The 44,567-nt window shown below is 60.5% G+C and carries 24 protein-coding genes; 5 read left to right on the top strand and 19 right to left on the bottom strand.

The annotated features are described in order from the left end of the window. Window positions 1–170: 170 nt before the first annotated feature. Window positions 171–1,841 (bottom strand): ThuA domain-containing protein, encoded by a 1,671-nt coding sequence (locus tag NZK35_RS13675; RefSeq protein ID WP_259633096.1) that lies wholly within the window; start codon window positions 1,839–1,841, stop codon window positions 171–173. 131 nt (window positions 1,842–1,972) lie between these two features. Between NZK35_RS13675 and NZK35_RS13670 the strand changes: the two genes are divergently transcribed. Beyond that, entirely contained in the window at window positions 1,973–6,343 is a 4,371-nt protein-coding gene (locus tag NZK35_RS13670) for a bifunctional serine/threonine-protein kinase/formylglycine-generating enzyme family protein (protein WP_259633095.1), read from the top strand. 39 nt (window positions 6,344–6,382) lie between these two features. Here the strand turns inward: NZK35_RS13670 and NZK35_RS13665 are convergent, their stop codons facing one another. The 12 genes from NZK35_RS13665 to NZK35_RS13610 all read right to left on the bottom strand — a co-directional run bounded on the left by NZK35_RS13665 (window position 6,383) and on the right by NZK35_RS13610 (window position 25,654). Then, window positions 6,383–7,408 (bottom strand): hypothetical protein, encoded by a 1,026-nt coding sequence (locus NZK35_RS13665; RefSeq protein WP_259633094.1) that lies wholly within the window; start codon window positions 7,406–7,408, stop codon window positions 6,383–6,385. 65 nt (window positions 7,409–7,473) lie between these two features. After that, complete coding sequence (locus NZK35_RS13660) at window positions 7,474–9,426, bottom strand: M56 family metallopeptidase (protein WP_259633093.1); 1,953 nt, start codon at window positions 9,424–9,426, stop codon at window positions 7,474–7,476. Further along, window positions 9,423–9,806, bottom strand: a complete 384-nt coding sequence (locus NZK35_RS13655; protein WP_095736280.1) for a BlaI/MecI/CopY family transcriptional regulator — start codon at window positions 9,804–9,806, stop codon at window positions 9,423–9,425. Before NZK35_RS13655 ends, NZK35_RS13660 begins: the two co-directional genes overlap by 4 nt. Before the next feature lie 29 nt (window positions 9,807–9,835). Beyond that, window positions 9,836–12,382, bottom strand: coding sequence for a glutamine amidotransferase (locus NZK35_RS13650; protein WP_259633092.1), 2,547 nt, complete (start codon window positions 12,380–12,382; stop codon window positions 9,836–9,838). Further along, window positions 12,379–15,936 (bottom strand): DUF4175 family protein, encoded by a 3,558-nt coding sequence (locus tag NZK35_RS13645; protein WP_259633091.1) that lies wholly within the window; start codon window positions 15,934–15,936, stop codon window positions 12,379–12,381. The genes NZK35_RS13650 and NZK35_RS13645 overlap by 4 nt, the downstream gene beginning before the upstream one ends. Continuing rightward, entirely contained in the window at window positions 15,933–18,050 is a 2,118-nt protein-coding gene (locus tag NZK35_RS13640) for a vWA domain-containing protein (protein WP_259633090.1), read from the bottom strand. The genes NZK35_RS13645 and NZK35_RS13640 overlap by 4 nt, the downstream gene beginning before the upstream one ends. A gap of 72 nt (window positions 18,051–18,122) precedes the next feature. After that, window positions 18,123–19,076 (bottom strand): DUF58 domain-containing protein, encoded by a 954-nt coding sequence (locus tag NZK35_RS13635; protein WP_259633089.1) that lies wholly within the window; start codon window positions 19,074–19,076, stop codon window positions 18,123–18,125. Further along, window positions 19,073–20,167, bottom strand: a complete 1,095-nt coding sequence (locus tag NZK35_RS13630) for an AAA family ATPase (RefSeq protein ID WP_259633088.1) — start codon at window positions 20,165–20,167, stop codon at window positions 19,073–19,075. The genes NZK35_RS13635 and NZK35_RS13630 overlap by 4 nt, the downstream gene beginning before the upstream one ends. Next, complete coding sequence (locus tag NZK35_RS13625) at window positions 20,164–21,828, bottom strand: EF-hand domain-containing protein (RefSeq protein WP_259633087.1); 1,665 nt, start codon at window positions 21,826–21,828, stop codon at window positions 20,164–20,166. The genes NZK35_RS13630 and NZK35_RS13625 overlap by 4 nt, the downstream gene beginning before the upstream one ends. Beyond that, a complete protein-coding gene (locus NZK35_RS13620; protein ID WP_259633086.1) occupies window positions 21,825–23,135 on the bottom strand; it encodes a DUF1501 domain-containing protein in 1,311 nt (436 codons plus the stop codon). Before NZK35_RS13620 ends, NZK35_RS13625 begins: the two co-directional genes overlap by 4 nt. Further along, window positions 23,126–24,646 carry a DUF1549 and DUF1553 domain-containing protein gene (locus tag NZK35_RS13615; RefSeq protein ID WP_259633085.1) on the bottom strand — a complete coding sequence of 507 codons (1,521 nt, stop codon included), beginning with the start codon at window positions 24,644–24,646 and terminating at the stop codon, window positions 23,126–23,128. Before NZK35_RS13615 ends, NZK35_RS13620 begins: the two co-directional genes overlap by 10 nt. Before the next feature lie 177 nt (window positions 24,647–24,823). Then, entirely contained in the window at window positions 24,824–25,654 is an 831-nt protein-coding gene (locus tag NZK35_RS13610) for a hypothetical protein (protein ID WP_259633084.1), read from the bottom strand. Window positions 25,655–25,926: 272 nt separating this feature from the next. Between NZK35_RS13610 and NZK35_RS13605 the strand changes: the two genes are divergently transcribed. After that, entirely contained in the window at window positions 25,927–26,682 is a 756-nt protein-coding gene (locus NZK35_RS13605; protein ID WP_259633083.1) for a hypothetical protein, read from the top strand. Between the two features lie 445 nt (window positions 26,683–27,127). Continuing rightward, entirely contained in the window at window positions 27,128–27,490 is a 363-nt protein-coding gene (locus tag NZK35_RS13600; protein WP_259633082.1) for a hypothetical protein, read from the top strand. Between the two features lie 47 nt (window positions 27,491–27,537). Here NZK35_RS13600 and NZK35_RS13595 read toward each other — a convergent pair whose 3' ends face one another. Beyond that, entirely contained in the window at window positions 27,538–30,885 is a 3,348-nt protein-coding gene (locus NZK35_RS13595; protein ID WP_259633081.1) for a DUF7133 domain-containing protein, read from the bottom strand. A gap of 298 nt (window positions 30,886–31,183) precedes the next feature. On the opposite strand from NZK35_RS13595, the gene NZK35_RS13590 reads away from it, so the two are divergent. Together NZK35_RS13590 and NZK35_RS13585 are read left to right on the top strand one after the other, a co-directional pair. Then, a complete protein-coding gene (locus tag NZK35_RS13590) occupies window positions 31,184–32,332 on the top strand; it encodes a 3-keto-disaccharide hydrolase (protein ID WP_259633080.1) in 1,149 nt (382 codons plus the stop codon). A gap of 171 nt (window positions 32,333–32,503) precedes the next feature. Beyond that, on the top strand, window positions 32,504–34,381 hold the full coding sequence (locus NZK35_RS13585; RefSeq protein ID WP_259633079.1) for a rhamnogalacturonan lyase: 1,878 nt from the start codon (window positions 32,504–32,506) through the stop codon (window positions 34,379–34,381). A gap of 28 nt (window positions 34,382–34,409) precedes the next feature. Here NZK35_RS13585 and NZK35_RS13580 read toward each other — a convergent pair whose 3' ends face one another. The 5 genes from NZK35_RS13580 to NZK35_RS13560 form a co-directional block, all read right to left on the bottom strand. Beyond that, the gene (locus NZK35_RS13580) at window positions 34,410–35,870 is read right to left on the bottom strand and encodes a DUF1501 domain-containing protein (protein ID WP_259633078.1); all 1,461 of its coding nucleotides are present in this window, start codon (window positions 35,868–35,870) and stop codon (window positions 34,410–34,412) included. Window positions 35,871–35,873: 3 nt separating this feature from the next. Continuing rightward, entirely contained in the window at window positions 35,874–38,801 is a 2,928-nt protein-coding gene (locus NZK35_RS13575) for a PSD1 and planctomycete cytochrome C domain-containing protein (RefSeq protein WP_259633077.1), read from the bottom strand. Then, entirely contained in the window at window positions 38,798–40,126 is a 1,329-nt protein-coding gene (locus NZK35_RS13570; protein ID WP_259633076.1) for a DUF1501 domain-containing protein, read from the bottom strand. The genes NZK35_RS13575 and NZK35_RS13570 overlap by 4 nt, the downstream gene beginning before the upstream one ends. 12 nt (window positions 40,127–40,138) lie before the next feature. Further along, window positions 40,139–43,117: a DUF1553 domain-containing protein gene (locus NZK35_RS13565; protein WP_259633075.1), complete on the bottom strand. Its 2,979-nt coding sequence runs from the start codon at window positions 43,115–43,117 to the stop codon at window positions 40,139–40,141. Window positions 43,118–43,576: 459 nt separating this feature from the next. Further along, window positions 43,577–44,350 carry a hypothetical protein gene (locus NZK35_RS13560; protein ID WP_259633074.1) on the bottom strand — a complete coding sequence of 258 codons (774 nt, stop codon included), beginning with the start codon at window positions 44,348–44,350 and terminating at the stop codon, window positions 43,577–43,579. Window positions 44,351–44,567 lie beyond the last annotated feature (217 nt).

The raw sequence follows: 44,567 nt of genomic DNA, 5'->3' as shown, positions 1-44,567 counted from the left end.
CGCGTAAGCGGCCGGGCACGGCGACGTCGCCCGAGGCCTGACGGCCAGCGGCTCACCATTGACTCAGCAGAACCCGACGAAACCGACAGCCCGCGAGCCGTCCGGTCACGCCGGAGACCGGAGGGCTCGCGCCCTGCCGCTAACAAGAGGGCCAGGAGTTTGGCTTTCGCTCACTTCCGTTGTTTTCCACCGCCGGCGGCGTAACGCTTGTTCTGCGCCTTCACTTCGGCCAGCGTGTGGGGGGCCAGTCCACAGGCCCAGTGGATGCCCGCCGAGAGAAACGCTTCGAACTCGGCTTGCCCGAAATCATCGACATGTCCCAGCGAGGTGTAAAACGAACGTCCGCCGTCGTTGCGGATGAACGTCCATGCGACCGGCTGGGCCGTTTCACCTTCGACGCTTCCTTCCAATAAGACCCGAGCGCCTTTTGCCAGCGGCGCCGTCTTGTAAAGCGAACCGCCGGGCTGAATGTTCATGGCTCCGGTGGCGGTCGCGATCGGATCATGGATCGCATCGGCGGGCCGGCGGATCCTGGTTTTCAGTGAGTTCCCAAAGTGGCCGTTGTAGTTGCCGCCGAAGACGTCGGCGTCGAAGCTGTCCCAAACACTCTTGCCGTCCGGTGCTGGTTGGTCACGCAGCGAAAAGGCGTGGCTGGCGGTGCGGATGCCGATCACGGGTTTGCCTTGCCGGACAAACTCGCGGATCAAATCAAGATCGCGCTGCGGCAGAGCACGCCGACGGACACTCACCAGCAACGCATCGGCGTCGGCCACCTGCTCGATTCCCACCATTTCGTGACGTTCGGTTTCACTGCCCCAGGCAAACTGGACGCTGAAGTGTGTCGACAGATGTTTTGCCGCAAATGCCGGAAGCGTTTCGTTGGTCTGGTATTCGTTTTCGGCGACCAGCATCAATAGGCCGATGCGATGGTCGCCGGCGAAGCGAAACGCCTGGTCGCCGAGTACTTGATCGCTCGAAATCGTCGGGCACACGTAGCGTTCGATGTGTGCAACGATCAGATCGGTGCCGGTGAAATGGCTGGCATAGGGCCAGGCTCGGTAGTCGTACATGGTGTCGGTCAGGTCGCGTGCCAACACGACGTGCTTGCCCGCCGAGGCCAGACGGCGCAGCCCGAAGGGACGTCCCAGCACACACATGTTGGTGTGCACGCCGACCAAGATGACGTTGTCGATTCCCCGGCTGGTCAAGATGCTCCAGATCTCCGTGCCGCTATCGCTGATGAAGTCTCGCTGGTCATCGATACCGATCACGTCGACTTGGCGTTGCCAGGGCGCCCGCGGGTTTCTTCCGCTGGCGGCCAGACGTTCGGCCCACTGGCGGTGGTCGTCGGCATCGTCGTCTTCACCACCCTCGGATTGGTCGATCGGATACGCGGCTGCCTCTTCGCTGGGGATTTGATCACACCAGCTGGCGATGTCAGCGGGCATCGAGGCGGCCGTTGCAATCGCCGATACCCTGACGCGGGCGGGGTGGTTTTCGTATGCCGCCATGCAACTGCTGGGGGCGTGAATGATCGTCACGCCTTGTTCTCGCAGCGTGTCGCAAAAACGATCGATTCGAGGTGCAAGCTGCGCGACACGCCGGACCGCGTTGACGCAGTGATGGGAATCCCACATGTCGCAGACGATCACGGCCGTGCGGGCCGGATCCCATTGCTCGTCACGGGTCAAACGGTGAAATCGGGGTGACCCTTCGGCGGTGGGCTGTTGGTAGCGCAGTTGCAAATTCAACGACTGGGCGGACGCGGGCGGGAATGTGGAAATCATCAGGGAGAATCCGATCGTCACAACGATCGACTTGAGCAGAGGTGGCGGATTCATGACGGGGAATGGGCGGAGTGAAAGGGGGCGGGGCGACGTTCCTGAGTAGTGTAACCGGTTTGTGGCTGAGAGGACTACAATGTGCGGTTACGGGCTCCACTCCTTCAGACCGTTCCGCAGAACAACCTCCTATGCCGCATGCGAACGACGATTCGCCGAAGCAATCCTTCACCGAGCTTGATCTTGGTGAATTACTGCCGGCATCACATGACGATGGTCGGGGTGAACAATCAATGGGTCAGACATGTTCGATTTCGATCGAATCACTCGACCGAGAATCTGTGCCCAGACTTTCGCAGCGCTATCAGATTTCGGAATTGCTCGGTGAGGGCGGTTATGGGCGTGTTTTCAAAGCCTTTGACGAGCAACTTCAGCGGCATGTCGCCATCAAGATTCCGCACCGGCATCGAATCACTTCACCGGCTCAGCTGGACCGCTACTTAGAAGAGGCTCGCACACTAGCCAAGCTCGATCACCCCGCCATCGTCGCTATCTATGACGTCCTGCGGAGCAGCGACGATCTGCCCTGTATCGTTTCGGCCTACATTGACGGCTCCAGTTTGGCCGCTCGAATCCGCGCCCAACCCTTGACGCTTCGCGAAGCGTTGGAGGTGCTTGCGGAGATCGCCAGGGCACTCAGTTACGTCCACTCGCGGGGGATTGTGCATCGCGACATCAAGCCGGGCAACATCCTGCTTTCACAGAACGAAAAGCCGTTCTTAGCCGATTTCGGGCTGGCCCTTCGAGATGAGGCGGCCTTGTCATCCCGGGGCCGCGTCGGGACGCCGGCTTACATGAGTCCCGAGCAGGCACGTGGGGAAAACCACTTGGTGGATGGTCGCAGCGATCTCTTTTCGCTCGGTGTGATCTTGTATCAAATGTTGACCGGGCAACGACCGTTCGGCGGAGGCGATCACGATTCGATCGTGGAAAGTTTGCTGCACAAGGAACCCCGACCGCCAAGACAGTTGGTCAGTTCGATCCCGCGTGACTTGGAGCGGATCTGCATGAAGGCGCTCGCCAAGCGGGCCTCGGATCGATACGGAACCGCGTCAGACTTTGTCGACGATCTCGAATATTTCTTGTCCGCGTGTCAGGATCGATCGGTCGAAGTGAATTCGAGAGGGAGTGAGGATTCCGCGGGAACATCGCGTGTTTCCCACGGCATCGTTCCTCGCGGGCTTCGTTCTTATGGACGTCACGACGCAGACTTTTTTCATCGGCTGATTCCCGGACCGCGCGACCGCGATTGGGTTCCGGAAAGCTTGCGGTTTTGGCAGCGCCGAATCATTGCAAGCGACGACGGCGAATGGCCGCGGGTGGGCGTGCTGTATGGTCCATCGGGGTGTGGGAAGTCGTCGTTCGTCAAAGCGGGTTTGCTACCGCTGCTGGGAGATTCGGTCACCACCGTGTTCGTCGAGGCGACACGCGATGAAACCGAGATGCGATTGCTGCGTGGCGTTCGGAAACGCCATCCCGATCTTGAATTGAATGCGACGTTGACCGAAGCTCTTGCGAAGCGGCGGCAGAGTGGCGAGTCATCCCGCGGACCGAAGTTGTTGCTCGTGATCGATCAATTTGAACAATGGCTGCACGGTCGCAGTGACGAACAGTATTCAGAGCTGGCCGCCGCTCTGCGCCAATGCGATGGTCAAACCGTTCAGTGTTTACTGCTGGTGCGGGATGATTTCTGGTTGGCACTGTCGCGATTCATGGCCGCGTTGGAAGTGCCCGTCCGACAGAACCACAACGCATCCTTGGTGGATCTATTCAGCCCCGCGCATGCCCGCCGAGTGTTGGCGGAATTCGGCGTCGCCTACGACCGAATCCCTGCCGAAGCCTCTGCCCGCTCGACTTCGCAGAACCGCTTCTTAGATCGATCAATCGAAGGGCTCACGCGCGATGGGAAGGTGTTTCCGGTACGACTGGCGTTGTTCGTCGAAATGGTGAAAACCCAGCCCTGGGACGAACAGACGATCGATCGAATGGGAGGCATCGAGGGAGTCGGTTTGCAGTTCTTGGAGGAATCCTTCAGCAGCGATTTGGCACCCGCCGCACAACGCACGCACGAACCCGCGGTGCGAAAGGTGTTGAGGCTGTTGTTACCCGAACCGAACGTCGACATCAAAGGCAAGATGCAGTCCGAGTCGATCTTGTTGGAAGCATCCGGCTACCAAGGCCAACCGGGCTTGTTCAAGGAAATGATCCGAATCTTGGACAAGGAATTGCGTCTGATCACACCCACGGACCCCGCGGGTTCCACCAGCGGAGACGAAAGCGTCAGCCAGTCCAGCGATGGCGTCGCCTACTATCAACTGACGCACGATTATCTGGTCCCGGCGGTTGAGCGATGGATCACCCGTCGACAACACCAGACGCGACGCGGACGCGCCGAACTGCGATTGGCCGAATATGCATCGATGTGGTCTGTCAAACCGGTCCCGAAGTTTGCGCCCTCGTGGATCGACTGGTTGTCGATACGGACCTTGTCGTCACCGGATCGATGGAACGCCACCGAAAAACGGATGATGCGGTCCGCGACTCGCAATCACCTGCTGCGAAGCACGCTGGTTGCGGCGGCGGTGATGATCGTCGCCACCGTCGGATGGGCCGTTTGGAGACGGTCCAGCGCCCTGGCGGCCGTGCAGCAGCTCCAGACCGTCCGTACCACCGAACTCAGCGAAGTTCTGGATCAGATCCGCGGCCACGGCGGTTTCGCGTCCGCCGCGCTCCGGAAATCACTGGCCGATGCGAAACCCAATAGCCGTGAACGGATCCTCAATCAACTCGCGCTGTTGCGGACCGATCGATCGCAACGCGCGGAGCTGATCGATCAATTGCTGCGTCTTGATCTGCCGCTGTTGATGGTTGCTCTGGAACAACTCGGTCCACTTTCGGCGGACGAACTGCGGGGAGCGATTGCCAGCATCCATGATCCCGAGCAAGCGTCCGATCAACGGCTTCGTGCCGCGATCGTGATCGGCGGTCAGATTGTGGATCAGGACCGGGAGACCGTGCGTTTTTCGGACGAAGAATCCGAAACGATTGTGACGGAGCTGTTGCGACACGCAACCATCGCACCGCAGGACAACAACCACTTGATTGAAGGGATGTTGCCGATTCGTCAATCGATCATCCCTGCGCTCTTGGATCGCGCACTGCGACCGATCGACTCGCCGGTTCGATCGTTGTCCACGGCGTTTGTCATTCAATTCCTACGCGATCAGCCGCGTGAGCTGCTCGATTTCTTTCTCGACGCATCCTTTGAGCAACACTTGACCATCCTGTCGACCCTGGCAGACCAGTTGGCTCCGACCATGGATCAAATCCGTGAAACTGTGTTTACGGACCTGGATCCAGATTTGCCGGAACGCGACTTTGATCGTTTGGCACGACGCCGCGGCGTGGCAGCCGCACTGCTGCACCGAGTGGGCCAGTCCGAATCGACGTGGCCTCTGTTGCGGCAGACAAATTGGCCGCACACGCGGGGTTACCTGATCAATCGGATCGGACCGCTCGGCGGTGACTTGGAGAGTTTACTGAGCCGGTTTTCGCGTGATCCGGATCCCTCCGTCCGCCGCGCCTTGTTGCTCGCGATGGGAGGTTTTCCGTGGCGTGACGTCTCTCCGCCGACGCAGTCACAGGCAATGCTGGTCGCGAAAGATTCGTTCACCAACGACCCCGATGTGGGCATTCATTCGGCGGCCCAATGGCTATTGATGCGATGGGGCGAATCGGATTGGTTGCGCGCCGAGATCCAACGCCAATCGGCATTGTCGGTCGATGCACGTAAGAACTGGTTCGTCAACGCCGCAGGCCAAACGATGGCAATTCTCGATGCACGTGATGATCCCAACATCGGTCGTGTCTTTGCAATCTCCACGGGAGAGGTGACGGTTGAACAATTTCAGCAATTTGATCCGGAACATCCGTATTACGAGTACCGATCGCCGACCGACGACTGTCCCATCGGGCTGACCAATTGGTTTCATTGCGTGTCGTATTGCCGTTGGTTGAGTGAATATCTCGGCGCAGATCCGGAGAACTGTTATCCGGCCGAGCTTTCCGAAGATAACCCCGAGGACTCCTGCGACGCGGTGTTGGAAAGCGGTTCCTATCGGTTGCCGACTTGCCACGAATGGCGATTCGCGTGTGCGGCACTGACCTCCTCGCGTTGCTATTACGGCTACTCCGATACGCTCGCCGACGACTACTATTGGTACTATGAGACTTCACTGACCGAGGATGGCGAGAATCGATACCATCCGGCCGGGGCGAAAATGCCGAACGATTTTGGCATGTTCGCGATGTACGACGGCGTGCGTGAGTGGTGTCACAATCAGAGAGATCAACGCCGCCATGTGATGGGGCAATCCAGTAGCAACAACAAAGACCGAGCGTCCACGCAGCTGGACGTGCCGGTAGACAAGTTGCCGGCCGATCTGCCGTTGTCGATCAACGGCTTTTATGGTTTACGCGTTGCCAAGACGATCACGCGGTGAGAGCGAATCGCAAGGAGATCGGCGTCGCGGCGGTCGTCATCAAGAGGCCGGTTTTTGCAGCAGGACGTACCGGCTTCGAAACCCGTCCAAATATTGACTTTGGATCAGCGGGGGGTTGGCCGCGGTTTGGGACTCAGCCGGTCCGTCTTCCGCAGCGGCGCTCGCTTCGGGCTCATCGGCAACGTTTTCCGCATCCGTCGTTTCTTCTTCCGGTTCGACCGGCAGGTAGGGCTGTTGGACTTCGCTGCCTCGGCCGTCTCCGTTGTCATCGAGTTGGGCGTGTTCGGTTTGCAGGCGGTCGATGGCGCGGAAGCGCGCGGTGACTTCGATGTTGGTTGCCAGGTACAGGTCCAACAGGGAAAGTGTTCCGTCACCATCGATGTCGTGGAGTGATTCGGTGTCGGCGCTGCCGTCGAGTACCGCGGCCAACGCATACGGCATCTCCGTCGCCGTGAATTCGAGATCCGCTTCGGTCGCGGTCATGATGATGCGCCCCGGACGCGCCAGCGGTTTGATCCAAAACCCGCTCAACGGTTGAGTCAACCAGAACACCTGTTCGCGGCACCCGATCGCGGCGGCGGCCTGTGCGAATTGACTTTGGTTGATGTCGCGTCCGGACACGTTGAATTGACTTTCCATGCCGTACGGGTGCGAATGACCGATCATCAAGACCCAATACGCATCACTCGGTTTCAACGTCTCGGCTGCGTCGGCCAAAGCGGTCTCGAGCGTTTCTCGCGTGCAGATTCCCGTCGCGGAATGCAGCGGTTGGAGTGCGGTTTGCATCACTTCGTCGCCGGCCAAAATCGTCAATCGTTCCGGTGGCACACCGAGCACGGTTTGGGAGGTCGTGATCAGGCTCTCGATCGCTGCGGTCATTTGCTCGCGATGTCGATCATCGCCGGGCAGCCCACAACAGATCAGCATGCGACGGTTGGCGACCGATGCGGCGGCGTCACCGTCTGCATCGCGTTCCGCGGCAGCGGCGCTCGCCCCCGCGATCGCACTGACCGCGGCGCAGCAACCGAGCAGCAGAACCAGCAACGGCAAACGTCGAACTTTCATCGCAACCTCTCGGGGGTGGGGATAACGGAACCTGTGAGTTGGAAAAGGGTGTCGCGGATAGCGCACTAGCGGGCCGGGTTCGCGTCGACGAGCACCGCATGTTGTGACAGGAGGAGCGCCGAAACGCGATGTTTTTCAATTTGCATGTCCGATTGCGAATCATCAAACGATCGCACCCGACCATTCCAGTTGACGACGCACCATCGTCCGCTGCGATCCGGTAAGACGACCGCGGTCTGCGGGGGCATTTCCTGTCGAGCGTTCTCGGTCAACGTCTGGCTGTCCAGCAAACACAGTGTCTTGGGTGTCGAAGCCTGACGCCAATCACCACAGAGCACCGCGATGAATCTGCCGTCGACCGACGACCGAATGGACTGGATGGCGACGGAGCCGCTGGGCGTGTCTTGTCCGGGACGCTCGTCGGTCCAGCGGGCGAGTGTTCGTCCGGATTGCAGTTCCCAACGGATCACGGTTCCGACCGAATCGGCGGAAAAGACGCCGCCGTCGGGGGTGACGGCCAAGCTGGTGACGTCAGCAGCATGACGGCCGAGCAGCGACACCGGCATGCCGGCCGACAGGTCCCACAAGCGAACATTGCCCAGGGCATCGCCGATGATGACCCGTCCGCTGGCCGGGACCTCGGCGATGGCCGTCAAGCTTTGGCGGTCAAAGGCAAGCGGCTCGGCCGAAGGTCCCTCGATGACAAATCCCTCGCCGGCGATCGCGGAGAAACGATAGCCGGAAACGTCAAATGAAAACCGTCCCCAATCGCGAATCGGTGCCGCGTTCCAGAACCCGCTCGGGGCCGCCGGCAACCGTTGTTCGAACCAATCTTGGATCGGCAGGTCTGGCGCGTTCGGTGACGGTGATGCGATTCTCTCGCGATCGGAGGCTGACTCAGTCACTCGAACCCACTCGCGTGACCGTTCCAACGAATAGACTTCGGGATGGACCATCCAAATCGCCGCACAGGCCAATCCGCTGCCCCACGCGTGGAGTCGTGAGCCGGCATGATCGAGCTCGTTCCGCATCAACAACCGCAGCCTTTCTTCCAAGGTCGCGGTCGGTTGCATCCCACTGGCAAAACCCGGCAACCCGACTTCGTGATCGCTGATGAAGTCCACCACGCGCAGCAGCGCCTCGGCGTAATGACGCGGCTTCGTGTCCAAGATCTTGACGGCCCAAGCATCGCAACACGCTTCCTCGTGACGTTCGAGTTGTTTTTGCGCGAAATACACTCCGGGAAACCACCAGTAGACGGCCGACACCGACCACTCCAGCCAACGCACCCAATGGTCCCGTCGCAAAAAGTGAGCGGTCTCGTGCGCCAAGAATGATCTGCGGTCCGACGGCGAGAGCGATTGCCACAACGCTTCGGGGCACACAATGATCGGCCGTGTCGCGAAACCGAACAGCATCGGCGAGACGCGAACGGATACCCGCACGACGCGTGGCGTGCGTCGGCCTGAGTGCCAGCGACGCTCACGCTGCACGAATTGACGCACCGTCGCGGTCGCTTCCTGATCATCGACGCCGCACTCGACGATCAGATTGCGGAAACGAACCAGCCGGATGATTCCGTGTGCGACCAGCGCGAAAAAACCGCCCGACCAAATCGCGCACAACGCGCACATCAGACAGTTGAAACGCGACAGCGTTGATCGAGGTGCGACTTGAGCTGCTCGAACGGCGATGGTGGCTGGGACGGTGCCGGCGGCCAGGGACTGCGGATCCGGGGTGTTGTCGGCCGCCGGTTGCGAGTCCACATTGTCGGGAGTTGGAGTGTTGCCGAACGCGATCGGTGGGGTGACGTCTTGAACGACGGGACGGGGGAAAAACGTGGGGATGGGCAGTGGGATCGAGACGATCGGCGGGGTGATCAGTTTGACGAAGAGCATGGCCCACAGCGCATGGGCGAGCGCCGCGCGTCGGCCATGGCGACCGATGATCCATGCCAACACGCCGATCAACGACGCCAGGCAAAGGTTACCGATGATCACTGCGGCAACGGCCATCATTCGGCATCCAGATCATCAAGAATCTTGCGGAGACGTTTTCGTTGACGCGAGTTGAACTTGGCCGACTTGACCAAGTGCGTCAGCAAGGTGGACATCGTTCCGTCGCAGAGTTCGTCGGCGGTTGCTTGCAGCCGGTGTGAAATCAGATGATCACGATCGATGGCGGCTTGGAATTGATGCGGCCAGCAGTCGCGATCTCGGGCGACACAGCCCTTGGCTTCCAGCCGGGAAATCAGCTTCTGGACCGTCGCAATATCCGACGGCGTTTCGGCACCGTAAAGCCATTTGGAAAGCTGTTTCAGGGTCGCACGCTCGTGCTCCCACAGCTTCTCCAAAATGGCCAGTTCGGCAGCGGTTACATCTTTGGAGGGTTTTGCCATTGTCTCTTTGTACGTCTAAAGAAGATTCGTCATGCTAATCCGGAAACTCGCCGCCAAACCCATTCGGTCGATAGCAGACCGATTAAGCCTAGCCAAAGCCACGCACGATTCCACGCCGGAGTCGAATCAATGGTCGGTGGACCTCGGAATTCTTTTCGTCCACGCAGAAGCTCGCCCAATTGTTCCGGTTGGTCCAGTACCTGACCGCCCGAAACCGCCGCCACGCGGGCCATCAATTCCTGATTGGGAAGTGGGTTTTGTTGTTCGAACGGATCGCTCAGGATCTGGATGGCCAGCGACGTGCTGTCGACCTGCGTGCCGTGGCTGAACGAGGATTCGGGTTCGCCGCCCTCGTACGCGGTCAGCTCAATCCGCATTCCGCTGTCGCCGCTGGCCGCTGTTTCACTGAGCATCAAATCCAGTTGATAAACGCTTTCTTCCAGATTGGATTTCAGCGGTAGTTCTTCCCCCCACGCGATCCGCGGTCCGACTTCTCCGCTTTGACGCACAATATTGTCGGGCCAGAGGACGGGTGAATAAAGTGACATGTCGTCGAGCGATTCGGGTTCGAACATCGCCCAGATTCGATAGTGCTGTGATCGTCTGGCGGCTTCGTCATAGGCCGTCGCACGAATCGAAAGCCGCTGGCCGGGGCGATAGAAACGTTGGTTGGACTGAACGACCAGTCGGCGTCGGCCGGTCGAGGATTCTTCGGTCGCCCAGTAGACCAGATTTCTCCAGAATTTTCCGGCCACCCGTTCCGGTTGATCGCCCCAGGTTTGTGAGAGTTGTTCCAGTGCGGTCCCCGAGAGCGTGGCGCCGGAGACCAACACGCGGCCTCGTCCGGCACGTTGGGCGATCATGACAGGGGTTTGATCGTCACGCCGCTGGGCCAGCACCATCGCGTTGGGTTTCGCTTTGAAATCGGCTTGTCCGACCGACAGGTCCGGTAACGCTTGAATCAGCAGTTCGTTGAGCTGTTTTTCGATCCTCAGCCGCCAAATCGGGTGATCGGGAACCGTGACGTCGACGGCGGTGGGGATGGGGAAACCGGTTGACGCCGTTTCCAAGGTCACCGGCAACAGCGGCGCGATCGGCGAGTTTTGCCAGCCATCGGCCGAAAGCGATGACGCGCCGGTCACGATCAGCCCGCCGCCCCGGCCATCAATCCACTGCGTCAGCCATTGTTGTTGTTCGTCTTCCAGTACCGCCGGCGTGACGTCGCTGAAGATCACACAGTCATAGGCAAACAGTTCGGCGCGCGTGCGAGGAAAGCCCGACGAGGCTTGGGTGAATCCGTCCGGGGAAAGTCGTCGCAAGGATTGACCGCCCATGCTGACCAAGGTCGTGCATTCGACGTCTTCGTCGGCCATCAACGCTGATTGAATCGAAACGCCCGAGGTCGACGCCGGTACGGGGCCGGGGGCGATCGGCAAAAACTGGCTCAGCAACGACTGCGCCCCGGACACTTGACCGTTTTGAAGACACAGCACCCGAACCTTGGTCCGATCGATCTCCACCCGTGTCTCGACGCGGTTGTTTCGCCGCGTCAATTCACCTTCGACCGGATCCACCAGCACGATCAATTCCTCGGGGCGTTCGTCGACGCGAAACATCAATGAAGCGGATTGGGCACCGCCGGAGAGCGTGATCGGCAACGTTGCCAGATCGCCGCCCTGGCCGCCCTTGCGTCGGATCCGGACCGTGGTTTGTTGACCGGCATAGCCGAAGCTGCGCATGAAAACTTGCAGTTCGTTCTCGGTGTATTTTCGCACCCGCGACGGCACGACGAGTGAAACGATCGCGATGTCGCCCGATCCCCCGGATTGTCCAATCGGTACCACATGAATCGGCACCTGGGACTTGCCAAAGATCTCCGAAAGCCGTTCCACCGATTCCGAAGCTCGCACGCGTCCATCGGATAACAGCACGACACCGGCACATGATTGGGCGCTGACTTGGGGCATCAACTGACGCAGCGCGTCGGCCAGGCGCGAGTCCGAGGCGTCGGGGCCTTCGATCGTTTCCGACGCACCTCGCAACACGGAATCGGAAACCAAGGTGATGTCCACTGGGTCGCCAGCGCGCCGGTCTCCCACCAGCTTCTCTGCATCCGGTAGCGACGCGCCGGCGGATTGCGGCTCCGCACCGCTCGGCTGGACCAAGGGCGACAACCGGTGGCCAAATCGAAAGGGTTGGACGTCACCCGAGTACCCCGGCCCGGCACTCCGCTGTGCTTCTCCGACAAATCGTAACGCTTGATCCCAACGACTCAGTTCTCCGCCCAGTTGCATGCTTTGCGAACCATCGAACAGATAAATCATCGAGGGCCGGGTCGTTTCACCGGCCTGTTCGTCGATCTTGGTGGGACCCAACAGGATCACGACCAGAATCGCGACCGCGACGGCGCGAATCACCATCAACCCGGTACGACCGTTGACCAACGAACGCCCCCAGAAGACGCGCAACACGAACCACAACAGGACGCACGCGGCGACCAGTCCGATCCAGCCCCGGGGGGACAGTGGTGAAGTCCAGGAAAAATACGTGTTGGACAGCAACGCGATGCCGCTCATTGTGACGCTCCCGCAGCGGCCGATTCCATCTCGACAGAAGTCTCTCGGGCCAGTGTTTCAAAGTACCCGTCGACGGCGCGCCGATATTCTGACGGAATCGGAGTTTGGCGATCCACCGCGATCTCCAGCAGCATCACGTGTTGGATCCGCTTGCGGAGTTCCTCGGCGACCAAACGGATACGGTTGGAGAGCGAATCGCCCTCACGGAAAGTCAATCCTGCTGCGCCAGCCGACGGGCCGATCCTTTCGCCGTCACGGGATCGCTGGTCTTGCGCTTCCATCGCATCGTCGCTCTGTCCGCGCTCGAGCAGTTCGGCCAACTCCCGCAACGACTCCGCTCGTAACTCTTGCTTTAGATCACGCAGGGCTCGTTCGGTTTCGGGCTCGGTGTTTTCACCGGTTGTCCCGTTGCCTCCCATTTGGTTGGCCAACTGGTTTGCTTGTTGTTCCATGCGTCGCAAGCGGGCAAGGCGTGGAGTGACGAGTTGTTGGTAAAGTCGTTCAAGTCGATTGGCGGCTTGGGCGTATTCGACCGCCCGTTCGATCGCCTCGGCAGCTTCCGTTTCGTCCGCTTGGCCTTCGGCGTCCCGAATCCGGTCGGCGGCGGATCGGGTCGATTCGAGTTGTTCCAGGAAGCGAGTTTCCTTGGCGAAGGTTTGCAGCTGATCGTTGACTTCGCTCATTTCGATGTCGCCGATGTCCGCTTGCGACGCGATCACTTCCTCCAGCGTTTCGCTGCGGGCTGCCATCCGTCGTGCCAGTCGTTCGGCCTTGGTTTCACGCTCGGGCTGATTTGCACCATCGGGGTTCGCGGAGTTGGGATCGCGACCGCCGCCGGGGGAGAGTGGGTCGTGGGTGCCGAGTTGATGTTCCATGCCGGCCAGACCGCTGGTCAAATCTCGCAGAGACGAAACCCGCGTCACCGGTTCGGCGGCGGAGATCGCTTCGAGTTGCAGCCCCAGTTCTTCGATCAGATCGCTGACGCTCTGGCCTCTGGCAGCCATCGAATCCAGTTCGGCCTCGCGTGCCAGCGTGGCCAGATCGTCCATCCCAGCCTGGGCGTCATCCATCCGCCGGGTCATCAATTCGGACTGCGTCAATCGTTCCGCCAGTGGTTCGCGGATCGCATCGAGTCGTTCCAGCAATTCGATTTGCTGTTCGTAGAGTGTTTCCTGGGCCGTGGGCGCGTCGTCTGCGGTCATCGCGTCCTGGTTCTGGTCGGCTGATTCCGCGGCGGCCGCAGAGGGTTCGGCGTCGTTTTTATTTTCCTCAGCGGTCTCCTCAGCGGTCTTCTCAGCGCCCTCTGCATCATTTTTGCTTTCGCTCGTCTCGGCTTGACCTTGTCCGGTCGACGTTGACGACTGCGTTGACAGAGGGGATCGTTGTCCCGACGCGGCCGACTGGGCGTTGGCCGTCAAGCGACGTTGTTGAGATGCGATTTGGATCAGCGAGTCGGCCAATTGGCGTTCGGTCTCGGGAGGGTCGCGACGGAGTTTCTGTTGCAACTGACGCGCGAGACGACGCAGAGCCTGTTGTTGGGACAAGCTCATGCGTTTGGTCAGAACGATCTCCAGCGTGCGGCGTGCTTCGGCCAGTGAACGGAGGGCTTCTTCCTCTTGAACCAACGCCAGATCCAACGAGCCGGCGGCCAGCGAATCGGCCGCTTGCAACATCGCCGCTTCGGCCTGGTTGAGTGCTTCGACGTCGTCGTTTCCGCGCGAGATGAAGAACTCCGCCAGGAAACGAGTCAAGTCTGCGAGTTCGCTTTGGTTTTCGACCAGGCGATCGATCGTTCCCAGCTGAGCGGCCATGTCGGTTCCGCCGCGAACCAGTTTTCGCGTTCGATTGATCACAAACCGTTCGCGTCGAATGATTTCATCCAAACGCACCAAGACGCGTGAGCCGGCGCCTTCATTTCCGCCGGGCGGATCGATCTCTTGATAAAACTGCCGCAGCGGCCGGATGTCAATGTACCGCACCTCCGATTCGCTGCGATGGTTTCCCCAGGGGCGGTTGTCGACGGCATAGGCGTAGTACGCGATGTAGTCGCGTTCGGAAAGGTCGAACGATTCCAACGGCAACAACTCCGCAAGCAGCAACCGCGTTCTTTCAGCCGGCGATGTCGTCGAAGCCTCGGCGTCGGATTCCGTTGTCCAATCGGTCAAGACGTATTCATCGTCGCCACCGAGTTGGAATGCGATTCCGGATTCGATGATTCCGTAATCGTCGGAGACCTGGACGCCCAGCGGAACTTCGGCCAAAGTGTGAACCCTGATCTCGTCGTTCGGTTCCCGCCAGCTGATCGACGGCGCGGCGTCACGGCGGATGCCCAACCGGCCGGCGACCGGTTCCATCGGAGTCCCATCGGCACCCGAGCCGGAGAATCGCCAGCGGACGGTCTTGTCCGCGGGCAATGAAAACGACCAACGTGTCCGGTCCTGGGGTGAATCCAAGGGTGTCGGTGAAAGCTGTGATGTCCGCGGCCCCGTTTCCAGCACCGCTCCTTGCAGTGGATGGTTCAGTTCGATGGTGACGGTGACCTGGGAGCGTTCCAAGACAGTCAGGTCGGGCTTGGAAAACACGCGTGACTGCAATCCGGTGTACTCGGGCGGTTGGACGGTGATCTCGATCCGTTCGGTTTCGATCAAAGGCTGGACATCGATCCGGTGGATGGAGGTGGATTGCCCGCTGGAGACGAATTGATATTCGATCGGCCAAGTCGCTTTGCCCAGGTTCGTGCGGAACGTCTTTCGCCTGTCCTCGGTCTCCGGCGCATCGGCCAGGACTTCGCTTTCGATCCACTCGGGCTCCGGTGCCGCGGCGGCGTCGGTCGTCTCCGACTGTGTCGAATCTGTTTCGATCGCGTCGGTTTTGATCGGCCTGAGTTCACGGTAGCGAAGCAAGACGTCGCGATCGGTCCGTCCGACGAGCTCCAGGGACACGTCCACCGGCGTTCCTTCCAGCAGCGTGATGTCGCCCGGGGTGACCATCAGCGTGGTGTAGGGGCGGTCGATCCCGATCGCTCGCAGGATCGCCAAACGCCGATCTCCGCCGGCGCCGAACAACCCGAGCAGCAGGACGGCGGTGGCCGCGCAGGCGGTGAGCGCCAACCAAAGCGAACGAACGGGTATCAGGCGTGCGGGAGTGACGGATTCCCAGCGCCCGAGTGTTTGATTGCCCAGCGCGGTCAACATTTCATCGGGGCCTTGCACGCGTCCGTCGACCGTGTCGAGCACCGTTCGAATCCGCTGGCCGAAATCGTCAAAGGACCTCTCGACGATCCCCGCAAACGATCGTTGGCGGGTCAGGCGAAATAGCCGAATCGCTTGCCAGATCAGCAGCCCGCCGGCGATTCCGATCGCGGTCATCATCGCGGTCGTCCGCCAGGTGTGCGGCCATTCCCAGCGATAGTCAATCATTCCCAGCAACACCCACACGGCGAGCAAAAACACCCCCGCAATGCTGACCACGGTGGCCAGACGAACGGTCAGGTACCTGCGGCGCAGTGCCGTGAATTGGCGAGCGACTTGATAGGCGACGTCGGGAGCGTTCATGCGGATGTCCGATTGGCAAGTGAAAACTCGGCGGTCAACAACACGACGGCCGCGGCGGCAAACCAGGGCCACAGCTCGTGCTTGTGCTCGCCTTGGACGGTTTCGGCCACTTCGCTGGCCCCCGAATCAGCCGGGGTGATCTGAAAGTGCTCGGTGAATTGTTCGACCGGAATGCGTGTCGGGTCGGATTCTTTGGCCGTTGCATTGATGACGTACAACGCGCCACCGGATTGCTCGAATCCGATTCGACCGAACGTGAGCGATGCTGTGTCGACAGAGCCCGCTGAGACGGTGCGCAGTTCGGCAGGGTCCGGGGACGCCCGCTGTGCCGGACGCGTCGTCGAAAGGTCGCGTCGATCGCCCACCGAGCGGTAACGGATTTTTCCTTCGCCGGTCAGGTCCAACAGGTCGGCCGCCATCTGGTGAACCAGCGGCAAATACAACGGGCTGGTCGTCCAGTTGCCCCAGCTGGCATCGGCACTGGAGAGAAACCAGACCACATCACCCTGGCCCAATCGGTGTCGGGTCAGTGCTGGCCGGTCACCTTCAAATCGCGCCAAGACGTCGGTCTGTTCCGCGGGCCGGATCGGCAGAATTTGGTCGAACGAAAGGCGACCGAGGTCGCCGGATTGTGGGTCGGCAAACGGAGACAACATCGAATTGGCCGACTCGATCGAGGTGATGCGAAACGGCATCGCACCGCTGCGCGTCGGCGTCTGGATCGTTCCCGGGGCCAAGCCTGACTGTTGCCACGCAGCGTGGGACGCCGCGGCTGCGTCGCCACTGCCATCGCTGTTGCCGTCGCCGGCAAACACCAACAGCTTTCCGCCGGCGGTGACATAGGATTCCAGTCGCTGGATCCAGCGTTCCGGAAGCGATCTGCAATCGGTCACGACGACCAGTCCGGTGCGACCCGGTTGGATCTCGGGCAGGGCATCGTCGTGCAAATAGACGACCTGGGGATCAAACAAGCCCGAGGGCGGTGGTTCGACTTGGCCGTCGTCTCCGGGGCGATCCGCATCGACATTCGCTTCGGCCTTGTGACGGGTCTGCCGTAGTGCCGCGGCCAGATAAAAACTTTCGGCCAACTGTACCCCGTCACGCGAGCCGCCATCGAGGACCAGAACCGGCGCCGGTTGAGCGATCTCGAACGCCGTCATCCGCCGATTGTCGACGGCCAAGTCGTCTTCGACGTCCAATTGCACCGTGACCTGCCAGGTGCCCGGATCCAGTTTGCCGAAGTCGAACGACAGTTCTTGGGCTTGGCCGTCAGGCAGATTGATCGACTTTTTTAATCGCACGCTGCGTCGGCCGTTGGTTGCCGTCGCCGTCATCGGAATCTCTTCCATCGGCAGGGTGCCGAAGTTGAACAACGTGGCGTTGATCAATGCGTCTCGCTGGGGTGAAAGTCGTTTCGAGGTGGTCGTGACCGTTTGGATAGCGAGGTTATTCGCCGCCGGTCGGCCCACATCGATGACCCGGACGGGCAACTGCTTGGGCATCTTGAGGGTCGCGGTTTCCAACGCGTCCGAGGCCAGACCGGACTGTTGCAGGTCCGAGAGGATGACGACATCGGCAACGACGTCGGAATCCGCGGCGACGCGATCGCGTGCCCAGCGGAGTGCCGCCAGGTAGTTCGTGTCGCCGACGACGCTGCGTGGCGCCGACACGCGGGCAAGGTTGCCGTCAAAGGGTTCCACGCTGGAATCAAACCAGGCCCAAAGGACTGTCGCGTCGGTCCCGAGTTCGGCGGCCACGTCTCTCGCTTCGGCCACGGCATCGTCGATCAAGCGTCCCCCTTGGCCCGGCATGCTCATGCTGGCCGAGCGGTCGATCAACATCACCCGCAACCGATCTCCGTCGCGGCGGATGGTTTCGGGCAAGTAGGGTCGTGCGAACAGCAGCACCAACACGGCGACCGTGGCCATGCGTGTCAGCAGCAACAACCAGCGACGGATTTTGCGACGTTGCGCGCCGTCCTGCATCACCTCCTGTAGGAAACGCATCGTCCCCAATTCCACACGTCGAACCTGCCAGCGGCTGAGCAAATGCACCAGCACGGGAATCGCGACGGCCAGGCCGCCGATCAGGAATCCGGTTTGAATGAAGTTCATCGAAAAACGGGGGTGTGTCGCTCGTGTGTCGTTCTACGGAAGCTCGTGGCAGGACCAACGAGCGACAAAACATCAGCTGGATCGTTTCACCAAATAATCGACCAGCGCCGCGGTCGGCGGCTGATCGGTCGTCAACTCGATACGGTCAACGCCCTGGTGCAAACAGGCTTCGTCCAGCTGATCACACCAGTGCTCGATCTTCTGTAGGTAATCCGCGCGAACGCTTTCCATGTTGGTCGTCAGTTCGGCGGGGCCTTCCATGTCCAACACGCGATAGCGTCCGCTTTCGGCCAAATAGCGTTCAAAGGGATCCAGCAAGTGAAACACGATGACCTCGTGTCCGCGGTGGCGCAATTGCTGGAGTCCTTTCTTGATGCCTTCGACGTCGTCATCCACGAGGTCGCTGAGGATCACGACGACGCCGCGGTGGCGGGCCAATGCGGCGGCCTGTTCGAGCGACTTGGACAATGCCGTGACGTCGGATTCGGGACGGGTCGACAACAGGCTCAGGCAATCTTCCCAGCGTCCCGGTTTCGCCGAGGGATCCAGGTAGTGGCGGACGCCGTCATCGAACAACCCCAGAGCGACCGCGTCACGCTGTTTGAGCGCCAATGCGGCGAACGCGGCGGCCAAGGTCGCGGCGTATTCATGTTTGGTCATCGCGCCCTCGACCTTGCACTGCATCGATCGGCTGGCGTCGACGAACAAGTACAGATTCAGGTTGGTCTCGGCGTCAAACTCTTTGACGTAGAGTTTTCGCTGGCGGGCAAACAGTTTCCAATTGACGTGCCGCAGGTCATCGCCGGGGCCATAGCGGCGGTGCGAGGAAAATTCGACGCTGTAGCCGATGAACGGGCTGCGGTGTAAACCCTGCAAAAAGCCTTCGACCACGCCGCGGGCGCGGAGTTCGATCGAACTGAGTCGCGCCAGTTCGTCCGGTTTGAGCCAATCGGGCTGATCGGGCTGATTGGGTGGGCCGCCGGTTTGCGACTGGGAGCGTTTCGTTGGCTGGGAGGTGGCGATCAAGAGACGTCCTCCTTGACCGCTTTGAGCAACGCATCGATCACGTCATCGGAGTCGACGTTGTCGGCGCGGCCATGGAAGTTCAGCACCAACCGGTGTCGCAGCACCGGATGGGCCAGTGCCGCGATGTCGGCGAAATCGACGTGGTAGCGGCCTTCCAAGACCGCGCGCGCTTTGCCGGCCAACACCAATGCCTGGCCGGCTCGAGGGCTGGCGCCGTAGGTGACGTACTTTCTCACCATCTCGACTTCATTTCCGACCATGGTCGCGCCGCGATCGCTCAACCGCGGCCGTGTCGCCGCGACCAGTCGGGCCGCGTACATGATGACGTCGTCGGACACCGGCACGCTGCGGACGATCTCTTGCAATTGCAACAAGTCGGCCGCAGAGAGGACCGCCGAGGGCTCAAACGTGTCTGTCCCGGTCGTGCCGCGAATGATGTCTGCTTCCTCCTGGATCGTCGGATAGCGGACGCGGATGTTAAACATGAATCGATCGACTTGGGCCTCCGGCAGCGGGTACGTGCCTTCCATCTCGATCGGGTTTTGCGTGGCCACGACGAAAAACGGAGGGTCCAGTTCATAGGTCGTGTTGCCGATCGAAACCTCGTGTTCCTGCATCGCCTGCAACAACGCCGCCTGCGTCTTCGGCGGCGTCCGGTTGATTTCATCGGCCAACAGGAAATTGGTGAAAATCGGACCGGGGACGAATTTTAGCCGGTGTCCGCCGCCGCCCTCCTGTTCTTCAATCACGTCGGTGCCCGTGATGTCCGATGGCATCAAGTCGGGCGTGAACTGGACGCGTTTGAATTTTAGGTCCAAGGTCGACGATAGGGTCCGCGCCATCAGCGTCTTGCCCAATCCCGGCACCCCATGCAGCAACACATGGCCGCGGCAGAGCAACCCCAACAGCAACAGATCGACGACGTCTTGTTGCCCCACGATGACTTTGCCGACTTCTTCACGAAGCCGCCTTCGGGATTCACGCAGCTTGTCCACCTGGTCAAGCAGTTGGCCGTTTTTGGGAGGCTGTGTCTGGGACGCCGGCGTCTGGGATGACTGGGGCGAGGAAGGATTTTCGGTTGTGCGACTCATCCGGCTAGCTTGTCTGCGTTGGAGGCTTCGGTTTTATCGATCAGGTGATCCTGATCTTGATCCAGTTGGTGAAATACATCACGTGGTCCTAAGAATTCGTCCCAGGTCAGGTCGCCGTCGCCGTTGCGATCCATTTTCTGGAACCAGATCGGGCCGCTCGGCGGTGCCAACAGTGCGGCCGGTGTCTCGGCCAACGGCCGATCGACGCGGCCGAATAGGCTGACCCCGCCGCGTTTGATTTCGATGCGGTACGAGGCGGTCATTTGCGACGGGTTGATCTGGGGTTGATCACCCGCGACCGCCATCAACGTCTGTTCGCAGCGACGTAGCTCGCGAATCGAAATCCTGCCGTCGGCGTTGACGTCCAGCAGTTGAAAGAAACCGTTGCCGGTGTCCAGCAGCGTGACTTGGCACGATGTCGATGCCGGTTCGGTGTACTCTTGGACGTAGCTCATCATTTCGTCGGCAAACACACGGTCGTCACCGTCTTTGTCCATCGCGTCAAACAGGTAGCGTTCGAAACGCTGGTGTTCGACGATTTCGTCCCGATCCAAATAGCCGTTGGCGTCGACATCGATCGCGTTGAAGGCATCCGACGCATTGCTGATCGCTTCGGCCATCGGGTCACGAAAGCGATAGCTGACCCCCAAACTGACCGAATCGCGTTTGATACGAACCAGGTCGTCACGGGCCGAGATCGAACCATCGTCGAGGTGATCGAGCACCTTCATTGCCTGGCCGCCGGTGTCACTCAAGTCGACACTCAGGGTTAGATCGGGCTTTGCCGATGTGATCCTTGACAACTCTTGCATGCTCAATCGTTGATTGTCGTCGGCGTCCAACGCTGCGATTCGTGGACCGCTCCAGCCGAGTTCGTCGGCGGTCAGGTGCGCGTCGCGATCACGATCATAGCGACGGACCAAGCGGGCCGGCAAAATCGGCTCGGCGGCATTGCGAAGCAATTCGGCGTGCACCGATCCGGGTGGCTCCTGGTCGATCGCATTGACGACCACCCCGTTCATCACGTCCACCGATTCGGAGAGGAACTCGTCGAACGTGATGCACTGGTCAAAGTCGCTGTCGCGCTCGGCGATTCCGGCCGCGGCCAGCCGCATCTCGCGCCGGTCGATCAATCCCGACTGGTCTTGGTCCAGTACATTAAAAACACTCAAATCCTGTTCCGCCAGCGAGTTGTTTTGACGGTAAGTGACCAATTGGCCGGCCGCTCGATCGACCGCCAGGGCCAGCTCGCGCTCGGTGAAGGGCCGGCGACTGCGGAGCGAACTGAGAAACTTGTTGCCTTCGAACCGTCGCGACGTGGTGAACAGCGGATGGTTGCTCGTTTCCTCGCGACTGACTTTGCCATCCATGTCTGTGTCCAGTGTCGCGACCAGACGATCGAGGTAGTCTTGCCGCGTTTGCTCCAATGATTTTCCCTGATGGGTGATCTGGACGCGCAAATGCAGCGGACCGTTGGGCAGCAACAGCAACATGTCGTGCATGCCGGATGACGGCCCTGATTCGGCGCCCACTTGGGCAACGGTTTGGGCGGTCGGAACGATCGGGAGCAGCACGATCGTGAACAGTGCGATCGTGAACAGTGCGACGGCCATCAGCGCAGGGCGATGAATCACGCGTCGAGTGGATCGAGTCTGTTTCATTCAAGCAGCTCCCGAATCGGCGTTCCACCTTCGTCAACCAGCGGGATCGGTCGGTTGCCCATCGCGTTGTCGCCGCCCGAATCGATGCCCAGCCCTTCCAGCAGGGTGGCGTACAGATCGCTGGCGGTGACCGGATTGTCGCTGACCTCCATCCCGTCGGCCGAGGTTTTGCCGTAAACCTGGCCGCCGGCGATCGATCCGCCGGCCAACGCCACGCTCCAGGCGTCGGGGAAATGGTCTCGGCCGCGGTTGGGATTGATCTGCGGCGTTCGTCCGAATTCACCCATCCAGACGACGAGTGTCGAATCGAGTAGGCCGCGATCGCGCAGGTCCGTCAACAGCGTCGACCAGGCCGGATCGAGGACCTCGCACATCGAACTGACCGCGCTGAAGTTGTCGACATGTGAATCCCAGGATCCCTGTGCGGCGGCGTCCAACGAGACTTCGACGAACGGCACGCCGCGCTCGACCAGCCGACGTGCCAGCAAGCACCCCTGACCGAACCGATTGCGGCCGTAGGCGTCACGCAACTCGGTCGGTTCTTCATCCAATTCAAAAGCCCCCTCGCCACGTGTTTCCACCATCCGCATCGCCTGGTCATAAACCGATGCGTGCTTGATGGCGGCCGGTGACGACGAGGGGGCACCCTGGCGCAACATGTTCAGTAAGCCTTGGCGCTCCAGCAGGGCGTCGGGGTTGCCGCCGGCGACGTCCAGGTTTTCCACCGTCAAATTGGCTCGGGTATTGGGGTCGTTGCTGGCACCCGAGACGACCAGCGGAGAATGGTCCGGACCCAAGAAGCCGGATCCCAGGTTGCCGAATCGAAAGGGTGCGATCGAGACGAAGCCGGGCAGCGGCGAATCGGCTGGTTTGAGTCGATGCGAGATCAACGACCCCAACACCGGATAATCGGTCATGCCGCCCATCGGCCGATAACCGGTCATCATCAACTGTGTCGCCCGGCCGTGATCCCCCTCGCGGGTCTTCATCGAACGCACCAGCGCGACGTCCTTCATCTGGGAGGCCAATCCGGGCAAGTTCTGGCTCAGCTCGATCCCCGGCACGGCGGTGGAAATCGCCTGAGTCGGACCGCCGTTGCGGTGCCCGGGTTTCGGATCCAACGTCTCCATTTGACTCGGTCCGCCGGCCATCCACAACAAGATGCAGGCCTTGGGTGGGCGCTTGGTTCCGGCCGCCCTGGCCAGTTTGGGTAGCCATGGCGAACAACTGATCCCGCCCAAGGACGCGGCGGCGATGCGAAACAAATCACGTCGCGAAAACGTTTCGAAGGATCGTGTCATCGACATAGCACAAACTCCGGGCTGTTCAGGAGCGCCCACAAGATGTCGCCGAACGCTTTGCGGCGCGTCGTTTCGTCCGGCTTGTTGTCCAAGTACTCGGTCAGTGATTGTTTTTCGGCCTCGGAGGGCTCACGTGTCAGCACGGCCAAATAGAGCGTTTCGATTCGTTGGTCCTCATCGAAAAACGGCGACTCGACAACCGCACGTAGCAATCGGCTGCGGTCCAAATCGATCGCCTCCGAAGTGACCGGACCGTTCATCATCATCAACGCTTGCGGGATGCCTGACGCATAGTCTTCCGGTGTTTCACCGATCGCTTCGCCCAGTCGGTTGACCATCTGGGCGCGGGCACCGGTCCAGCGCGGCGCCGCAGGATCAATCCGGCTGATCGGTAAATGAAGCGACTGTTCGAGTGAATCAAAAACCTGTTCGGGACTGATGACTTTCAATTCCCGGCGGAACGTCGGGTCCGAATCCGTTTCCGACATCGCACGTGCGGCATACCAGTTCGTTTTACAGATTGCCGCAATCAATCGCTGCACATGAAATCCGTCCTCGGCGAATTTTTGACCCAGATCATCCAGAAATGCCCGTTCGTCTTCGTTCGCCAAGTCCAGATTTTCGATATCGGCGTACAGTCCACGGCCGACCAGCAATTGCCAAAAGCGATTGACCGCCGTCGCCGCAAAATTCGGATTCTGCGGTGACGTCATCCAGCGAGCCAGACGGACACGCGACGCACGTGTGGCGTCGTCCAACGCCGTGTCTTCCCACAACACCTTCGCCCGGTACGTCTCACCTTCGAATCGGATCTCGCCGCTCTTTCCCGTCGACTGCGATCCGTCGGGGGTGTCGATCGAACCGTTGATGTCGCTGTAAAACGCCGCCAAACCCCAAAAGTCGTGTTGCTTCCAGTCGGTGAAGGGATGGTCATGACATTGCGCGCAATCCAGACGAACACCCAGCATCACCCGCGATAGATTGCCGGCATAGGTTTCCGGCGTGCCCCCGACCAAGCGGTAGTACCCGCCGGCGGAATCGGGCGATTGAATCTGAGTGATCTCACGCATCATTTCGTCGTACGGCTTTCCTTCGCGAAACGCGTCGGCCAACCAGGTCTCCAGGGCTTGCACCGAACCGTTGACGACCGTGCCCGGTGAAATCAACACGCGACGCCAATGTCTCGCCAAACTGGATGCCGAGAGCCGCGTGTAGGTGTCGCGTCGTGGTCCCTCGCCGAACACCAATTCATTCACCAGCAGCTCGCGACGGTCTTCACCGAGTGCCCGGAAGTCGCGGATCTCCGATACGCTCGGTACGCGGCCGACCAGATCCAGGTAGACGCGTCGGACAAACGTCAGATCGCTGCACGGGGCCGGCGGCCTGCCCCAGAGCTGTTCTCCCCGCTGGTCCATCCATTGCGAGAGCGTGTCGCCCTGGGAGTCCGCCAACGCAGTCCCGGTTCGGGCGACGACGGCGACCGTCAATAGCATCAAGAGTACGACTGGCTTGCTCATCGAAGTGCCTTTTCACCCGTGGTGTGCAATCGTGCCGGCGTCGCGGCTGGCTTGCGAACGATCAGTATAGACAGGCCGTCTATTTCGGTCAAGCGCAACCAGTGCTCTGTCCAGATTTGAAGTTTGGGTTGCTCTTTTCAGGGCACCCTAAACCTAAAAGTTGACGGAGCACTCGGATTAAAATGATTTGTAGACGTAATACGGCGTATGGGGCCGCTGAATCGCCCAGTTGGTTTCCCAGACGAGCGAGTCGGCGCGCCGCACCTGTGTCGGCACGACGCTCATTCGGGCCAGGGCGTATCGCCAGGCTTGCCCGTCGCCCTCGTGGTAGGCTTCGATCAGAACGAGGACTTCCGGATCGGTTCCCTGGACGAACGTGAACACCGCCCCGTCGATCAGTTCGACATTGGGTTGGCCGGTGCTGGCTGCCGCCTTTTCGTCGAGTTCGTAGCGGTAAACGGGGGTGTCGAGCAAACGGAGTTCGATCGGGTTCTTGTTGGGAGGTACCAGTCTGGAAGAAAACTCGCGTGCCAGGACTCGCATCTGTCGCAGCCGCAGGAACGCGGATCGAGCCGGACGCGGGGCTTTTTCGATCGGCTTCCACTGAATGCCTGGTTCCGCGGGCTGCCACATCAATTGATCGTTGCTGTCCGCGGTCAGGGCCTGTTCGCTGAGCGATTGAAATTCCAGATCGATGACCTGTTCGCCGCTGGGGTACAGGCAAAGCGCGGCCTGCGGGCGGCCCGCCGCGGTCCACAGGTACATGGCGCCCGCGGGGGTCTGTCGCTCGGGGTTGCTCCAGCTGAGTGCGGGTCGGGGGTGACGTGTGAACGCATCCTGTGAACGCCCGGCCGGTGCGATCGCAATCCGGTCGGCCAGCTCCGCAAAGCGGTCTCGGATGATGTCGGGTTTCTTCTGCGGGGGTTGCTGAGCGATGGAACCGGCGGCGCTCCCCAACAGAAGCAGTGCAGCGATTGCGGTGCGGAATGGCGTAGGGCGGCGGGCCATCGTGGGGGGCTCTCCTGTTGCGCATCGGCTGGTCGAAATTAGATGATTTGTCTAATGTCTCAGCCTTTGTCGCGGAAGTCAAGTTTTTTCAGCTTGCCGCCCAGGATTGTCTGCCCGGGCGATCGTTGACCGGCGCGGTCCGGCCGGTGAGAATAGGGCTCTCGTCCACGCGATCTCGCCCAATGGCCTGCCCGCTTCCCAACCACTCTCCCGCCGGTTCGACCGATGATCCTAGAGTTCGACGACAACGTCGCGGGATTGCACCACCGCCGATGACGAACGAGCAGGGACATTTCATCGAGGGACGTGTTAGGAGAACACGTCTGCCTTTTCGTGTGGCCGCCGCGTTACTCGGCGTGATCTTCATCGCCGTTGCGTTTTTTCAAGTGCTCGACGGTGCTGAGAATTGGATCTACTTTGCATCTGCAATCATCATGGCGCTGCTCGGTGTGCAATATCTTTATTCGGCGTGGACCGGGCAATGGAAGTCGCCGTTTGAGTGGCTCGGTGATGGCAAGGTCGGGCAGGTCAACGAACGATTTCTGATGGTGGAAGCGGTGACTTGCGGTACCGCGACCGTCGAGGCGAATCGCCAGTCGCGTGTGCCGAATCAAGACGTCAACCCCTACGCGCCGCCAGCGGATTTAGCGGCGGCATCCATCGCTGATCAGGTCCAGGAGATGTCGTCTCAGGGGACGACACTGCATCACTTGACCGAACAGTTCGTGGCCGGATACCCCTTCATTCATTACGGCGTGGTGTTTTTTCTTGATCCCGACGACGACGCGGTGATTCATGCGGCGCTTCCGCTGGCGTCGGCAACCGATCGACGGGTGCGTCGCAACACCGATGAAGCAATCCGTGTGCTCGGCGAATTCCTGCCTACCCTGCCGGATGCTCGTGCGGTGGTCGAGGGCCGGGATTTGGTCGTTCGAATGATTTCATCTTACGATCGCTTGGATGAAGAAGTTGTCCCGCAGGTCGTTGTTCCCTCGTCGTCGATAAGCGGGCGCAACGTTGAGGCTTGACCGCTATGATGCGAGCATGTCGTCGAGTCGTATTGTGAGTCCGGTGTCGGATCGGCCGGGGCGATCGGTGAAACGACGGGCACCTGACTCCGGCCGCCGCCTGCGAGATGCTGGTCAAAAAATTTGCTGGTCAAAAAATGGGTGTGGAGTAGGACGACCTGGGGAGGATCGCCCCGACCAACCCCTCTTTTGACCCTCCCGATTCTGTTCTTGCCCGGCGGGCGGCCGTCTCACGCCGCTGACTCAAATTGATGTCAGGTGTGCTCGTTTTGACGTCGCGTTGATTTCTGTTCGTTGCCTGATCTGCGACCCGGAGCGGACGGTTTCGCAGCGTGTTTCACGGGGTTTGGATCGAGCGGTGGCCGACTGCCGTGCGATTGGCACGCCGGATGCGTCGTGAAACAGGCGTCAGACCCTCTTTCGCTCATTCATGGAGATGCAGCGTATGTCACGTTTATTGAAATGGGCAAGCATTCCGGTGCTTGCAATCGGTTTTGTGTTGATGCCAACGGGAAACGAAGCCGAAGCCGGCGGATTCAGTATCCGCATCGGCAACTATGGTTACGGCAATTACGGTGCGTACCGTAGCTACCGGCCGTCGTATGGGCCCTCGATTTATTATGGACGTTCGTACCGACCGACCTACAACTACCATCGTTCGTATCGTGGGTACCATCCGGCACGACCCCACTACGACTATCACCCGCCGTCCCTGGTGCCGCACCGAAATCACTTCGATTACGTTCCTGGCCACTACGACTTCCATCACCCGGGTCACGGACATCACCGTGGTCACGGCCATCACTGATCCGAGCCCTGCCGCCAACACCTCGTCAAATGCATCCAACGCATCGTTTAGCGTCGCGTTTTTAAATACGCAACCAGATCGCGGACTTCCGCCGGGCTGAGGACCGCGGTCATGTCGGGCATCAAGGAGACCTTCGTCTTGGCGACGTCTTCGATCTCGTCGGTCGGGATCTTGATCTCCTTGCCTTCCGAATTGATCAGCACGGTCGTGGTGTCATCTTCGCTTTTGATGACACCTTGAATCACATTGCCATCGGCCAACAACAGCGTCTGGGCGTTGTACTTTGGTTCGATGTCGGCGCTGGGATAGACGATCGCGCGAAGCAGGTGACTGGCATCACGCTGCTTGGCGATTTTTGTCAATTCCGGACCGATGTCGCTGCCTTGCTTTCCGATCCGATGGCAGCGACTGCACTGGGCGCGTAGATCGGTTCGAAAGATGGTTTCGCCGCGTGCCGGATCACCGCCGGAAAGGCACAGGGTGAATTCGCGGAACTTTGGCGACGTGATCTCCGCCAGTGGCGGTCTCGTCGCAATGCGGTCCAGCGTTTCACGAGCGGCTTCGAAGTGGTCGATGCGCGAGTTGAGTGCCTGCCAAACGTCCAACTGAATCGAGTCAGCCAAAGCTCCATCAGCAAATTGCTCGCCCAGTCGGACCAGCATCGCATCGGCTTGCGCGGTGCCGAGCGCGGCGAGCGACCGGATGCAGGCCTGACGCACCGCAACTGATCGGCTCTCCAGTCGTTGCTCGATGAGCTCGATCGCTTTGTCAGGGTGCAGTTCGGCGAGCCCCTCGATCGCACGCGCTGCGATGGCCGGAGAGGGTGCGGCGGTCAGCTCGACCAGCAGATCGACGCGGTCACCGGGTGCGATGTCGGAATCGGAGGTCGCAAGCGTGTCGAGTGCTTCGAGTCTCAATGGCTTTGGTGATTGGCTGTCACGGGCGAGTGCGACCAACGCGTCCGGCGACAGCGGGATTTTCAGCCGTCGTGATGCTTTCACGGCCGCGACCCGGATCGCCGTGTCGCTTCTTTCGACCAACCGCGTCAACAAATCGGACGCCGCCGAACGATCGAGGGCTCGATCGGCGGCGGCTTCTCGACGGCGACCATCCACGCGATCGAGCAGCGGCGGATCGAGCCAGTCGCCGAGGGCTTCACAGGCGGCCAGCCGCGCCGATGCGGGGTGGCTGTCGTCCCGGATGTAACGCAACAGCCGTCGGAAACTGGATTCGGTTCCGAGCCGGAAGTTGGCATTGATCGCCCGCAGGTTCATTGCGGTGGTCCCGTTGCGGTCCTGGTCCAAGGCGGCCGCCAGGTCTTCCATGGCGTCGGGCAGGGAGAGGTCGTCGTGGATGGCGCGTGCGGCCTCGGTGGCGACCCAATCGGAGGCGTCATTCAGAAAGCCGGCGACCGACCGATGGCCTTGCCGGCGGAGCGCCAGGACGGCAACGAGCCGAGCGTGTTCCGAAGGCGACTCCGCAAGTTCTGCCAATTGCTGCGGCGTCGCGCAGGCGGCCAGTGCGGTGACGATCGCGTGCCGCAGGTAGTGCTGGTCACGTGGCAGGGTTGCTGCCAGGTTGAGCAGTGTTTTCGTTGCCGCGCGGGTCGGTCGGCGTCCCAGGGCCAGCGCCGCATGGACGCGGACGTGCAGATCCGGATCGTCCAGCAGCGGTATCAACACCGTCGGATCACCGGCATCGGTTTCGCCGAGCGTTTTGGCTGTGACCGAGCGGATGATCGGGTCGTGATCGGACAGGAAACGATCCAAGACACCGGCGGGGACGCTGCCTGTTCGAAGGATCTGGCCCAGTCCCCAGACGCTGTGCACGCGGGCAAGTTGATCCGATTGTTCGTTGGACAGGATGGTCAACAGCGTGTCGGATTGCTGCTTAGCGGCCAGCGCGAACTGGGCGCGAAGACGGACGCGTTGGTCGATGTGCGAAAGCAATCCGGAGAGGACTTCGTCAGATTGCTCGCTGAAATCTTGAGACAGCCAGTGTCTCACGGACTTGCGGTTGTCGCGGTCTTGTGGGCTGAGAGTTTCAACCGGTACATCGATCCGAATCACGGAGCCGGTTTGCGTTAACGGATAGCCGCCGCCCCAGTCGACACCGTAGAGTCCGCCATCGGGGCCGAATGCGATTCCGACGATCGGATCACCGCTGCCGATGGAGTGGGAATCGATCATCCGGAACGAGTCGCCGGTGCGCTCGGTGCGGAATGCGTATTGAAATCCGTTGGGCGCGCTGGTGACAAAGAAGTAGTCTTTGTAGGCCGATGACAACGCGGCGCCGGGGTTGAATTTAAAACCGGCCGGACCATCGACATAGTTCTGAATCGGCGGGACCAGGTAGGCGGCATGGTCTTCACCGGCAACCTGCCACAGGTTTTCATCGGTCCAGGGATTGTACGCGTCGCCACGGTATTGGTAATTGCATCGCCATCCGGCATCCATCTGGTCGACGATCCAAACGAAGCGTTCCTTTTCCCCGGGTTTGTCGGCGTCGTTGTCGACACCGAACAGATTGCCGTACTGGTCGAAGGCGAATTCTTGAACGTTGCGCAGCCCGTGGGCAAACACTTCGAAATCGCTGCCGTCGGGGTTGCATCGCATGACGCCGCCCTGATTGGGATAGCTGATTTGTCGGCCATCGTCGCTGGTCACGGCGATCCCTTTGTCACCGATCGACCAATAGATCTTTCCGTCCGGTCCGATCGCCAAGCCGTGCATGTCGTGACCGGCGTAGGCGATGTGCAGTCCGAATCCGGTGGCCATGATTTGGCGATCGTCGGCGTGTCCGTCGCCGGTCGTGTCGGTCAGTTTCCAAACGTCCGGTGCGATCGTCGCCCAGACCGAATCGTCCCAGTGCAACACGCCGGCGGCGATCCCGGTCACTTCGGTTTTGAAATCGTCGGCGAACAGATTGATGGTGTCGGCCGTCCCGTCGTCGTCGGTGTCGACCAGGCGGTGGATCTTTTCGCTGATCACGGTCAGATCTCGCCAATCGTGTTGGCCGTCACCGTTGACGTCTTCGACGTGCTTGGCCGCTTCGACCTGATCGCCACCGATCGCCAGGACGCGATGATAGAACGCGCGTTTTTCCTGTACCGTTTTGAAGCCGACGTCATCGGGGATCCATTCGCTGTTCGCCCGGATGTCCAGGTCCTGGATCTTGCGACGCTGGGTTTGGGTCACGTAGACGTCGCCGTTGTCTGCCACGCTGATCGCAACGGGGTCCGGTACGTTGATCGATCCGCTCCAACGCTGGTATTTCAGTTTGGGCAGCGCGTCGACCGATTGGGGTTCGGTTGCGCCGGTGCCGCGACAGAAGCAGCATCCTGAGATCAGGGCGGTGACGCAAACGAGTTGACGGGGCGTGACGTGAATTGTCATGGAAGCAGTGGCGATGGGGGGTGGGGCAGGCTCGAACACCGACGGGATGATGCAACGCCCGCAGATTCATCATACCTGCCACGGTATCAAAATCGACAGGCTGGAAACCGATCTCGCGGTCCGGTCACGACAACGGGACGCCCGATTTCCGCGACTGGTGCGTCAACGTTTAAACTTTGGCTGCCTGACCCCGTTTCCGCTGGAACATTTAACGCTGACACCGCACTAGAATGAATGTCCCTACCCGGCGCGCCTGCCATCTACGCCACGATCACCACCTGAAACGACGTTCAACACCATGAATCAACTGCACCGTTCGGTTGCACCCACGTGCCTCCTTCTGCTCGGTTTTCTCGCGCACGGCCTGATGTCGCACCCGGCGGCGCAGGGACAAGATGGATTCCAGCCGATGTTCACCGACGCCGAATTGAGTGGCTGGGTGCGGACCAACACTCCGGAAGAAACATGGCGGTTCGAAGACGGCGTGTTGTACTGTACCGGCAAACCGATCGGCGAGATTCGAACGGCGAAGATGTACCAGAATTTTGTGATGGAATTGGAGTGGCGGCATCTGGTGCCGCGGGGAAACGCCGGCGTCTTCGTCTGGGCCGATGACATCACGGCGCGTGGCGTGCCGTTCCATCGCGGGATCGAAGTGCAGGTGCTCGAAAACGCCTACGGCAACACGAAAAGCCACACCACGCACGGTGACATCTTTCCGATTCACGGGGCGACGATGACGCCGATCAATGGACGTGGCGGCAGCCGCGCCTTCCCGACCGAGAATCTCTCTAAGCCGAGTCCACAGTGGAACCACTACCGCATTGAATGCCGCGACGGCGAAATCTCACTGGCCGTCAACGGCACCGTCGTCACCCGCGGCAAGGACTGTGTCCCGCGCAAGGGATACATCTGTTTGGAATCCGAGGGCGGCGTGGTCGAATACCGCAACGTCCGCATCAAAGAATTACCCGGCGGTGATGTGCCGGCCGACCAAGTCGCCATCGCCGATCGCGGCTACCATTCGCTGTACACCGGATTGAATCTGGACGGATGGGAGGCGAGCGATGCGTCGCAGTGGAAGGTCAAGGATTGGGTGCTCGGTTTTGAAGCGACCGGTGGAACGACAGGATCGCTGACGACGACGCGTTCCTTTGACGATGCAAGCTTCGTCATCGATGTGCGCCTCAAAGAGCCGGACAGCACCGTCGTGATCCAACCGGGCGGAAACCTTCAAATCCATCTGGCTGACCCGGTGTATGCGGTTCACCTGGAAAAGCCAGGTCGCTGGAACCGCATCGAATTGGTCACCCAAGACGGAAAGCGTGTCTTGAACCTCAATGGACAGCCGGTCGCTGCATCGGGGGCTGACGGTGCTGCAAGCGGAAAGTTGGTCCTGACTGCATCCGGTCCGGTTGAGTTTGCGAATCTATACGCGGCGGAGTGAAGGAAACCTGGAACGCGTTTCGCAAACCCCCATCGGCATCAAGTTAAGTAAGAACTCTCCGGTGTGCAGGCTTTGCAACATCGCCCTTTCGCCCCGAAAAATTACGCATTCTGAAATAACGCCGTGGCCCACTTGCTGTCTTGTCTTTTTGCATTCGTTCTGCTGTTACAGGTGACTGCTCCGTTCGCCGTCGCACAGCAGCCTGTCGCACAGCAGCCTGTCGCACAGCAGCCTGTCGCACAGCGGATCATGGAACGGCTCGATCGCGGAGTTGTGGCTGTATCGAGTGGAGATGGCGTTTTTGTCAGTTGGCGGTTGTTCTCGACGGAACGACAAACGATCGGATTTCATGTCTTTCGGCAAGACGGCGAGCGAGATCCGATGCGGCTCACTGCTCAACCCTTGACCGCTGGCACAAATTTTTTCGACTCCTCGGGAGGCATAACGGAGGCGACGAAGTACTTTGTGCGGCCGACGATTGACGGTATCGAAGGCAATGCGTCGAAGGCAGTGAACGTCTGGCGCAAAGGGTACTTGGAGTTTCCGATTCGGCTTGCTGAAGGTTACCGTGCCGGCGACTGCTCGATTGCGGACCTCGATGGTGATGGCCAATACGAAATCGTCTTGCATCAAGTCAAGAATCCGAAAGACAACTCGCACACCGGAATCACGGGCAGCCCGATTCTTGACGCCTACGAGTTCGATGGCACACACCTGTGGCGGATCGATTTAGGGGTTAATATCCGCGAAGGCGAGCACTATACCCAGTTCATGGTTTACGATCTTGACGGAGACGGCAAAGCAGAAATCGCGTGCAAGACGGCTGACGGAACGATCGATGGCAAGGGGACGGTGATCGGCGATGCGACAGTGGACTACCGCAACCACGACGTGAAATCGCGAAGATTCGGCCGCATCCTCGACGGTCCCGAGTTCTTCACGATCTTTTGTGGCGAATCTGGCGCAGCACTGAAGACCGTTGACTATGTCCCCAGTCGTGATCCGATTGACGGCTGGGGTGGAATCGGCGGCAACGGCGGAAACGATTCATACGGGAACCGCTGTGATCGCTTCTTGGCGTGTGTGGCTTATCTCGATGGCCAGTTGCCGAGCGTCGTGATGTGTCGCGGGGTCTATGGTCGGATCGTGATGGCAGCGTGGGATTGGCGAGACAGCGAGTTGACGCAGCGATGGGTGTTCGACTCCGGCATTTCCTCTCCTCCGTTCGATGACGCTTCTGAGTATTCCGGCATGGGCGGACATTCACTCTCAGTCGCCGATGTCGATGCGGATGGCCGTGACGAAATCGTGTACCAGGCGATGGTCGTCGACGACGACGGCAAAGGGCTGTACTCGACTGGACTCAGGCACGGGGATGCAATGCACATTAGCGACATGTATCCCGAACGCCCCGGATTGGAGGTCTTCACCGTCCAGGAAAACGAAGAGGCAACCGTTCGATTCAGAACTCCGGGGGCAGCCATGCGAGACGCTGCCACCGGCGAGTTGCTGTGGAGTCACAGCCCCGGTGTTGATGTAGGTGCCGGTTTAGCAGCCGACATTGATCCACGCCATCCAGGTTTTGAAGCTTGGGGTGGACCAGGCGGATTACGCAATGCCTCCGGCGAATCCGTCGGCAGGGCGCCCCGCAACACTGGCTATGCGATTTGGTGGGACGGCGATTTGTTGCGAGAACTGATTGGTCGTGGTGGTCGGGTCACAAAGTGGGATTGGGAGGCAGAACAGGAAAGGCCGATCTTTAACGCAGCTGGTCGCGGTGCTCCGCGCGGGCCGAACTTGATGGGCGACATCATCGGCGACTGGCGAGAAGAGATCATCATGGCCTCGCCGGATGGCCAGTCGTTGCGTGTCTACACGACTTCGTTTCCGACCGAGCATCGGCTGTACACGCTCATGCAAGACCCGCAATATCGGCTCAGCATTGCGTGGCAGAACGTGGTCTACAACAAACCGCCGCACACGAGTTTCTTTCTTGGCCACGACATGGCGGCTCCGCCGATTCCGGCGATCCACATCGTCGGCGAGTAGCCGAGTGACAGTGTCGTGCATGGGTGGGTCATGCCAGGATCTCGTGCACGACCCTCGGAGGCTCAACTCCGGTTAGACGTTCTTCCAGGCCGCTTCTGTTGAAGAACAACTGTTGATGGTGCAGCCCCAGGGCGTGCAAGATGGTGGCGTGGAAATCGTGGACGCTGACGGGATCTTCGATCACCTTGTGCCCGAATTCGTCGGTCTTTCCATAGCTGATTCCTCCCTTGATCCCGCCACCGGCCATCCAGGACGTGAAGGCTTGCATGTTGTGATCGCGGCCGGTGTAAAGATCGCCGCTGCGCTGCGAGGTGGGCGTGCGACCGAATTCGCCGCCCCAGATCACCAGGGTTGAATCGAGCATCCCGCTGCGTTTCAGGTCCTTGAGCAGCGCCGCGACCGGTCGGTCCGTGCGTTCACATGCGGCGCGGTGGTTGTCTTCCAGATCGACGTGGCTGTCCCAGGGTTGTTCTTCCAGAAAAATCTGTACGTAGCGGACGCCGCGCTCGACCAATCGGCGGGCCAGCAGGCAACGTCGGGCAAAGGAGTCGGTCGCTGCGGCGCCCACGCCATACATCGACAGCGTTTCCGCCGTTTCGCCGGACAGGTCCAACGCCTCGCTGGCAGAGAGTTGCATCCGTGCGGCCAGTCCATACGACTGAATCCGCGCGTCCAGTTGAGCGTAGTGCTGGCGACCGTTGCGATGATGTTGGTCGAGTTGTTTCAGCAGGTCTCGCGCCGTTTCGGTCACCGCGTCGGGTTGCTCGAATTGTGGTTTTAGGTTCAGGATCGGGGATCCGGTGGGCCGAAACGGCGTTCCCTGATACACCGGCGGCAGAAATCCTGCGGTCCAGTTGCGGGTGCCGTTTTTGGGCAGCCCCAGCGGATCGGAAAGCACGACATAGGCGGGAAGGTTTTGATTTTCTGAACCGAGTCCGTAGACCGTCCAGGCACCCAGGGTCGGATACCCCATAAACAGACGACCGCTGTGGATCTTGTAGAGTGCGTTGTCGTGGTTGGGGTGGTCGGTCCACATCGAATGAATCATGCAGAGGTCGTCAGCCATCTGTGCGGTGTGGGGCAAGACGTCCGCCATCCACGTCCCGGATTCGCCGTGCCGATCGAACTTGTATTTGCCGCCCAGCATGACGCCGACGTCCGACGTGCCCGTGTTGCCGATCTCTTCTACATTTCCCGGGTACGGCTGGCCGTCCATCTTGCCCAGTAATGGCTTGGGATCAAACAGATCCATTTGACTCGGCCCGCCGTTCATGAACAGCTGGATGACCGACTTGGCGGTGGCGGGATGGTGAACGGGTTTGGGGGTCAGGTCATAGATTCCGCCGCCGTGCGTTGGGGGGGCATCGTCGGACGCCGTGGCGCTCTGGCCAAACAAATCCGCACCGAGCATCTGGGCCAGCGCGGCGCCGAGCAGGCCGTCACTGGTTCGGGCAAAAAAATCACGGCGGGTTGGTGTCGGCCGGTTCATGCATTAATCCACATAGAGGAACGATGCGGAGTTCAAGATCGTGTGGCAATACGTTTCCAGTGCCTTGCCCGGATTGTTCCCCCAAGCCGACCGCAGCTGCTGCAACGCTTCGGTGCCCAGTGTCCGCTCGCGATCACTGGGTGATCTGGACAGTGCCAGCTGGTAAACCGTCTCGACCGTGGTTTCGTCCAGGCTGTCCTCGTCATGTCTGGCTTCGTTACAAACGATGGTTTCGACGCGATCGGCCATCGCGGCGGCAAGTTTTCGGACGCGGCCGTTGTTCATCAGCATGAGCGCCTGGGGAGAGACCGTGGACACGTTTCGCGACAAACAGTTGGGGCCCATTTGAGGATAGTCAAAGGTGTCCATCATCGTCGGAATCTCGGTCCGTCGGTATTGCAGGTAAACGCTTCGTCGCCAGTCGCCTCCCTCGGTCGCATTGGCGCTGACCAACCCGTCGCGATCGATCGAAACGGTATCGGGGAGACCGCCCGGCGTCGTGTCCAGACGGCCGGCGATCGCAAGCAGCGAATCGCGCAGCGCTTCGGCGTCCATGCGACGAAGGTTCATGTGTGAGAGCAGTCGGTTTTGTGGGTCGACTTGGTGCGCTCGCTCGCTGACCCGACTGGATTGTTGGTAGACACGCGAATTCATGATCAGTCGGTGCATCTCTTTGATGCTCCAGCCGCGTTCGATGAATTCGATCGCCAACCAGTCGAGCAATTCGGGGTGCGAAGGACGCTCACCCTGGACGCCAAAGTTCTCCAGGTCCTTGACCAGTCCGGTTCCGAAATGGTGGTGCCAGATTCGGTTGACCATCACGCGGGCGGTCAGCGGGTGATTGGGGTCGGTCAGCCAGCGTGCCAGCGCGAGTCGGCGGCCGGTCTTGGCGGTGCCGTCGGGGAACGGGGGCGTGACGACAAACGGATTGCGTTGGTCGGTCAGCACGGCGGGGACACCGGCAGCCACCGGATCGCCGGGCTTGTCGTGTTCACCGCGTCGCAACACGTAGGTCGGTGAGGGGCGTCCCAGGTCCCAGAGCGCCCGGATCGCGAGCGACGGAGCCATCTTGCGGCGCACGCGATCGATTTGGTGATCGGCGTCTTCGATCTGTTGCCGCAACGAAAGGACGAGCTCGGATTGCTGCGAATCGGGACGCAGTTCGGCTTTGACAAGTCGTTCGACCAAGATCTTTTGCTTCAGCGTACGATTGTTGTCGGCTTTCTTCAGCGCGTTCAACGTCGCCCGGTTGTCGTCTTCGGATTGATCGGGATAGTGATCGCGCAACAGTTGCAACTGCAAGTCGGCCGTCCATTGTTTTTGTCGGCCTTGCAGTTGTTTGATTTGTTTCTCCAGCGGCGGATTTTTTTCGGCGACCTTGCGCCGGTGCTCGGGTGTGGCGACGTTCAGTGTCCGTGTCTTGAAGCTGTCCCAGTCATGTTCGTCCAGCGCGCCTTGGAACACCGCCTTGAGCCGGTAGTAGTCGCGATGGGGAATCGGGTCGTACTTGTGCGAATGGCAACGCGCACACTCCATCGTCAATCCCATCAGCCCTTCGCTGACGACGGTGATCGCGTCGCTGATGACTTTCAGCCGCTCGGGGACGAAGTTCATCGTGCGCGAGCCGGTCTCGTCGATTCCCATCCGCAGGAATCCGGTGGCGATCAGTTGGTCGACGATGGCGTCGGTGATGGTGTCGGCGTTTTGGTAGTCGACCAGTTCGTCGCCGGCGAGTTGTTCCAGCAGGAATTGGTCGTAGGGTTTGTCGTCGTTGAACGCCCGGATGACGTAGTCGCGGTATTTCCATGCGACCTTACGAATCGGGTCGGCGGAGATGCCGCCTTCGGAATCCGCGTAGCCGGCCAGATCCAACCAGTAGCGGCCCCATCGCTCCCCATAGTGATTCGACGCGAGCAACCGATCGATCATCTGGGCGTACCAGTTCGCGTCGTCTGAATCATGCCAGACTCGGTACTCGTCCGGGCTGGGCGGCAAGCCGATCAAATCGATGTGGGCGCGTCGAATCAAGGTGTCGCGATCGGCGGTCGGGGCGAGTTCGAGGTCGTTCTCGGCAAGCCGATCGAGAATGAATGCGTCAATCGAATGGAATCGGGTTGTTGCGACCGGTGGCTGGAATGACCAGTGTTGTCGGTCTTCGTCGGCGACCGCACGGCTGGATGACTCGGAATCCGAGGCTTGCGTTGCACCGGCCGGCGGCGCACCGGCGTCGATCCATTGACGCAACGTCTGCACTTCGGCCTTGGTGGGGCGCCGCACGAAAAATTTCAACAGGGATTCGCTGGGCGGACAGGCATGGCTTTCGATGCGCCGGATCATCGGGCTCGCATCGGCGTCGCCGGGGATCATGGCCGGTCCGTTTTTGCCGCCGGCGATCATGGCCGCGCGGCTGCGAAGGTCGACGCCGGCTTGTCGGATTCGCGGTCCATGACAGGCGTTGCAACGGAGCAGGACGATCGGCAGGATGTCGTGCGTGTCGACGGTTTCGGAATGCGATTCGGCCACGACGTTCGAATGACCGCCGGCTTCGATCCACGTGTGAATTGATTTTCGTTCGGTGGCGTCGAGTGGCGGTTCGCCGTCGGGCGGCATTTCCCCGTCGGCGATCACCGACCACAGTCGACTTTCGTCGATCGAATCGGCGAGCAATGGATCACCGGACTCACCGCCCCGACGCACGCCGGTCATCGACGACAGATCGAGTTCGCCCTTTTGGACGTCGGCGCTATGGCACTTGCCGCATTTCTTTGCCAACACCGTTTGGGCGACGTCTTCGAATATCGGTGGGGCGGCCGTGACGTCCGATGCCATCGCGAACAGCAGGACAAGGCAGGCGGCCGGGAAACGTCGCAGCAAGCCGACGAGATCCGTGTTTGAAACGGCAGTCGCGAATTGAAACGCCGATCGTCTCATGCGAACAACTCGTGGACGACCGTGGCGTCTTCGGGACCGGTCAGCCGATGCGTTCGTCCGCCGTGGTGATAGGTCAATTGGTCGTGCCGCAATCCCATCAAATGCAGAATGGTGGCATGCAGGTCTCGAAAGTGGACCTTGCCTTCGACCGCCCGATCACCCGTTTCGCTGGTTCGACCGTGCACATGACCTCCTTTGACGCCGCCCCCGGCCAGCCAGAACGTGAACCCTTTTGCGTTGTGTCCGGTTTCGTCTTTACCGTCATCGGGAACCAATCCCGGCCGACCGAATTCACCGCCCCAGACCAGCAGCGTGTCTTCCAGCAATCCCCGTGCGGCCAGGTCTTCCAACAAGGCGGCGATCGGCGCGTCCACGGTTTCGCAATTCGCCTTCAAGTCACGGCGGTGATTCTTGTGCTGGTCCCAACCGCCATGGTTGACTTCGATGAAACGCACCCCGGCTTCGGCCAAACGCCGCGCCAACAAGCATTGGCGGCCGAAGTCGGTCGGTCGGCAGGTACCGACCGACAACTTTTTGCCGACGCGGTAGCGACGCAAGGTCGCTGCGGTTTCGTTGCTCAGATCGAGCAGTTCCGGTGCCGCGGCCTGCATTCGATAGGCAAGCTCCATCGATTCGATCACGCCTTCGAGTGCCGCGTCGCCGTTTCGGTCAGACAAGTGGTCTCGGTTCATCGATTGCACGAAGTCGAGTTGGCTGCGTTTGACTTCGGCCGGCAAATGGTTCCCCGAGATGTCGCGGATGGTCGCCAACGACATGTCTTCGCCATTGGTGCCGATCGGTGTGCCGGCGAATTCCGTAGGCAGGAACTCGCTGGAGTAGACCGATGGTTTGGCCGCATTCAAGCTGACGAAGCTGGGCAGGTCCGCGTTCTCGCTGCCCAGGCCGTACGAGATCCACGAGCCCATGCTCGGACGCTTTCGCAGTTTCTCGCCCGTGTGGAGTTGCAGGAACGATTGGGCGTGGTTTCCGGTGTCACAATACATCCCATTGATGACGCACAATCGGTCGGCGTGTTTGGCGGTTTCGGGCATCAACTCGGACACCCACAACCCGCTTTCGCCGCGCCGTTGGAACTTGAAAACAGACCCCGGATGTTTCTTGTTTCCCGTTTGCGGTTTGTAATCGAACGTGTCCAGTTGCGCCGGACCGCCGCTCATGCAGAGAAAGATGACACGCTTGGCGCGTGCGAGATGGGGCGTCGTCCCCGCCGTGGACGCGGCGGCGGACTGCTGCAACAGTGCTTGCAGGGAGAGAAAGCCAAAGCCACAGGAAGCGGTTCGTAGCATGGATCGACGTGAAATCATGGCGGCTTTCTCTCAATCCACGTAACGGAATTCGTTGGTCGTCATCAAGGCCTGGGCCAGGCTGGCCCAGGCATGCAATCGGCATCGGTCCAAGTCTTCGCCGCCGGCCGCGAGTGTGGCTTCGGTCGCACTCAGGTACGCGAACGATCGATCACGCTCCGATTCGCTGGGATGTCGCCCCAGCACGGCGGAAAAAAGCGCCCGCAGCCGATCTCCGTCGTCGCGTGAGTCATCGTCGAGCACCCGGCTGGCCAATTCACGCGATTGTTCGACCGCGAAGACGCTGTTGATCAAGAACAGCGATTGCGTTGGCAAGGTCGTGACATCGCGTTTCCCCCGCACACCGACTCCATCGGGAAGATCAAACGCCGCCAGTTCTTGGGGAGGTGCGTGGCGAAGCATGCAGAGATAAACACTGCGGTGAGAGGACTGGCGGTGCAGGTCGGTCGAGGCGCCCGGCGGCCAGTTGATCAACATGTCCAAGGTTTCGATCGCAGACCCTTTTCCCGGGGCGTAGTCCAACCGGCCACTCGCTTGCAGCATGCTGTCTCGCAGCGATTCCGCCTCCAGCCGTTTGCGAGCGTGTCGCGACAACCAGATGTTCTCCGGATCCTGTTCGGTCGTCCCCGAGTCGGCCAGGCTGCTCAGGCTGTAGGTTCGCGACAACACGATCGCCCGGATCATCCGCTTGATCGACCAACCTTCGGCAACGAATCGATTGGCCAGGTGGTCCAACAACTCGGGGTGCGACGGGCGGGCACCATAAACACCAAAGTCATCGGGCGTGGTGACGATGCCGCGACCGAACAGGTGCATCCAAATTCGGTTGACGATGACGCGGGCGGTTTGGGGGTGGTCGGGGTGCGTCAGCCACTCGGCCAGTTCCGCTCGGCCGCTACGGTCGCTGCCGATCGTGATCGAGATGTCGTTGAAGCCGTCTTCGCTGACGTTTCGATAGGCCGTCAAAACACCTCGCGCAACCGAGGGGCCGAGTTTGGTGCCCTCGCCGTTGATGTGAATCTTGCAATCGGTCGGTTTCGGCTTTTCACGGACGCCCATCGCAAACCCCAGTGGCGAAGACGGACGCACGCCCGGCGGTTGGCCCGACGACCGGTGCAGATCGATGACCTCCTCATCACTCAACGCGCGAGACAACAGCGTGAACTGGCCGATGTTTCCCGTCAGCGGCGCGAACCTGTCACTGCGGGCGGCCAAGCAATAGTCGAGAGACGTTGCGAACGTCGCCTCGATTTCGCTGGCGATTTCGAGTCGACCGTTGAGGAACACGTTCACCTGGTTGCCATCCCGCACCAGCGCGACATGGTTCCAGCTGTTGCGGGGGATCACCGTGGATCCGACGATCGACGTTTTCTTGACGTTGCCGTTGAACACGAACAGCTTTCCCGCACGCGATTTGTCATGGTTTCCGCCGATCCCCAGATGATCACCGGGCAACGTCTTGTCATCCAAGGCGGCGCGGGAAAACAAGTACGCCGTGATCGGACGCGCGTCATTGTTGACGGTGTTGCGGAACCAAAAAGAAACGGAGTACGATTGACCCGATTGGTCGAACCGGCCGGTGAAGCGTGTGTCGTTGACTTCGGCAAAGGTTTCCGCAGAGTGCTCCGCTTCGCCCTGGAGCGTCAGTTCATCGGGCTTCGATTCCAGCGTCGCGTGAAGCTCCGGTTCGAGCGCGTCGACGAATTGCAAGTAGTCGGTCGTCAGCTTGGGTGTTGAAGTGCGGTCGGGACGTTTTCGGCTGGCTCGCAGATCAGCGTGTAACTCATGCAGCGGCGTCGGCGGCGCCGTCAGTTTCTCATTGCCAGCGGCACCGTAGAGCGTCTCGGTGCTTTGAAAGATTCCCGCCAGGGCGTAGTAGTCTTTCGTCGGAATCGGATCGTGTTTGTGGTCATGGCATCGGGCACAAGCGACGCTCAGCCCGAGCACACCGGTGCAGACGACGTTGATTTGGTCGTCGACGACATCCATCGCAAAGTTCTTGTTCATCGCGACGGCCGGTTTGGACCCGATTGCCAAGAAACCGGTTGCGATCAGTTGCCGGTTTCGCTGCCCGGCCGTCGCCGCGGGCAACAAGTCGCCGGCGACTTGTTCGGTCAGAAACCGGTCATAGGGTACGTCTTGATTGAAAGATTCGATCACATAGTCGCGGTACCGCCAAGCGTTGGGGAACGTCGCATTGCGTCCCAGCCCGTCGTCGCCGTTGGATTCTCCGTACCGTGCCACGTCCAACCAGTGCCGGCCCCAGCGAACTCCGTATTGGGGACTGTTCAACAGGCGATCCACCAGACGTGCGGTCGCTTCGACACCGTGGCGTTCGAAGTCGATCAGGAACGCTTCGATTTCGGCGTGTGTCGGCCGCAGACCGATCAAGTCGTGGTACAGACGACGAACGAGTGTGCGTGGGTCGGCATCACGGGTCGGGTGCAGTCCCGCCTGCCGCATCGACGACAAAACGAACCGGTCGATCGAATCGCGCGGCCAATCGGAATCGTTGACCGATGGCACGGGCGGATCCTGCCGGGGCACAAACGACCACAAGGATTCATCGTCCGCCGCGTCGGTTTGGACGCCCGAAGATGGGTCGGCGGGGGGCTGGTCGCGGGGATCGACCGCGCCCAGGGAAACCCATGTCTCGAAGTCTTTGATGATCGTTTCCGGCAGCGGTTCCTCCGGCGGCATTTCCAGTCCGTCGTAGCGCAACGCTTGGATGATCAGACTGTCGTCCGGGCTGCCGGCCAACAACACCGGACCCGATTCGCCGCCGGCCAGCATCGACTGGCGATTGTCCACCCGAAGCTTTCCACCCCGTTCTTCCGATTCCGCGGAGTGGCATTGGTAACAGTGTTTGACCAGCACCGGACGGATCTTCTTTTCGAAGAACTCGAGTTGGTTGTCCGCCGCGGCCGGGCTGCCGAGAACGATGGCCGATGACAGCAAGAGAACGGCGGCGGTGAGTCGGTGCGGGGTCACTGCGGCGGCGTCGCGAAGGCGGGGAGGGTGGGGGAGGGATCACCATTGTCAGCCATTTGCGGCCGCGATGCAACCTTTTCCGTGCGGGCGACTCTCCCCAAGGGATGAAAGCGAGTCGCCGGAGGTGAGCGTCGCGCCACCTACGGGAAACGGGCTGGGGGATCCCGAAGGGATCAAAGCATGTAGCCGGAGGTAAGCGAAGCGACACCTCCGGGAAACGGGCCCAAGGGACCACTCGACCCCGACGGGGTCGCAGCCATTGAAGCTCACAGGGTCTGTGGCGCCGACGTGCTTCGCTGCGACGCCCTACGGGACAACGCTGTGAAGCATTTTTTAGCGGCAGAGCGCGAGCCCTCCGGTATGTTGGCAGCGATGAGAAACCGGAGGGCTCGCGCCCTGCCGCTAACACCTCAAGAAACACATGGGGAAAATGCTTCACCGCGTTCGACCCTGGGGGCCTCAGCGTTTGCGGAACAGCCGGCCGATGTCGTTGACGACTTTTTGGCCGGCGCGTTTGACGTCCTTGGAAACCGTCTTGCTAGTTTTACCCAGATCGCGGCCGACCGCCGATGCGGCTTTGCCGACGTTGCGACCGTGCCGGCTGACATCGCGGGCGATCGGGTTGAAGTCGATCGATGCGTCCACGCCGATTTTGCCGCCTACGCCGAGCGCCGCTCCCAACTCGCCCTTTAATTTCAGCTTGCCGTTTTTCATACCGACTCGGGCGTCCGCTTCGGCGCCCAGTCCGGACCATGCTTCCCCGGTGGTACCCACGCCGACGGCGCCCACTTCGGTGCCCAGTCGTCCGCTGACGCGACTGCCGGCAAACGCATTGGCTCCCAGACCCGCGCCGTCTTGCGATAATCCCGCATTGCCACCCAGTTCGGTCCCGGTAAAGGATTCGCCGCTGAGTTGATTCTTGATGTCAACCTTGCCCACGCGACCACGCTGCGTGACTGCCGCTCCGGCAAAATATCCCGCCTGAACGTTGCCGTGGATTCCCAACGTGCGGTCGCCCTTGCTGTCCATCTGGCCGCCGAGTCGGCTTTCGGTGCGAACACCCATGCCATGACCGGCCTGTGCCTGAAAGCCATTGCGGTCTGGCTCGGTGTCGACCTGATGGTAACGACCGCTTGGATAAAAACGCTCCCGATGTTGGGCCGAGGCCTGGCCTGGCAAACAAAAACAACACAGCAACAGAGCCGACACGCATTTGATGATCGAGCTGGACATCGGATTTTCTCGCAGCAGGAGAGAGGAGGTTTGGGAGCGACCGGAAGAGGTTCCGGACGAAAAAGACCTGCGAGAAAACGGCCCAGCCCCTTAATGCGGAAAACAGTTTTTTTCGAGTGCCGGTCGATGTAGACACCGCCGTTAACTTCTAAACTGAGGGTGCCTGACCCGAATGGTGCGGGCATAAGTGTTGGTATTGGGCTTTAGCCCAATACCG

Source organism: Stieleria sedimenti (assembly GCF_025060895.1).
GTDB classification, from domain to species: domain Bacteria; phylum Planctomycetota; class Planctomycetia; order Pirellulales; family Pirellulaceae; genus Stieleria; species Stieleria sedimenti.
The sequence above is the reverse complement of the archived record's forward strand: the minus strand, read 5'-3'. Positions and strand labels throughout refer to the sequence as shown.

Bases quoted from the DNA above. Each gene is read 5' to 3' on its own strand.
- NZK35_RS13675 (WP_259633096.1), bottom strand. From the start codon at position 1,841: ATGAATCCGCCACCTCTGCTCAAGTCGATCGTTGTGACGATCGGATTC.
- NZK35_RS13670 (WP_259633095.1), top strand. From the start codon at position 1,973: ATGCCGCATGCGAACGACGATTCGCCGAAGCAATCCTTCACCGAGCTT.
- NZK35_RS13665 (WP_259633094.1), bottom strand. From the start codon at position 7,408: ATGAAAGTTCGACGTTTGCCGTTGCTGGTTCTGCTGCTCGGTTGCTGC.
- NZK35_RS13660 (WP_259633093.1), bottom strand. From the start codon at position 9,426: ATGATGGCCGTTGCCGCAGTGATCATCGGTAACCTTTGCCTGGCGTCG.
- NZK35_RS13655 (WP_095736280.1), bottom strand. From the start codon at position 9,806: ATGGCAAAACCCTCCAAAGATGTAACCGCTGCCGAACTGGCCATTTTG.
- NZK35_RS13650 (WP_259633092.1), bottom strand. From the start codon at position 12,382: ATGAGCGGCATCGCGTTGCTGTCCAACACGTATTTTTCCTGGACTTCA.
- NZK35_RS13645 (WP_259633091.1), bottom strand. From the start codon at position 15,936: ATGAACGCTCCCGACGTCGCCTATCAAGTCGCTCGCCAATTCACGGCA.
- NZK35_RS13640 (WP_259633090.1), bottom strand. From the start codon at position 18,050: ATGAACTTCATTCAAACCGGATTCCTGATCGGCGGCCTGGCCGTCGCG.
- NZK35_RS13630 (WP_259633088.1), bottom strand. From the start codon at position 20,167: ATGAGTCGCACAACCGAAAATCCTTCCTCGCCCCAGTCATCCCAGACG.
- NZK35_RS13625 (WP_259633087.1), bottom strand. From the start codon at position 21,828: ATGAAACAGACTCGATCCACTCGACGCGTGATTCATCGCCCTGCGCTG.
- NZK35_RS13620 (WP_259633086.1), bottom strand. From the start codon at position 23,135: ATGTCGATGACACGATCCTTCGAAACGTTTTCGCGACGTGATTTGTTT.
- NZK35_RS13615 (WP_259633085.1), bottom strand. From the start codon at position 24,646: ATGAGCAAGCCAGTCGTACTCTTGATGCTATTGACGGTCGCCGTCGTC.
- NZK35_RS13610 (WP_259633084.1), bottom strand. From the start codon at position 25,654: ATGGCCCGCCGCCCTACGCCATTCCGCACCGCAATCGCTGCACTGCTT.
- NZK35_RS13605 (WP_259633083.1), top strand. From the start codon at position 25,927: ATGACGAACGAGCAGGGACATTTCATCGAGGGACGTGTTAGGAGAACA.
- NZK35_RS13600 (WP_259633082.1), top strand. From the start codon at position 27,128: ATGTCACGTTTATTGAAATGGGCAAGCATTCCGGTGCTTGCAATCGGT.
- NZK35_RS13595 (WP_259633081.1), bottom strand. From the start codon at position 30,885: ATGACAATTCACGTCACGCCCCGTCAACTCGTTTGCGTCACCGCCCTG.
- NZK35_RS13590 (WP_259633080.1), top strand. From the start codon at position 31,184: ATGAATCAACTGCACCGTTCGGTTGCACCCACGTGCCTCCTTCTGCTC.
- NZK35_RS13580 (WP_259633078.1), bottom strand. From the start codon at position 35,870: ATGAACCGGCCGACACCAACCCGCCGTGATTTTTTTGCCCGAACCAGT.
- NZK35_RS13575 (WP_259633077.1), bottom strand. From the start codon at position 38,801: ATGAGACGATCGGCGTTTCAATTCGCGACTGCCGTTTCAAACACGGAT.
- NZK35_RS13570 (WP_259633076.1), bottom strand. From the start codon at position 40,126: ATGATTTCACGTCGATCCATGCTACGAACCGCTTCCTGTGGCTTTGGC.
- NZK35_RS13560 (WP_259633074.1), bottom strand. From the start codon at position 44,350: ATGTCCAGCTCGATCATCAAATGCGTGTCGGCTCTGTTGCTGTGTTGT.